The 55,630-nt window shown below is 72.4% G+C and carries 56 protein-coding genes and 2 tRNA genes (2 of these 58 running past the window's edge); 24 read left to right on the plus strand and 34 right to left on the minus strand.

The window, feature by feature from the left end; translation table 11 throughout:
• The 4 genes in view from AC3ET3_RS00535 to pdhA are tightly spaced (at most 55 nt apart) and all read right to left on the minus strand, a layout consistent with a single transcriptional unit that may run on beyond the window.
• On the minus strand, positions 1–829 hold the 5' portion of the coding sequence (locus AC3ET3_RS00535) for an NTP transferase domain-containing protein (protein WP_435611425.1). The gene continues 113 nt to the left of window position 1, outside the view; 829 of the gene's 942 nt are visible here — the first part of the coding sequence; the start codon lies at positions 827–829; its stop codon lies off the left edge, out of view.
• Between the two features lie 55 nt (positions 830–884).
• Positions 885–2,357, minus strand: a complete 1,473-nt coding sequence (locus AC3ET3_RS00540) for a dihydrolipoamide acetyltransferase family protein (RefSeq protein ID WP_435611426.1) — start codon at positions 2,355–2,357, stop codon at positions 885–887.
• Positions 2,357–3,361 (minus strand): alpha-ketoacid dehydrogenase subunit beta, encoded by a 1,005-nt coding sequence (locus AC3ET3_RS00545; RefSeq protein WP_432133585.1) that lies wholly within the window; start codon positions 3,359–3,361, stop codon positions 2,357–2,359. The genes AC3ET3_RS00540 and AC3ET3_RS00545 overlap by 1 nt, the downstream gene beginning before the upstream one ends.
• Positions 3,361–4,494 carry a pyruvate dehydrogenase (acetyl-transferring) E1 component subunit alpha gene (gene pdhA / locus AC3ET3_RS00550; RefSeq protein ID WP_432133584.1) on the minus strand — a complete coding sequence of 378 codons (1,134 nt, stop codon included), beginning with the start codon at positions 4,492–4,494 and terminating at the stop codon, positions 3,361–3,363. Before pdhA ends, AC3ET3_RS00545 begins: the two co-directional genes overlap by 1 nt.
• A 191-nt stretch (positions 4,495–4,685) precedes the next feature.
• On the opposite strand from pdhA, the gene AC3ET3_RS00555 reads away from it, so the two are divergent.
• Positions 4,686–5,171: an Lrp/AsnC family transcriptional regulator gene (locus tag AC3ET3_RS00555; protein WP_432133728.1), complete on the plus strand. Its 486-nt coding sequence runs from the start codon at positions 4,686–4,688 to the stop codon at positions 5,169–5,171.
• A gap of 147 nt (positions 5,172–5,318) precedes the next feature.
• Here AC3ET3_RS00555 and AC3ET3_RS00560 read toward each other — a convergent pair whose 3' ends face one another.
• Together AC3ET3_RS00560 and AC3ET3_RS00565 are read right to left on the minus strand one after the other, a co-directional pair.
• A complete protein-coding gene (locus AC3ET3_RS00560) occupies positions 5,319–5,909 on the minus strand; it encodes a TetR/AcrR family transcriptional regulator (protein WP_432133583.1) in 591 nt (196 codons plus the stop codon).
• Positions 5,906–7,429: a 3-hydroxyacyl-CoA dehydrogenase gene (locus AC3ET3_RS00565; RefSeq protein WP_435611427.1), complete on the minus strand. Its 1,524-nt coding sequence runs from the start codon at positions 7,427–7,429 to the stop codon at positions 5,906–5,908. The genes AC3ET3_RS00560 and AC3ET3_RS00565 overlap by 4 nt, the downstream gene beginning before the upstream one ends.
• A gap of 160 nt (positions 7,430–7,589) precedes the next feature.
• Here AC3ET3_RS00565 and paaN point away from each other — a divergent pair, with 160 nt between their 5' ends.
• Positions 7,590–9,281 (plus strand): phenylacetic acid degradation protein PaaN, encoded by a 1,692-nt coding sequence (paaN, locus tag AC3ET3_RS00570; protein ID WP_432133581.1) that lies wholly within the window; start codon positions 7,590–7,592, stop codon positions 9,279–9,281.
• On the opposite strand, the gene AC3ET3_RS00575 is transcribed toward paaN, so the two are convergent.
• From AC3ET3_RS00575 to AC3ET3_RS00585, 3 genes are read right to left on the minus strand one after another with little or no spacing between them, the layout of a single operon-like run.
• Positions 9,278–10,021, minus strand: coding sequence for a TrmH family RNA methyltransferase (locus AC3ET3_RS00575; RefSeq protein WP_432133580.1), 744 nt, complete (start codon positions 10,019–10,021; stop codon positions 9,278–9,280). The genes paaN and AC3ET3_RS00575 overlap by 4 nt on opposite strands.
• On the minus strand, positions 10,018–11,244 hold the full coding sequence (locus AC3ET3_RS00580; protein WP_435611428.1) for an HTTM domain-containing protein: 1,227 nt from the start codon (positions 11,242–11,244) through the stop codon (positions 10,018–10,020). Before AC3ET3_RS00580 ends, AC3ET3_RS00575 begins: the two co-directional genes overlap by 4 nt.
• Positions 11,241–11,762: a DUF5819 family protein gene (locus AC3ET3_RS00585; RefSeq protein ID WP_432133578.1), complete on the minus strand. Its 522-nt coding sequence runs from the start codon at positions 11,760–11,762 to the stop codon at positions 11,241–11,243. Before AC3ET3_RS00585 ends, AC3ET3_RS00580 begins: the two co-directional genes overlap by 4 nt.
• 39 nt (positions 11,763–11,801) lie before the next feature.
• Here AC3ET3_RS00585 and AC3ET3_RS00590 point away from each other — a divergent pair, with 39 nt between their 5' ends.
• The 7 genes from AC3ET3_RS00590 to AC3ET3_RS00620 all read left to right on the plus strand — a co-directional run bounded on the left by AC3ET3_RS00590 (position 11,802) and on the right by AC3ET3_RS00620 (position 17,800).
• On the plus strand, positions 11,802–12,089 hold the full coding sequence (locus AC3ET3_RS00590) for a hypothetical protein (RefSeq protein WP_435611429.1): 288 nt from the start codon (positions 11,802–11,804) through the stop codon (positions 12,087–12,089).
• A gap of 630 nt (positions 12,090–12,719) precedes the next feature.
• The gene (gene paaA, locus AC3ET3_RS00595; protein WP_432133576.1) at positions 12,720–13,697 is read left to right on the plus strand and encodes a 1,2-phenylacetyl-CoA epoxidase subunit PaaA; all 978 of its coding nucleotides are present in this window, start codon (positions 12,720–12,722) and stop codon (positions 13,695–13,697) included.
• Complete coding sequence (gene paaB, locus AC3ET3_RS00600) at positions 13,694–13,981, plus strand: 1,2-phenylacetyl-CoA epoxidase subunit PaaB (protein WP_366835263.1); 288 nt, start codon at positions 13,694–13,696, stop codon at positions 13,979–13,981. The genes paaA and paaB overlap by 4 nt, the downstream gene beginning before the upstream one ends.
• Positions 13,978–14,745, plus strand: coding sequence for a 1,2-phenylacetyl-CoA epoxidase subunit PaaC (gene paaC / locus AC3ET3_RS00605; protein WP_432133575.1), 768 nt, complete (start codon positions 13,978–13,980; stop codon positions 14,743–14,745). The genes paaB and paaC overlap by 4 nt, the downstream gene beginning before the upstream one ends.
• The gene (paaD, locus tag AC3ET3_RS00610) at positions 14,739–15,308 is read left to right on the plus strand and encodes a 1,2-phenylacetyl-CoA epoxidase subunit PaaD (RefSeq protein WP_432157206.1); all 570 of its coding nucleotides are present in this window, start codon (positions 14,739–14,741) and stop codon (positions 15,306–15,308) included. Before paaC ends, paaD begins: the two co-directional genes overlap by 7 nt.
• Positions 15,308–16,369 carry a 2Fe-2S iron-sulfur cluster-binding protein gene (locus tag AC3ET3_RS00615; protein WP_435611430.1) on the plus strand — a complete coding sequence of 354 codons (1,062 nt, stop codon included), beginning with the start codon at positions 15,308–15,310 and terminating at the stop codon, positions 16,367–16,369. Before paaD ends, AC3ET3_RS00615 begins: the two co-directional genes overlap by 1 nt.
• 288 nt (positions 16,370–16,657) lie before the next feature.
• Positions 16,658–17,800 carry an acyl-CoA dehydrogenase family protein gene (locus AC3ET3_RS00620; protein ID WP_432133572.1) on the plus strand — a complete coding sequence of 381 codons (1,143 nt, stop codon included), beginning with the start codon at positions 16,658–16,660 and terminating at the stop codon, positions 17,798–17,800.
• A 248-nt stretch (positions 17,801–18,048) separates the two neighbouring features.
• Here AC3ET3_RS00620 and AC3ET3_RS00625 read toward each other — a convergent pair whose 3' ends face one another.
• The 4 genes from AC3ET3_RS00625 to AC3ET3_RS00640 all read right to left on the minus strand — a co-directional run bounded on the left by AC3ET3_RS00625 (position 18,049) and on the right by AC3ET3_RS00640 (position 21,189).
• On the minus strand, positions 18,049–18,396 hold the full coding sequence (locus AC3ET3_RS00625; protein WP_432133571.1) for a rhodanese-like domain-containing protein: 348 nt from the start codon (positions 18,394–18,396) through the stop codon (positions 18,049–18,051).
• 3 nt (positions 18,397–18,399) lie between these two features.
• Positions 18,400–19,218 (minus strand): hypothetical protein, encoded by an 819-nt coding sequence (locus AC3ET3_RS00630; protein ID WP_432133570.1) that lies wholly within the window; start codon positions 19,216–19,218, stop codon positions 18,400–18,402.
• A 222-nt stretch (positions 19,219–19,440) separates the two neighbouring features.
• Complete coding sequence (locus AC3ET3_RS00635; RefSeq protein WP_432157208.1) at positions 19,441–20,853, minus strand: DUF2252 domain-containing protein; 1,413 nt, start codon at positions 20,851–20,853, stop codon at positions 19,441–19,443.
• A 252-nt stretch (positions 20,854–21,105) separates the two neighbouring features.
• Positions 21,106–21,189: transfer RNA gene (locus AC3ET3_RS00640), tRNA-Leu, on the minus strand.
• A gap of 681 nt (positions 21,190–21,870) precedes the next feature.
• Between AC3ET3_RS00640 and AC3ET3_RS00645 the strand changes: the two genes are divergently transcribed.
• From AC3ET3_RS00645 to pknB, 6 genes are all read left to right on the plus strand, one after another.
• Positions 21,871–22,737: an FHA domain-containing protein gene (locus tag AC3ET3_RS00645; RefSeq protein WP_432133568.1), complete on the plus strand. Its 867-nt coding sequence runs from the start codon at positions 21,871–21,873 to the stop codon at positions 22,735–22,737.
• A 10-nt stretch (positions 22,738–22,747) separates the two neighbouring features.
• Positions 22,748–23,260, plus strand: a complete 513-nt coding sequence (locus tag AC3ET3_RS00650) for an FHA domain-containing protein FhaB/FipA (RefSeq protein WP_432133567.1) — start codon at positions 22,748–22,750, stop codon at positions 23,258–23,260.
• 92 nt (positions 23,261–23,352) lie between these two features.
• Positions 23,353–24,897 (plus strand): Stp1/IreP family PP2C-type Ser/Thr phosphatase, encoded by a 1,545-nt coding sequence (locus AC3ET3_RS00655; RefSeq protein ID WP_432133566.1) that lies wholly within the window; start codon positions 23,353–23,355, stop codon positions 24,895–24,897.
• 26 nt (positions 24,898–24,923) lie between these two features.
• Positions 24,924–26,372, plus strand: coding sequence for an FtsW/RodA/SpoVE family cell cycle protein (locus AC3ET3_RS00660; RefSeq protein ID WP_432133565.1), 1,449 nt, complete (start codon positions 24,924–24,926; stop codon positions 26,370–26,372).
• Complete coding sequence (locus AC3ET3_RS00665) at positions 26,369–27,835, plus strand: peptidoglycan D,D-transpeptidase FtsI family protein (RefSeq protein ID WP_435611431.1); 1,467 nt, start codon at positions 26,369–26,371, stop codon at positions 27,833–27,835. The genes AC3ET3_RS00660 and AC3ET3_RS00665 overlap by 4 nt, the downstream gene beginning before the upstream one ends.
• A 169-nt stretch (positions 27,836–28,004) precedes the next feature.
• The gene (pknB, locus tag AC3ET3_RS00670) at positions 28,005–29,987 is read left to right on the plus strand and encodes a Stk1 family PASTA domain-containing Ser/Thr kinase (protein ID WP_435611432.1); all 1,983 of its coding nucleotides are present in this window, start codon (positions 28,005–28,007) and stop codon (positions 29,985–29,987) included.
• Between the two features lie 75 nt (positions 29,988–30,062).
• Here pknB and AC3ET3_RS00675 read toward each other — a convergent pair whose 3' ends face one another.
• The 6 genes from AC3ET3_RS00675 to AC3ET3_RS00700 are packed head-to-tail and all read right to left on the minus strand — an operon-like array spanning position 30,063 to position 34,303.
• Positions 30,063–30,806 carry a class E sortase gene (locus AC3ET3_RS00675; protein ID WP_432133562.1) on the minus strand — a complete coding sequence of 248 codons (744 nt, stop codon included), beginning with the start codon at positions 30,804–30,806 and terminating at the stop codon, positions 30,063–30,065.
• Between the two features lie 22 nt (positions 30,807–30,828).
• Positions 30,829–31,935 carry a class E sortase gene (locus AC3ET3_RS00680; RefSeq protein ID WP_435611433.1) on the minus strand — a complete coding sequence of 369 codons (1,107 nt, stop codon included), beginning with the start codon at positions 31,933–31,935 and terminating at the stop codon, positions 30,829–30,831.
• Positions 31,932–32,570, minus strand: a complete 639-nt coding sequence (locus AC3ET3_RS00685; RefSeq protein ID WP_432133560.1) for an aminodeoxychorismate/anthranilate synthase component II — start codon at positions 32,568–32,570, stop codon at positions 31,932–31,934. Before AC3ET3_RS00685 ends, AC3ET3_RS00680 begins: the two co-directional genes overlap by 4 nt.
• Entirely contained in the window at positions 32,567–32,728 is a 162-nt protein-coding gene (locus AC3ET3_RS00690) for a hypothetical protein (RefSeq protein WP_432133559.1), read from the minus strand. The genes AC3ET3_RS00685 and AC3ET3_RS00690 overlap by 4 nt, the downstream gene beginning before the upstream one ends.
• 52 nt (positions 32,729–32,780) lie before the next feature.
• Positions 32,781–33,464, minus strand: a complete 684-nt coding sequence (locus tag AC3ET3_RS00695; RefSeq protein WP_432133558.1) for a class E sortase — start codon at positions 33,462–33,464, stop codon at positions 32,781–32,783.
• Between the two features lie 47 nt (positions 33,465–33,511).
• On the minus strand, positions 33,512–34,303 hold the full coding sequence (locus AC3ET3_RS00700) for a DUF881 domain-containing protein (protein WP_432133557.1): 792 nt from the start codon (positions 34,301–34,303) through the stop codon (positions 33,512–33,514).
• 93 nt (positions 34,304–34,396) lie between these two features.
• On the opposite strand from AC3ET3_RS00700, the gene crgA reads away from it, so the two are divergent.
• Positions 34,397–34,651: a cell division protein CrgA gene (gene crgA / locus AC3ET3_RS00705; RefSeq protein ID WP_432133556.1), complete on the plus strand. Its 255-nt coding sequence runs from the start codon at positions 34,397–34,399 to the stop codon at positions 34,649–34,651.
• 257 nt (positions 34,652–34,908) lie between these two features.
• Here crgA and AC3ET3_RS00710 read toward each other — a convergent pair whose 3' ends face one another.
• Together AC3ET3_RS00710 and AC3ET3_RS00715 are read right to left on the minus strand one after the other, a co-directional pair.
• Positions 34,909–35,796 (minus strand): rhomboid family intramembrane serine protease, encoded by an 888-nt coding sequence (locus tag AC3ET3_RS00710; protein ID WP_432157212.1) that lies wholly within the window; start codon positions 35,794–35,796, stop codon positions 34,909–34,911.
• A 115-nt stretch (positions 35,797–35,911) separates the two neighbouring features.
• On the minus strand, positions 35,912–36,439 hold the full coding sequence (locus tag AC3ET3_RS00715) for a peptidylprolyl isomerase (protein WP_432133554.1): 528 nt from the start codon (positions 36,437–36,439) through the stop codon (positions 35,912–35,914).
• Positions 36,440–36,741: 302 nt separating this feature from the next.
• On the opposite strand from AC3ET3_RS00715, the gene AC3ET3_RS00720 reads away from it, so the two are divergent.
• Both AC3ET3_RS00720 and AC3ET3_RS00725 read left to right on the plus strand, forming a co-directional pair.
• Positions 36,742–37,467, plus strand: coding sequence for a DUF5324 family protein (locus tag AC3ET3_RS00720; protein WP_432133553.1), 726 nt, complete (start codon positions 36,742–36,744; stop codon positions 37,465–37,467).
• A 177-nt stretch (positions 37,468–37,644) separates the two neighbouring features.
• Positions 37,645–38,442: an SAM-dependent methyltransferase gene (locus AC3ET3_RS00725; protein ID WP_432157213.1), complete on the plus strand. Its 798-nt coding sequence runs from the start codon at positions 37,645–37,647 to the stop codon at positions 38,440–38,442.
• A 54-nt stretch (positions 38,443–38,496) separates the two neighbouring features.
• On the opposite strand, the gene AC3ET3_RS00730 is transcribed toward AC3ET3_RS00725, so the two are convergent.
• The 3 genes from AC3ET3_RS00730 to AC3ET3_RS00740 form a co-directional block, all read right to left on the minus strand.
• Positions 38,497–39,120, minus strand: coding sequence for a hypothetical protein (locus AC3ET3_RS00730; protein WP_435611434.1), 624 nt, complete (start codon positions 39,118–39,120; stop codon positions 38,497–38,499).
• Positions 39,121–39,374: 254 nt separating this feature from the next.
• A complete protein-coding gene (locus AC3ET3_RS00735; protein WP_432157215.1) occupies positions 39,375–39,830 on the minus strand; it encodes an iron chaperone in 456 nt (151 codons plus the stop codon).
• A 92-nt stretch (positions 39,831–39,922) separates the two neighbouring features.
• Positions 39,923–40,378 carry a carboxymuconolactone decarboxylase family protein gene (locus tag AC3ET3_RS00740; RefSeq protein ID WP_432133549.1) on the minus strand — a complete coding sequence of 152 codons (456 nt, stop codon included), beginning with the start codon at positions 40,376–40,378 and terminating at the stop codon, positions 39,923–39,925.
• 349 nt (positions 40,379–40,727) lie between these two features.
• Here AC3ET3_RS00740 and AC3ET3_RS00745 point away from each other — a divergent pair, with 349 nt between their 5' ends.
• Entirely contained in the window at positions 40,728–43,211 is a 2,484-nt protein-coding gene (locus tag AC3ET3_RS00745; RefSeq protein ID WP_432133548.1) for an ATP-binding protein, read from the plus strand.
• A gap of 161 nt (positions 43,212–43,372) precedes the next feature.
• Here the strand turns inward: AC3ET3_RS00745 and AC3ET3_RS00750 are convergent, their stop codons facing one another.
• From AC3ET3_RS00750 to AC3ET3_RS00775, 6 genes are all read right to left on the minus strand, one after another.
• Positions 43,373–44,095, minus strand: a complete 723-nt coding sequence (locus AC3ET3_RS00750) for a DUF4344 domain-containing metallopeptidase (RefSeq protein ID WP_435611435.1) — start codon at positions 44,093–44,095, stop codon at positions 43,373–43,375.
• A 296-nt stretch (positions 44,096–44,391) separates the two neighbouring features.
• The gene (locus AC3ET3_RS00755) at positions 44,392–44,658 is read right to left on the minus strand and encodes a hypothetical protein (protein ID WP_432157218.1); all 267 of its coding nucleotides are present in this window, start codon (positions 44,656–44,658) and stop codon (positions 44,392–44,394) included.
• A complete protein-coding gene (locus AC3ET3_RS00760) occupies positions 44,658–45,092 on the minus strand; it encodes a hypothetical protein (RefSeq protein WP_435611436.1) in 435 nt (144 codons plus the stop codon). The genes AC3ET3_RS00755 and AC3ET3_RS00760 overlap by 1 nt, the downstream gene beginning before the upstream one ends.
• A gap of 47 nt (positions 45,093–45,139) precedes the next feature.
• Entirely contained in the window at positions 45,140–46,723 is a 1,584-nt protein-coding gene (locus tag AC3ET3_RS00765; protein ID WP_435611437.1) for a sensor histidine kinase, read from the minus strand.
• A gap of 6 nt (positions 46,724–46,729) precedes the next feature.
• The gene (locus AC3ET3_RS00770) at positions 46,730–47,449 is read right to left on the minus strand and encodes a response regulator transcription factor (protein ID WP_435611438.1); all 720 of its coding nucleotides are present in this window, start codon (positions 47,447–47,449) and stop codon (positions 46,730–46,732) included.
• A 444-nt stretch (positions 47,450–47,893) separates the two neighbouring features.
• Positions 47,894–47,966 (minus strand) — tRNA-Ala (locus tag AC3ET3_RS00775).
• A gap of 176 nt (positions 47,967–48,142) precedes the next feature.
• Here AC3ET3_RS00775 and AC3ET3_RS00780 point away from each other — a divergent pair.
• Together AC3ET3_RS00780 and AC3ET3_RS00785 are read left to right on the plus strand one after the other, a co-directional pair.
• Entirely contained in the window at positions 48,143–48,691 is a 549-nt protein-coding gene (locus AC3ET3_RS00780) for a helix-turn-helix domain-containing protein (RefSeq protein WP_432133542.1), read from the plus strand.
• Positions 48,692–48,923: 232 nt separating this feature from the next.
• Positions 48,924–50,816, plus strand: coding sequence for a serine/threonine-protein kinase (locus AC3ET3_RS00785; RefSeq protein WP_435611439.1), 1,893 nt, complete (start codon positions 48,924–48,926; stop codon positions 50,814–50,816).
• Here the strand turns inward: AC3ET3_RS00785 and AC3ET3_RS00790 are convergent.
• Together AC3ET3_RS00790 and AC3ET3_RS00795 are read right to left on the minus strand one after the other, a co-directional pair.
• Positions 50,780–52,126 (minus strand): hypothetical protein, encoded by a 1,347-nt coding sequence (locus tag AC3ET3_RS00790; RefSeq protein ID WP_432133540.1) that lies wholly within the window; start codon positions 52,124–52,126, stop codon positions 50,780–50,782. The genes AC3ET3_RS00785 and AC3ET3_RS00790 overlap by 37 nt on opposite strands.
• Before the next feature lie 98 nt (positions 52,127–52,224).
• Positions 52,225–52,353 carry a DLW-39 family protein gene (locus AC3ET3_RS00795; protein ID WP_003999697.1) on the minus strand — a complete coding sequence of 43 codons (129 nt, stop codon included), beginning with the start codon at positions 52,351–52,353 and terminating at the stop codon, positions 52,225–52,227.
• Between the two features lie 305 nt (positions 52,354–52,658).
• On the opposite strand from AC3ET3_RS00795, the gene AC3ET3_RS00800 reads away from it, so the two are divergent.
• The 3 genes from AC3ET3_RS00800 (at position 52,659) to AC3ET3_RS00810 (ending at position 54,972) form a co-directional block, all read left to right on the plus strand.
• The gene (locus AC3ET3_RS00800) at positions 52,659–53,300 is read left to right on the plus strand and encodes a DUF6344 domain-containing protein (RefSeq protein ID WP_435611440.1); all 642 of its coding nucleotides are present in this window, start codon (positions 52,659–52,661) and stop codon (positions 53,298–53,300) included.
• 92 nt (positions 53,301–53,392) lie between these two features.
• Positions 53,393–54,181 carry a GntR family transcriptional regulator gene (locus tag AC3ET3_RS00805; protein ID WP_435611441.1) on the plus strand — a complete coding sequence of 263 codons (789 nt, stop codon included), beginning with the start codon at positions 53,393–53,395 and terminating at the stop codon, positions 54,179–54,181.
• Entirely contained in the window at positions 54,175–54,972 is a 798-nt protein-coding gene (locus AC3ET3_RS00810; protein ID WP_432133537.1) for a glycosyltransferase family 2 protein, read from the plus strand. Before AC3ET3_RS00805 ends, AC3ET3_RS00810 begins: the two co-directional genes overlap by 7 nt.
• Before the next feature lie 35 nt (positions 54,973–55,007).
• On the opposite strand, the gene AC3ET3_RS00815 is transcribed toward AC3ET3_RS00810, so the two are convergent.
• Together AC3ET3_RS00815 and AC3ET3_RS00820 are read right to left on the minus strand one after the other, a co-directional pair.
• Positions 55,008–55,217 (minus strand): ferredoxin, encoded by a 210-nt coding sequence (locus tag AC3ET3_RS00815; protein ID WP_432133536.1) that lies wholly within the window; start codon positions 55,215–55,217, stop codon positions 55,008–55,010.
• 139 nt (positions 55,218–55,356) lie between these two features.
• On the minus strand, positions 55,357–55,630 hold the 3' portion of the coding sequence (locus AC3ET3_RS00820) for a hypothetical protein (RefSeq protein WP_435611442.1). Its footprint extends 236 nt past the window's final position; only the last 274 of its 510 coding nucleotides appear in the window; its start codon lies off the right edge, out of view; it ends in the stop codon at positions 55,357–55,359.

Raw genomic sequence — 55,630 nt, forward strand, 5'->3', positions numbered from 1 at the left:
CCCTGGCGACGGCCTCGGACCCTCCGCCGGCCTGCGCGGCCGCGTAGCCGACGAGGAAGGTGGTCAGCGGGGCGGCGGGGCGCGCCACTCCGTGGGCGGCGTCACGAGCCAGGTCCAGCAGGACACCGGTGTCGACGTCCAGGTCGATGCCCAGCTCGTTCTTGACTGCGGAGATCCATTCATCCAACACGTGGCCATGCTCCCTGATGCGTGCCCTGGCGGTGACGAGGTCGTCCCAGGTGTCGCAGTCGAAGGACGCGACGGGGTCCGGGACGCGGGTGAGGTGGAGTTCGGCCGTGAGCAGCCGCAGCGGCAGGCCGGTGAGGCAGCGGCCGTGTCCGGCCGCGAGGGTGTGGAGGTGCGTGCGCAGCCGACGGGTGTCGTAGGCGGCGACCAGCGGCTGGTCGCGGCCGTCGGCGTCGGTGAGCAGCGCGCCGTCGGCACCTTCGGTGCGCAGGGCGCTCAGCAGCCGCCGTACGGTGCCGGGGCCCAGGAAGGGCAGGTCGGCGGAGAGGACGACGGCCCGGTCGGCGGTGGTGTGCCGCAGGCCGGCGTCGAGCGCGGCGAGCGGGCCTCCGCCCGGCGGGTCCTCGCGCGTCCAGGTCACGGGCCGGGCGGTGGGGCGGGGGTCGGCGACGACGACGGTGGTGCGGGCGTCGGCGCAGGCGGCGAGCACCCGGTCCAGCAGCGCGCGCCCGCCGACGCGCAGGCCGGGCTTGTCGGCGCCGCCGAGCCGCCGGGCGCCGCCGCCGGCCAGGACGACGGCGTCGTACCCGTCGGGGGCGGCAGCGGGGGGCCCGGCGGGGCCCGGGGGCGCGTTCGAGGTCACTCCCCGAGTATGCGGCCCCCGGCGCCCGGGGAAAGGGGCCGGAGGGCCCCGGGCGTCACAGGGTGCGCAGGAGCACCGCCGGTTGTTCCACGCAGTCCGCCACGTAGCGCAGGAAGCCGCCCGCCGTGCCGCCGTCGCACACCCGGTGGTCGAAGGTGAGCGAGAGCTGGACGACCTGGCGTACGGCCAGCTCACCCTCGTGAACCCAGGGCTTGGGCACGATGCGGCCGACGCCGAGCATCGCGGCCTCGGGGTGGTTGATGATCGGTGTGGAGCCGTCCACGCCGAACACGCCGTAGTTGTTCAGCGTGAAGGTGCCGCCGGTCAGCTGTCCCGGGGTGAGACTTCCCGCGTGGGCGGCCTCGGTGAGCCGGGCGAACTCCGCTGTCAGGCCCTCGGCGTCGCGGGCGTGCGCGTCCCGCACGACGGGGACGACGAGGCCCCGCTCGGTCTGGGCGGCGAAGCCCAGGTGGACCTGGTCGAGCCGGACGATCTCCCGGGCCGCCGTGTCGACCGTGGAGTTCAGCTCCGGGTAGCGGGCCAGGGCCGCGGTGCAGATCCGGGCGAGGAGGGCGAGGAGGGAGATCTTCGGTCCTCCGGCCGCGTTCATGACCGTCCGTGCGCGCATGAGTTCCGTGGCGTCGGCGTCCACCCAGCAGGTCGCGTCGGGGATCTCCCGCCGGCTCCGGGAGAGCTTGTCGGCGACGGCGCCCCGCACGCCCTTGAGGGGGACGCGGGTGCCCCCGGTGAGGGCGGGCGCGGACGTCACGGCCGCCGGCGGCGCGGTCACTGCCGGCACCTGGGCGGGAGGGGCGGCGGGCGCGGCGGGCTGCCGCGGTGCGGTGGTCGTGCGGCCCTGCGCGGCGGCGACCCGCAGCGCGTCCTCCACGTCAGCCCGCAGGATCAGCCCGTCGGGGCCCGAACCGTGCAGCTCCCGCAGGTCCAGCCCGTTCTCGCGGGCCAGCCGGCGCACGAGGGGGGAGATCACGGGGACCGGTCCCTCACCGGGGGCGCTCCCCTCGGCCTCGGGGGCGGCGGGCTCTGCGGGCGCGGCGACGGGGGCGTCGGGGGTCAGGGGTCCAGTCGGGGCGGACCCCACGCCGTTGACGGAGCCCGCCGACGGGGCCGTGGGGGTCAGCGGCCGTACCCGGCGGCGCCGGGCCGGGGGTGCGCCCGTGCCGTAGCCCACGAGGACGTTCCCCGAGCCCTCGGACTTGGTCTCGCGCTGCTGCTGCGCGCTGTCCCCGGCCGGGCCGGGCGCCGTCCCGGCATCGGCTGCCGAGGCGCCCACCGCGACGGTCAGCAGCGGTGCGCCGACCGGGAGTTCCGTGCCCTCCTCGCCGAAGCGGGCGGTGACGACACCGCCGTAGGGGCAGGGCACCTCGACCATCGCCTTGGCCGTCTCGACCTCGACGACCGGCTGGTCCACCGCGACGACGTCGCCGACCTCGACCAGCCAGCGCACGATCTCCGCCTCGGTGAGCCCTTCTCCGAGGTCGGGCAGCTTGAACTCCAGCACCTGTGCCATCAGTTCTCGGCCTCCCATTGCAGACGCGCCACGGCGTCCAGGATGCGGTCGACACCGGGCAGGTGGTGGCGCTCCAGCATCGGCGGCGGGTAGGGGATGTCGAAGCCGGCAACACGGAGCACCGGTGCCTCCAGGTGGTGGAAGCAGCGCTCCGTGACGCGGGCCGCGATCTCCCCGCCCGGGCCGCCGAAGGAGCCCGACTCGTGCACGACGACCGCACGGCCGGTCCGCCGTACGGAGGCGCAGACCGTCTCGTCGTCGAACGGCACCAGCGAGCGCAGGTCGACCACTTCGAGGTCCCAGCCCTCGGCCCGGGCCGCCTCGGCGGCTTCGAGGCAGACGGGCACCGACGGACCGTAGGTGATGAGGGTGGCGCTCCGGCCCGAGCGCCGCACCACCGCACGGCCTATCGGTTCAACGCTCTGCGGCTCGTCCGGGTTCCAGGAGTCCTTGGCCCAGTACAGGCGCTTGGGTTCGAGGAAGACGACCGGGTCGTCGGAGGCGATGGCGGCGCGCAGCAGACCGTAGGCGTCGGCGACGGTCGCGGGCGTGACGACGTGGAGACCCGGGGTCGCCGCGTAGTAGGCCTCGGAGGAGTCGCTGTGGTGCTCGACGCCGCCGATGCCGCCGCCGTAGGGCACCCGGATGGTGATCGGCAGGGGCATCCTGCCCCGGGTGCGGTTGCGCGTCCGGGCGACATGGCTGATGAGCTGTTCGAACGCCGGGTAGGCGAACGCGTCGAACTGCATCTCCACGACCGGGCGCAGCCCGTACATGGCCATGCCGACGGCGGTGCCGAGGATGCCCGCCTCGGCGAGCGGGGTGTCGGTGCAGCGGTCCTCGCCGAACTCCTTGGCGAGTCCGTCGGTGACGCGGAAGACCCCGCCCAGGGTCCCGACGTCCTCCCCCATGACGTGCACGGTGGGGTCGGCGGCCATGGCGTCGCGCATCGCGCGCGTGAGGGCCTGCGCCATGGTGGCCGGTTTCAGGGCGACGGTGGCCATCAGTGGGTTTCCTCCCGTTCGGCCTCCAGCTCGGCCAGCAACTGGGCGCGCTGCTCCCGCAGCTGCGGGGTGGGCTCGGCGTAGACGTGGTCGAACAGGTCCATCGGGTCGAGCCGGGGGTCCTGGTTCATGCGTTCGCGCAGGGCGGCGGCGAAGGTCTCGGCGTCCTGGCGGGCGGACTGGACGCCGGCCTCGTCGAGCAGGCCGCGGTCGGTCAGCTCGCGCTCCAGCAGCTGGATGGGGTCGTGGTCGCGCCAGGTGTCCACCTCGGCGTCGCCGCGGTAGCGGGTGGCGTCGTCGGCGTTGGTGTGGGCGTCGATGCGGTAGGTGATCGCCTCCACCAGGGTGGGGCCGCCGCCGGCGCGGGCGTGCCGTACGGCGTCCGAGAGCACCTGGTGGACGGCAACGGCGTCGTTGCCGTCGACCAGGCGGCCGGGCATGCCGTATCCGACGGCCTTGTGGGCCAGGGAGGGCGCGGCGGTCTGCTTGGCGAGCGGCACGGAGATGGCGAACCCGTTGTTCTGCACCAGGAAGACGACGGGGGCCTGCCAGACGGCGGCGAAGTTCAGCGCCTCGTGGAAGTCGCCCTCGCTGGTGCCGCCGTCGCCGACCATCGCCAGGGCGACCACGTCGTCGCCCTTGAGGCGGGCGGCGTGGGCGAGGCCCACGGCGTGCGGGAGCTGGGTGGCGAGGGGGGTGCACAGCGGGGCCACCCGGTGTTCGTACGGGTCGTAGCCGGTGTGCCAGTCGCCGCGCAGCAGCGTGAGCGCCTCGACGGGGTCGACGCCCCGGGCGACGGCGGCGAGGGTGTCGCGGTAGCTGGGGAAGAGCCAGTCGCGCTCCTCCAGGGCGAGCGCGGCGGCGACCTCGCAGGCCTCCTGGCCCGTGCTGGACGGGTAGACGGCGAGCCGGCCCTGCTTGGTGAGGGCGGTGGCCTGCGCGTTGTAGCGGCGACCGCGGACCAGTTGCGCGTGGAGCCGGCGCAGCAGCTCCGGGTCGGTCTCGGCCGCGGCCTCGGTGCCGAGGACGCGGTACGGCTCCGCGTCGGGCAGCAGGGGCGCGGGGTCCATGCGGGGCTGCCAGGCGGGCGGCGGCGTGGGCCGGTACGCGCCTCGCTGCTCCATGACCGTCATGACGGCACCTCCTCGTGGGAGCGGCTACGGGGAGGCGCGTCGGCTGTGATGCGCCTCACCTACCGATTGTTCGGTCGTCGGCACATTTTGGCTACGGGTGACCCCAGGCTGTGGACAAACGGTTCTCCACAGCCTGAGATGGACGCAGTACGTCCATGGTAGGGAGGCGGGGGGACATGGCATCTGAACAAATGGCCGAGGGCCCGGACTCGGGGCTCGTCCTTCCTCCCGCCCGTCCGCTCGACGCCATAGACCAGGACATCCTGCGGATGCTCCAGACGGACGGCCGCGCCTCGATCCGCTCGGTCGCCGAACGGGTGCACGTCTCGCGCGCCAACGCCTACGCGCGCATCAACCGGCTCGTCGAGGACGGGGTGATCCGCGGGTTCGGCGCCCGCGTGGACCACGAACGCGCCGGGCAGGGCACGTCCGCCTACATCACCCTGAAGATCGTCCAGAACTCCTGGCGTACGGTCCGCGAGCAGCTGCGCCGGCTCCCGGGCGCCTCCCACATCGCTCTGGTCGGCGGTGACTTCGACGTGCTCCTGCTGGTGCACACGCCGGACAACCGCGCCCTGCGCGAAGTGGTGCTCACCCGTCTGCAGGCCATCCCCGAGGTGCTGAGCACGCGCACGCTGCTGGTGTTCGAGGAGGAGGATCTGGAGCCGCAGGGCTGAGCACCGCGCCCGCGAGCGCCCGCCGCGGCCTTCAGCTCGGCGACCAGGCCGACGCTGGCAGCCCGGTCACCGTGTGGACCGCCCCGCCGGCATCCCGGACGCGCGCGGGCAGCGGGGAGCATGCCCGCCCTCTCCGCGCACCGGTGCTCAGTCGGCCTGGCGCAGCCCCCCGAAGACCAGCCGCACCACCGCGTCGCCCACCTCGCGTTCGGTCATGCCGCGGCCGTCCGGGCGGTACCACTCCACGATGGAATTGATCATTCCGAAGACCAGCCGGGTGGCCAGGCGGACCTCCACGTCGCCCCGCACGTCGCCGTCGTCCGCGGCCGCCTTGAGGAGCTCGGCGACCCGGTGGTCGAAGTCGCGGCGGCGGTCCAGGGCCCAGCGCTCGGTGCCGGTGTTGCCGCGGACCCGCAGCAGGAGGGTGACGTAGGGGAGTTCGGCGATGAGGACCTCCACCATGCGGCGCACGACGTACTCCAGCCGCTCGGCGGAGCGCCCCACGCGTGCGTGCTCCTCGTCGAGGATGCCGAACAAACCGTCCAGGGCGCGGCTGACGGCTCGCCGCAGCAGCTCCTCCTTACCGGCGACATGATGGTAGATCGACGACTTGGAGATGCCGGCCGCCTTGGAGAGGTGCTCCATGGAAGTGCCGTCGTAACCGCGCTCGTTGAAGACCTGGACGGCGACGGAGAGCAGCGTCTCCGGGGTGTAGGTGTCGCGCTTGGCGGTGGTCACGAGGTGCCTTCCCGCTTGTCCGTGGCGTGCCCGTGGCGATACAGCGCGAGAGAGGGGGCGTAACGGCCCGACGGCTCGCGCAGGTTCAGCTCCTCCAGCAGGTCGTGTGCCCAGGTCCGGCCCAGCCTGCGACTCCACTCGAAGGGCCCGAGGGGGTAGTTGACGCCCAGGCGCATGGCGGTGTCTACGTCCTCCTCGGTGGCCACGCCCTTGGCGACGGCGTCGTACGCGAGGTCGACGATCCGCGCGACCGTGCGGGCCACGATCATGCCGGGGACGTCACCGATGACGCTGACGTCCTTGCCGAGGGCCTGGAAGAGGCCGATCGCCTCTGCCAGGGTCTGCGGTGAGGTGTCCTGGCACGCGGACAGGGCGACGCGGGTGGACTTGCGGTAGTCGAGGGCGAGATCGAAGTAGACGACGTCGCGGAACTCCACGGAGGTCTGCCCGTCGGCGAGTGCCAGCCGGCCGCCGGACGGCAGCACCAGCCGCGAGCCGCTGTCCTCGTCCTCCTCACGCACCTCGATGCCCGCCTCGCGGATCAGCGCCGTCAGCTCGCCGGCGGGGCCCAGATCGCCCTCGACGACGACGTGGGCGGGCGCCCGGTGCTTCTCCGCGGTGTGCGGCTCGGGACGCTCGACGGCACCGGACTCACCGGAATACTCGTACCAGCCCCGGCCGCTCTTGCGGCCGAGCCGGCCCGACTCGACCAGCCGTCGCTGCGCGAGGGACGGCGTGAAGCGGGTGTCCTGGAAGAAGGACTGCCAGACGGAGTGGGTGACGGACTCGTTGACGTCCTGGCCGATCAGGTCGGTCAGCTCGAAGGCGCCCATCCGGAAGCCGCCGCTCTCGCGCAGCACCGCGTCGATGGTCGCGGGGTCGGCGCCCTGCGCCTCGTAGACCGCGAACGCCTCGGCGTAGAACGGCCGGGCGATGCGGTTGACGATGAAGCCGGGGGTGTCGGCGCAGGCGACCGGTGTCTTGCCCCAGGCGCGGGCCGTCTCGTACGCGCGCGTGGCCGACGTGACGTCGGTGGCGAACCCGGAGACGACCTCGACCAGCGGCAGCAGCGGGGCCGGGTTGAAGAAGTGCAGGCCCACGAAGCGGCCGGGGGCGCGCAGGCCGCCGCCGATGGCCGTGACCGACAGGGACGAGGTGTTGGTGGCGAGCAGACAGTCCTCGGAGACGATCGCCTCCAGCTCGCGCAGCAGCTCCTGCTTGACGTCGAGACGCTCCAGGACGGCCTCGACGACGAGGGCGCAGTCGGCGAACTCGGTGAGGTCCCGCGCCGGCCGCAGCCGGTCGCGGGCGGCGTCGCGGGCGGTGGCGGGTAGCCGGTCCTTCTCGACCAGCCGGTCGAGCCGGGCGACGATCGCTGCGGTCGCTTCCCGGGCCCGCCCGGGTGCGGCGTCGTAGAGCCGCACGGGGTGCCCGGCGACCAGCGCGACCTGGGCGATGCCCTGGCCCATGGTGCCGGTGCCGACGACGCCCACAGGACTGCTGAGGTCGAGTGCTGTCATGGGCGCGATCCTCCCGCACGGGGTTTTCCACAGATGCGGCAGGCCCCCTTGTCCCGACCGATCGTTCGGTTACTCTAACTCTCACTGGCTGTTCCTGCCCATGTTTCCGCCCAGGTCATGAACTCGACGGAGAGTTCTTGAGACGAGGAGTTGGTCCCGCATGGCCGCCCGACTGACCGCGCACGAACTGATCGCCACCCACCGGCCCACGCTCGATCAGGCGCTGGAAGCGATCCGCACGCGCGCGTACTGGTCCCCCCACCCCGAGCACCCCAAGGCGTACGGGGAGAACGGCAGCCTGGACCTCGCGGCGGGCAAGGCGGCCTTCGACGCGCTCCTCGGCACCCGCCTCGACCTCGGCCAGCCCGGCACCGACGGCTGGGTCGGCGGCGAGGTGTCGCCGTACGGCATCGAACTCGGCGTGGAGTACCCGCACGCCGACCTCGACGTGCTGCTGCCCGCCATGCAGGCCGGGCAGCGGGCCTGGCGGGACGCGGGCGCGGAGGCCCGCGCGATGGTATGCCTGGAGATCCTCAAGCGGATCAGCGACCGCACGCACGAGTTCGCGCACGCGGTCATGCACACCTCCGGCCAGGCGTTCATGATGGCGTTCCAGGCCGGCGGCCCGCACGCGCAGGACCGCGGCATGGAGGCGGTGGCGTACGCGTACGTGGAGCAGGTCCGCACGCCCGACACCGCCGAGTGGACCAAGCCGCAGGGCAAGCGCGACCCGCTCGCCCTCACCAAGCGCTTCACGCCCGTCCCGCGCGGCATCGGCCTGGTCATCGGCTGCAACACCTTCCCGACGTGGAACGGCTACCCGGGGCTCTTCGCCTCCCTGGCCACCGGCAACGCGGTCCTGGTCAAGCCGCACCCGCGCGCGGTGCTGCCGCTCGCGCTCACCGTGCGCGTCGCGCGCGAGGTCCTCGCCGAGGCGGGCTTCGACCCCAACCTGGTCGCGCTGGCCGCCGAACGGCCCGGCGAGGGCATCGCCAAGACGCTCGCCACCCGCCCCGAGATCCGGATCATCGACTACACCGGCTCGACCGCCTTCGGCGACTGGCTGGAGGCCAACGCCCGCCAGGCGCAGGTCTACACGGAGAAGGCCGGCGTCAACACGGTGATCGTGGAGTCGACGGACGACTACAAGGGCATGCTGTCCAACCTGGCGTTCTCACTGTCCCTGTACAGCGGTCAGATGTGCACCACTCCGCAGAACCTGCTCGTCCCGCGCGACGGCATCCGCACCGACGACGGCGTCAAGACGTTCGACGAGGTGGCCACCGACCTCGCGCGTGCGGTGGACGGTCTGCTCGGCGACGACGCGCGCGCCAACGGACTGCTGGGCGCCATCGTCAACCCGGACGTCAAGGCCCGCCTGGAGGCCGCCGCCGGTCTCGGCGAGGTCGCGCTCGCCTCGCGCGCGGTCACCAACCCCGAGTTCCCCGACGCGGTCGTGCGCACCCCGGTCATCGTCAAGCTGGACGGCACGAAGCCGGACGCCGAGGGCGCCTACATGAGCGAGTGCTTCGGGCCCGTCTCCTTCGTCGTCGCGGTCGACTCGGCGGCCGACGCCGTCGAACTGCTGCGGCGCACGGTGCGGGAGAAGGGCGCGATGACCGTCGGCGCGTACACGACCGACGCGGAGGTCGAGGAGGCCGTCCAGGAGGTCTGCCTGGAGGAGGCCGCCCAGCTCTCCCTCAACCTCACCGGCGGGGTCTACGTGAACCAGACGGCCGCGTTCTCCGACTTCCACGGCTCGGGCGGCAACCCGGCGGCCAACGCGGCCCTGTGCGACGGCGCGTTCGTGGCCAACCGCTTCCGGGTGGTGGAGGTGCGCCGGGAGGCCTAGCGGGCGCCGCGCAGGCTCCAGTGGTACAGCGTCATCGCCACGCTGGTGGCGAGGTTGTAGCTGGAGACCTGCGGCCGCATCGGCAGGGACAGCAGCCGGTCGGCACGCGCGCGCAGGGCGGCGGACAGGCCGCCGCGCTCGGAGCCGAAGGCGAGGACGGCGTCGTCCGGGAGCTCGGCCCCCCGGATGTCGTCGCCCTCGGGATCCAGGGCGAACAGCGGACCCGTCGGCAGTTCGTCCACACCGAGGCGCTCCACCACCGTGGCGAAGTGCAGCCCCGCCCCGCCGCGCACCACCGTGGGATGCCAGGGGTCGACGGTGCCGGTGGTCACGACCCCGGTCGCCCCGAACCCGGCGGCCAGCCGGATGACGGCGCCCGCGTTGCCGAGGTTGCGCGGGTCGTCGAGGACCACGACGGGCGCGGACCGCGGGGTGCGCGCCAGCGCCTGAAGACCGGCCTCGCGCGAGGGCCGTACCGCCAGCGCCGCCACGGCGGTGGGGTGCGGGCGCGGCACCAGGCTCACGTACGCCGCCCTCGGCACCTCGACCAGCAGCCCGGCCAGGCGCTCCCGTAGGTCCGGCGCCAGGTCGTCGGCGAGGGCCAGCGCGGCCGCCCGGTCCGCGGTGACCGCCACCGGAACCTCGGCGCCGAAGCGAAGCGCGTGCTTGAGGGCGTGGAAACCGTCGAGCAGGACACGGTCACCGGCGAGGTCGCGCCACGCCCCGAGGGGGTCGTTCATGCGGGGAAGCCTACGTGTCCGGGGTCGGGCCGTTCCGACGGCGGAACCTCCGTCCGGCCCCGGTCGGCGGACGCGCCACCGCCCGGTCGGAGGCGGGCACGCGCGCGTGCGACCGCGCCGCCGACCCGGCGCAGGAACGAGGTGGGCAGGAAGACCGAGTCGGCCGTGATCATCGCCAGGGAGAAGAACGGCAGGCCGAGGACCACGGCGATCACCGCGTGCTCGGTCATCATCGCGGCCAGCAGGACGTTCTTGACGCGCCGGTTGAACAGCGTGAACGGGAAGGCGACCTGGGCGACGACCGTGCCGTAGGTGACCAGCATGACGGCGAGGGCGCTGGACGCCAGCAGGTCGCCCAGAGCGGGCCAGGGCGAGAAGTAGTCCAGGTGCAGCGGGTAGTAGACGGCGGTGCCGTCCTGCCATCGGGTGCCCTGGATCTTGTACCAGCCTGCCGTCGCGTAGATCAGGCACGCCTCGGCCATGATCACGACGAGCGCGCCGTTGTGCAGGACGTTCGCGATCACGTCGAGCAGGACACGTGGCTCCGCGGACCGCGCCGCCCACCGGCCCGCGAGCCACCACAGGGCTAGCGCGGCCCAGGCGGCCCACAGCAGCGCCGGAACGGTCCACTCGGCGGGGGAGAGCCGACCCGAGGCGGTCACCGCGGCCAGCGCGCAGCCGCACAGGGCCCACAGCAGCGGTCCGACCCGGTCGGTGACCTGCTCTCCGCGCGCGCGTGCCGCGTCGGCGCGCCGGACCCGCCGCGCGTCCAGCGACCACACCCGGCCGCAGCGCGTGAAGACCAGGTAGACCGACATCAGGTGCAGGACGTTGTCCCCGCCGTCCCCCATGAAAACGCTGCGGTTCTGCAACGACAGCACGCCGGCCATGAACAGCACCGACATGGTGCGGGTGCGCCAGCCCACCAGCAGCAAGGCGGCGGACAGCACCGCGCAGGCGTACACGAGCTCGAACCACGGGCGCGCCTCGGACCAGCTCAGCGCGGTGAAGGCGCCGTTCATCTCCAGCAGCCGCCGGGCCAGCGGCCAGCTCCAGGGCGCGTCGGGGCCGTACAGCTCGGCGCGGTGCGGATACTCCCGCAGCAGGAAGAGCAGCCAGGTCAGGGCGAAGCCGATGCGGACCACGGCACTCTGGTAGGGCCCGAGGGGGGATCCGGTGACGCGGGTGATGCCGTTGGAGAGGCCCAGGGCGAACCGGTTCACCGCGCTCCTCCGTCGGTCTCGCCGGCGCTCACCGTCCACCAGGGCAGGACGCGGAAGACCGGTTCGAGCGAGATCGTCTCCTCGCTCCAGTCGGGCGGCGGCACGTTGACGGTGCGGGAGCGCACCTGGACCCGCTCCACCACGCCGTCCGCGCCCGCCACGCCGGACCGCTGCAGCCTGAGCACGACGATGCGGCGCAGGTAGGCCTCGGACAGCGCGCCGCGTTCCCCGACGGGTCGGTTGTCACCGCCGTGCGTGCTGGAGAAGAAGTCCCAGGCCCGGCGCAGTTCGTTCTGCTGGGTGTGGCTAGGCAGCGGGTTGCCGTCGATGGCGCGACCGTCCTGCGCCGACAGGTCGTACCAGCCGGTGGTGTGCGAGCTGCCGTCCGGTGTCCTCGTCTGGGCGCGGACCTGCACGGCGATGTTCTGCTGGAGGGGGTTCGGGGCGAACAGCTTCCAGTTCTGTTCGAACTCCGGGTAGACCCAGTCGTCGACGGCCTCGCCGTGCGTCTTCGTCATCGTGTTCGACGGCGCGACGTGCAGGAACACCATCCCGAGGTGGACACAGACGGCGACCGCGACCACGGCGACCGCGACGGCGGCGCAGAACTGGTAGCGGGGCGACAGGGCGGCCACACCGGTACGCGGTCCGTCGACGGACGGACCCGTCCCGGGCACGGCCTGCCGCCCGCCGGCACCGAGACCGACCGGGCCGACGACGGGCCCGGCAGCGGCGCCGGCATCGTCACCGGCATGAGGGTCGGCATGGGCGTGAGTATCAGCAAGGGCGTGAGCATCGGCATGGGTGTGAGCATCGGCCGGAGCAGCGGCAACGGCCTCGGCTGAGGGGGAGACCCTGGCATCGGCCGTGAAACCGGCGGAAACCGCATCGGCCGTGACACCGGCGGTGGTCTCGGCGGCTGCCTCCCTCGTCTTCCCGGGGGGCGGGGCGGGCGTCCTCTCGGGGGACGCGGGCGCGGCGCCGGTCCGGGTGGGGCCGGGTCCGCGGATGTGCTCGGCCGGGGCCGGCTTCTCCTCGGCCGGCGCCGGAGCCGGTGACTGGACAGGCACGCTCGGGACAGGCGTGGCCGGGGCGGGAGCGCCCGGGGGCGAGGACGATGGCCGAGCGCTGGCTGGGGTGTCGGCGCCCGCGTCGTGCGTGTTCATTCGCCCCGTTCCCGATGTCGGTGCTCGTCGGTCGGCTCACCGCGGAGCCCTCGGCCGGTCTCATGACCTGTTCACCCGGACGGCGCAACCGCGGCGGCTCCACGGAACGGTACTCACGCCCGCCGCCCGGCGCAGCTCTCCCCAGCAGTCGACTCGTACGGGTTTTCCACAGGCGGCCTCCGCAGGTTATCCACAGCGGTTGACACCTTTCGACCGCCGACTCACCATTGAAGCGCACGGACCGAACGATCGGTCGGGACATGTGGGACGGCGCGTACCGCAGACGCGCACCGAGGTCGAGGGGGACGTATGGCGACAGCAGCCGCGCAGGACACGGTCGGCACCGAGGACGCCCTGCAGCGCGTCTTCGACGCCGCGGTGTCCGCCGAGGAGCGCATCGAGCCGCGCGACTGGATGCCGGACGCCTACCGGGCGACGCTGGTCCGCCAGATCGCGCAGCACGCGCACTCCGAGATCATCGGCATGCAGCCCGAGGCCAACTGGATCACCCGCGCCCCTTCCCTGCGCCGCAAGGCGATCCTGATGGCGAAGGTCCAGGACGAGGCGGGCCACGGCCTGTACCTGTACAGCGCGGCCGAGACCCTGGGCGCCAGCCGTGACGACCTGCTCGACAAGCTCCACAGCGGCCGCCAGAAGTACTCATCGATCTTCAACTACCCCACCCTGACATGGGCGGACGTCGGCGCGATCGGCTGGCTGGTGGACGGCGCGGCGATCACCAACCAGGTCCCCCTGTGCCGCTGCTCCTACGGGCCGTACGCGCGCGCGATGGTGCGCGTCTGCAAGGAGGAGTCCTTCCACCAGCGCCAGGGGTACGAACTGCTGCTGGCCCTGAGCAAGGGCACCGCCGAGCAGCACGCGATGGCGCAGGACGCGGTGGACCGCTGGTGGTGGCCGTCGCTGATGATGTTCGGCCCGCCCGACGACGAGTCCGCGCACTCCGCTCAGTCCATGGCGTGGAGGATCAAGCGGTTCTCCAACGACGAGCTGCGCCAGCGGTTCGTGGACATCTGCGTCCCCCAGGCGGAGTCCCTCGGCCTGACCCTGCCCGACCCCGAACTGCGGTGGAACGAGGAGCGGGGGCACTACGACTTCGGTCCGATCGACTGGACGGAGTTCAAGGAAGTCCTCAAGGGCAACGGCCCGTGCAACGAGCAGCGGCTGACCCAGCGCCGGCGGGCGCACGAGGAGGGCACCTGGGTCCGCGAGGCCGCCGCGGCCTACGCGGCCAAGCACCACGACACGACAGGAGAGCGGCAGGCATGACCAACACCGACTGGCCCCTGTGGGAGGTCTTCGTGCGCTCGCGCCGGGGCCTGTCCCACACCCACGCCGGCAGCCTGCACGCACCGGACGCGGAGCTGGCCCTGCGCAACGCGCGGGATCTGTACACCCGACGCGGCGAGGGCGTCTCCATCTGGGTCGTCCCGTCGGCCGCGATCACGGCCTCCTCGCCCGACGAGAAGGACCCGTTCTTCGAGCCGGCCGCCGACAAGCCCTACCGGCACCCGACGTTCTACGAGATCCCCGAGGGGGTGCAGCACCTGTGACGACGCCTCCGACACCTACGACGTTCACGCCCCTCGCCGCCCCGGCCGCACCCTCAGCCGTCACGGCCGCCGCGCTGGCCCTCGGCGACGACGCCCTGGTGCTCTCCCACCGGCTCGGCGAGTGGATGGGACACGCGCCCGTGCTGGAGGAGGAGGTCGCCCTCGCCAACATCGCGCTCGACCTGCTGGGCCAGGCCCGGGTACTGCTGTCGATGGCCGGCGACGAGGACGAACTCGCCTACCTGCGCGAGGAGCGCGCCTTCCGCAACCTCCAGCTGGTCGAGCAGCCGAACGGCGACTTCGCCCACACCATCGTGCGCCAGCTGTACTTCTCCACGTACCAGCATCTGCTGTACGCCCGGCTGGCCACCGGCGACGGCCCGTTCGCACCGCTTGCCGCGAAGGCCGTCAAGGAGACCGCCTACCACCGTGACCACGCCGAGCAGTGGACCGTGCGCCTCGGCGACGGCACGCGGGAGAGCCACGAGCGGATGGCCCGGGCGGGCGACGCCCTGTGGCGGTTCACGGGCGAGATGTTCCAGCCGGTGGAGGGCCTGGACATCGACCCGCGCGAGCTGGAGAGCGTCTGGCTGGAGTCCGTCGAGAGCGTGCTGCGCCGGGCCACGCTGAGCGTGCCCGAGGGCCCGCGCTCGGGGGCGTGGACCGCCGGCGCCGGCCGGCAGGGCCTGCACACCGAACCGTTCGGCCGGATGCTCGCCGAGATGCAGCATCTGCACCGCAGCCACCCGGGGGCGTCATGGTGACGCTCACCCCGCTGGAGGCGGAGCTGCTGCGGGTCGCCGGTTCGGTGCCCGACCCGGAGCTGCCCGTGCTCACCCTGCGGGAGCTGGGCGTGGTGCGCGCGGTGCGGGTGAGTGGCGCGGACACCGAGGCCGGCACAACCGTGGAGGTCGAGCTGACCCCGACCTACACCGCCTGCCCGGCTCTGGAAGCGATGTCGCTGGACATAGAGCGGGCGCTGCACGCCCACGGGGTGCGCGAGGTCACCGTCCGTACGGTCCTGAGCCCCGCCTGGTCCACGGACGACATCTCCCCGGAAGGGCGCCGCAAGCTACGCGAGTTCGGGATCGCTCCTCCCCGCGAGCGACGTGAGGCCGGCCCTATCGGCGTACCGCTCGGGCCCACCCGCACCCACGCCGACGACGAAGGCTCCCCCGGCCCCGGGGCATCGCAGGACCCGGTGCGCTGCCCGCTCTGCGGCTCCGCCGACACCGAACTGCTCAGCCGCTTCTCGTCCACCGCCTGCAAGGCGCTGCGCCGCTGCCTGGCCTGCCGCGAACCCTTCGACCACTTCAAGGAGCTGTGATGGCCCGTTTCCACCCGCTCCCGGTGGCCGCGGTGGACCGGCTCACCGACGACTCCGTGGCCCTCACCTTCACGGTTCCGGTAGCGCTGCGCGCCGAGTACCGGCACGCGCCGGGCCAGCACCTGGCGCTGCGGCGCGTCGTCGACGGCACCGAGGTGCGGCGCACCTACTCGATCTGCTCGCCCGCCCCCGCGCCCGGTGACGAGGGGCCGAGCACCCTGCGGGTCGGGGTGCGGCTGGTCGAGGGCGGGGAGTTCTCGACCTACGCGCTGAAGGAGATCGCGGCCGGCGACGAGATCGAGGTGATGACCCCGGCAGGCCGCTTCACCCTCGACCCGGCCCCGGGTCTGTACGCGGCGATCGTCGGCGGCAGCGGCATCACCCCGGTGCTGTCGATCGTCTCGACCCTGCTCGCCCGGGAACCGGAAGCCCGTTTCTGCCTGATACGCGGCGACCGTACGACGGCGTCGACGATGTTCCTGGAGGAGGTCGCCGACCTCAAGGACCGCTACCCCGAGCGGCTGCAACTGGTCACGGTGCTCTCCCGGGAGGAACAGCAGGCCGGGCTGCCCTCCGGGCGGCTGGACCGGGAGCGACTGACCGGGCTGCTACCGGCCCTGGTGCCCGTGGCCGCGGTGCGCGGCTGGTTCCTGTGCGGGCCGTACGGGCTGGTGCAGGGCGCGGAGGGAGCGCTGCGCGGGCTCGGCGTGGAGCGGGCGCGGATCCACGAGGAGATCTTCCATGTGGACCTCGTCGCCCCCACCACCACGGCAGCCGCGCCCGCACACAGCACGGTGACCGCCCGGCTCGACGGGCGCGCCGGGAGCTGGCCCGTGCGGGACGGGGAGTCGCTGCTGGAGACGGTGCTGCGCAACCGCCCGGACGCGCCGTACGCCTGCAAGGGCGGGGTGTGCGGCACCTGTCGGGCCTTCCTGGTCACCGGCGAGGTCCGCATGGACCGCAACTTCGCGCTGGAACCGGAGGAGACGGACGCGGGATACGTGCTGGCGTGCCAGTCGCATCCGCTGACGGAGAAGGTGGAGGTGGACTTCGACCGCTGAAAGGGCGAACCGTCCTCTGTGACCACCCGGCGGCCGGAGACCGTCCGGCGGCCTGAGACCACCCGGCGGGCTGCAGACCGCTCCGGCGGCGTCTGAGACCACCCCGGCGTCCCTCGGTGTCACCGCTCGCCCCCTCGTCTTCTCGCCCCCTCGTCCCCTCGTCTTCTCGTCTTCTCGTCCCCCAGTTCCGGCCTTCCCGTCGCGTCCCCGTTCCGTTCTCCTGACACCTGCCCTATCTTGACGGACCGTCAGATGTGCCGGATGTGCTGACCCGTCGGGAGGACTGCCGTGGACTTCACCTTCAGCGAGGAGCAGTTGGCGGCGGCCGAGGCGGCCGAGGGAGTGTTCGCCGGGGTGGCGCCGGACGCGGTACCGAGTCCGGCGCTCACCCGGGGCGCCCCCGTCGCGGAGGGCTTCGACCGGGCGCTGTGGTCGAGGCTCGCGGAGGCCGATCTGCTGAGCCTGCTGCTCGACGAGGAGTTCGGCGGGGCGGGGCTGGACGCCGTCGCGCTGTGCCTGGTGCTGCGGGAGTCGGCGAAGGTGCTGGCCCGCGTGCCGCTGCTGGAGCACAGCGCGGCCATGGCGGCCGTACAACGGTACGGGAGCCGGGAGTCGGCGCGGGAGCTGCTGCCGGGGGCCGGGCGAGGCGAGACCGTCATGACCGTCGCCGCGCACGGAGGCACCGGGCACGACCCCGCGGAACGGGCCGTCGCCGCCCGGCGGGACGGCGCCGGCCGGTGGGTGCTGGACGGCACGCAGACGGCGGTGCCCTGGGCGTACGACGTGGACCTCGTCGCCGTACCGGCGCACACCGAGGCCGGCCGGACCGTACTCGCGCTGGTGTCCCCACACGCGGACGGGGCCGCGCTGGCCCGGCAGGTGTCCACCAACGGCGAGCGGCTCGGGGAGCTGCGGCTGGAGTCGGCGCGGATCGCCGACCGGTATGTCGTCGAGGCCGAGGACGCCTGGCCGTGGCTGCGGGACATGCTGGCGACCGGCACCTGCGCCCTGGCGCTCGGGCTGGGCGAGCGGGTCCTGCGGATGACGAGCGAGTACGCCGGGCAGCGGGAGCAGTTCGGGTATCCGATCGCGACCTTCCAGGCCGTCGCCGTCCAGGCGGCCGACCGGTACATCGACCTGCGGGCGATGGAGGCCACGCTGTGGCAGGCGGCGTGGCGGATCGCCTCGGGGGCGCCGGGTGCGCTGCCGGCGTCCGGGGACGTGGCCGTGGCGAAGATCTGGGCGGCGGAGGGAGTACGGCGGGTGGTGCAGACGGCCCAGCATCTGCATGGCGGCTTCGGCGCCGACGTCGAATACCCCCTGCACCGCTACCACGCCTGGGCCAAGCACCTGGAGCTCTCACTCGGCCCGGCGGCGGCCCACGAAGAGGCCCTGGGCGACCTTCTGGCGGCTCACCCGCTGCACGCCTGAACGCCGGCACAGCACACAGCTCAAGCCGTGGAGCACGCATCCGCCAACCGCGTGCGGGCCCACCCGAGGGCCCGCACGTGGACCCACCCGTGGACCCCACCCAACCCGCACGTGGCCCCAACCCACCCGCTTATCAACCTGCACGTGGACCCGCACCTGGACCCGCACGCCACCTGGCCCCTGCACGGGGGCCCGCACGCGGCTCTGCACGCGGACCCGAAGCAGGTGGCCAGGCAGCGCAGCGCTTCCTACAGCACGAAGCCCGGCTTGCCGTCGTCCGTGACGACCGGGCGGCCCGCGGCGGCCCAGGAGTGCATGCCGCCGTCGACGTTCACCGCGTCGATGCCCTGCTGGGCGAGGTACATCGTCACCTGCGCCGAGCGGCCGCCCGAGCGGCAGATGACGTTGATCCGGCCGTCCTGCGGAGCGGCCTCGGTCAGCTCGCCGTAGCGGGCGACGAACTCGCTGATGGGGATGTGCAGCGCGCCTTCTGCGTGGCCCGCCCGCCATTCGTCGTCCTCGCGGACGTCCAGCAGGAAGTCGCCGTCCTTGAGGTCGCGAACCTCGACCGTGGGAACACCAGCTCCGAAACTCATGCCTCAGACGCTACCCGACGACGCCTCACCGACCAGCTCGGCGAGTTCCGCCTCCCGGGCGGCGACGTCGGCGAGGAGCCGCTCGGCGATCTCGTCCAGGAGCCGGTCCGGGTCGTCGGGGGACAGCCGGAGCATCGAGGCGATGGGGCCGTCCTCCAGTTCCTTGGCGACCCGGGTCAGCATCTCCTTGCGCTGCGAGAGCCACTCCAGACGGGCGTACAGCTCCTCGGCGCGGCTGGGCCGCCGTTCGGCGGGGGCCGGGCCGGCCGCCCACTCGTCGGCCAGCTCGCGCAGCAGGGCCTCGTCGCCACGGGCGTAGGCGACGTTGACGCGGCTCAGGAACTCCTCGCGGCGCTTGCGGTCGGCTTCCTCGCGGGCCAGGTCGGGGTGGGCCTTGCGGGCCAGCTCGCGGTACAGCTTGCGGGCCTCGTCACTGGGACGCACGCGCTCCGGGGGCCGTACGGACTGGTCGGTGAGCATCGCGGCGGCCTCCGGGTACAGGCCCTCGCCGCCCATCCACCCGTGGAACAGTTCCTCGACCTCCGGCATCGGCATCACCCGGGCGCGGGCCTCCTCGGCGCGGCGGCGGTCCTCGGGGTCGCCGCTGCGGGCCGCCCGGGCCTCGGCGATCCGGGCGTCCAGTTCGTCGAGGCGGGCGTACATGGGGCCGAGTTTCTGATGGTGCAGCCGGGAGAAGTTCTCGATCTCCACGCGGAAGGTCTCCACGGCGATCTCGAACTCGATCAACGCCTGCTCGGCGGTCCGCACAGCCTGTTCGAGCCGCTCCTCGGGCCGCGACCGCTCAGCTTCGGGGGTCGTCACCCGACCAGCGTAGTCGCTGCGCCCGGCCGGGACGCAGCGCCCGGCCGACCGACCGGGCCCCGGGCCCCGGGCCCCGGGCCGTCAAGCAAGCCGGACCCTCCGTCCCCTGCCCGCTTTCCCCCGTTCCCAGCGGTTCAGGCGCCTCCCGTCCCGGACCCCCTCCCCCAGCCCTGCCGGCTCCCCAGCCCTGCCGGCTCCGGCCGCCGGCGACGGCGCACCCCGTCACACCCCCGTCTCCGCCGCCACCCTGCCCGACCGCACCGCCGCCAACAGGTCCGCGTGGTCGGCCTCGGTGCGGTCGGCATAGGCGACGGCGAAGGCGGCGAGTGCGGTGTCGAGTTCGTCGTTCTTGCCGCAGTAGCCGGCCAGGAGGCGCGGGTCGGCGCTGTGGGAGTGGGCCCGGGCGAGCAGGGCGCCGGTCATCCGGCCGTAGTCGTCGATCTGGTCGGCGGTCAGGGCGGCCGGGTCGACGCTGCCCTTGCGGTTGCGGAACTGACGGACCTGGAACGGCCGCCCGTCGACCGTCGTCCAGCCCAGCAGGATGTCGCTGACCACCTGCATCCGCTTCTGGCCGAGGACGACCCGGCGGCCTTCGTGCGGCACCGGCGCGACCGTGTGACCGGCGGTCGCCAGGTGCGGCAGCAGCGCCGAGGGGCGGGCCTCCTTCACCTGCAGGACCAGCGGCTCGTCCCGGTGGTCCAGCAGGAGCACCACGTACGAGCGGGTGCCGACGCTGCCGGTGCCCACGATCCGGAACGCCACGTCGTGCACCGCGTGCCGGGCGAGCAGCGGCAGACGGTCCTCGGGCAGGGTCTCCAGGTACGGCCCCAGCGACGCCGCGACGGCCGCCGCCTCCGCGTCCGGGACCCTGCGCAGCACCGGCGGCGCGTCCACGAAGCGGCGCCCGCCGTCCGCCGCCGCCTCGGTGGACTTGGCCGCGAAACGCCCGCTGGTGTTGGCCCGTGCCTTCTCCGACACCCGCTCCAGGGTGCCCAGCAGATCGTGGGCGTCGGTGTGGGAGACCAGTTCCTCGTCGGCGATGGCGTTCCACGCGTCGAGCGCGGGCAGTTTCGCCAGCAGCCGCATCGTGCGGCGGTAGGAGCCGACCGTGTCGTACGCCGCCCTGTGGCAGGTGTCCTCGTCGGCGCCGGTCTCGCGGCCCGCGAGGACCAGTGAGGTGGCGAGCCGCTTGAGGTCCCACTCCCAGGGACCGTCGACCGTCTCGTCGAAATCGTTCAGGTCGATGACCAGCCCACCGCGGGCGTCGCCGTAGAGGCCGAAGTTGCCGGCGTGGGCGTCACCGCAGATCTGGGCGCGCACCCCGGTCATCGGGGTCCGGGCCAGGTCGTACGCCATGAGGCCGGCCGAGCCCCGCAGAAACGCGAACGGGGTGGCGGCCATGCGGCCCACCCTGATCGGGGTCAGCTCGGCGATACGCCCCCGGTTGGACTCCTCGACCGCGGTCGCCGCGTCCGGGCGGCCGGCGTCCTGCGCGAGGTCGGCGTGCGCGGCCCGGGGTACCCGCTGCCGCAGCGCCTTGCCCTCCGCCTTGGGGGAGTCGCCGGCGGCTCGGCGGGCGAAGCCGGGTATGTGCGGCAGCCGCGGGCTCCCCGCACCCTCACCGGTCTCGATCACGGCAACCGCCTCCCCCACACACGCACGCACGAATGACGCGAACAGTGTCCTGGCGGCCCGGACTCCGGGCAACCTTCCCCCGCCCCGCCGTCATGGCCCCCGGCCTGTAAGCATCCTCACACCCCGGAGCCGCCCCTGCCGGACCCTGCCGGACGCTGCCCGGACCTCGTCGGCCACTGTCCGGACGTCGGCCAGAGGGTTTCCGGACAACGCGAAAGCCCCCAGGTCCGAGACCTGGGGGCTTTCGACTCGTGCGCGAGGGGGGAGTTGAACCCCCACGCCCTTGCGGGCACTGGAACCTGAATCCAGCGCGTCTGCCTATTCCGCCACCCGCGCATTGGGTGTGTCCTGGGGCTCCGATCCGTTCGGTGCGGCGCCTTGCGACATGCAGAACATTAGCACGCCGGACGGGGTGGCTTCACATCCCTTACCGGCCGCCGGACCGGCACGCACCGCACCACCACCGCGACCCCACCACACACCACACCACCACCGCGCCCCCACCACGCCCCCAGCCCGGCGGCACCCCGGCGCACCCCCGCCGACACCCGCCGACACCCGCCACCGACCCTGCACATTCCGCCACCGCCCCGGCACCGTCCGCCACGTCTCGGAGCCGACCGGTTCACGTATCAACCTCGTACCGGTAGCCCCTTCTTCCCCCGCACCCGGGCAAGCTCCACAGCCAGGTGCGGGACACTGGTCTACAGCCGCCTCTACGATCCTGGGCAGAACGACGGCAGACAGCAGGCAGACAGCACGGCGGACAGCACGGCAAAGGGCCCGGCAGAGGGTCACGACAACGAGCACGGCAGGACCCGTCGACCGGCTTCGAAAGGGGGAACCGGCCGATTCACCGCCGCGTGGATACGATCAGTAAGCAGTACGAGCAAGGCGAGCAGCACAGCGGTACCAGCAGAACCAAAACAAGCAGTACCAGCAGTACCAGCAGTACCAGCAGTACCAGCAGCACCAGGCAAGGCCCCGGCACAGCAGCTACGACGGAGGAGGTGCCCCATGGGAGTCCTGAAGAAGTTCGAGCAGCGCCTTGAGGGTCTGGTCAACGGCACCTTCGCCAAGGTCTTCAAGTCCGAGGTCCAGCCCGTGGAGATCGCCGGCGCGCTCCAGCGCGAGTGCGACAACAACGCGCAGATCTGGAACCGCGACCGCACCGTCGTTCCCAACGACTTCATCGTGGAGCTCAGCGCTCCCGACCACGAGCGGCTGAGCCCCTACTCGGGCCAGCTCGGCGACGAGCTCGCCGGCATGGTCCGCGACTACGCCAAGCAGCAGCGCTACACCTTCATGGGCCCGATCAAGGTGCACCTGGAGAAGGCGGACGACCTCGACACCGGCCTCTACCGGGTGCGCAGCCGTACGCTCGCCTCCTCCAGCAGCCAGCAGGCCCCGGCCGGCCTGCCCCCCGCCGGCGGCCAGCGCCCCGGCACCCCCGGCGGCTACGGCTACCCGCCCGCCGGCGCACCCGCCGCGCCCCCCATGCCGTCCGCTCCGCCGCCCGGCGCCCCCGGGGCCCGCCCCGGCGGGTACGGCTATCCGCCCGCGGCGGGCGGCGGCCTCGCGGGCGCCCCGCAGCCCGGCGCGCGCACACGCCACTGGATCGAGATCAACGGCACCCGCCACCAGATCTCCCGCCAGACGCTCGTACTCGGCCGCTCCACCGACGCCGACGTGCGGATCGACGACCCCGGCGTGTCCCGCCGGCACTGCGAGATCCGGACCGGTTCGCCCTCGACGATCCAGGACCTCGGGTCCACGAACGGCATCGTGGTGGACGGGCAGCACACCACCCGCGCTACGCTCCGCGACGGCTCGCGGATCGTCGTGGGCAGCACCACCGTTATCTATAGGCAAGCCGAAGGGTGAAGCGGGGGCAATGTCAGAGCTGACCCTCACGGTCATGCGGCTGGGGTTCCTGGCCGTACTGTGGCTGTTCGTGATCGTGGCCGTGCAGGTCATCCGCAGCGACCTGTTCGGTACGCGCGTCACCCAGCGCGGCGCGCGCCGGGAGGCGGGTCGCGCGCAGCAGGCGCAGCGGCAGGCGCCGCCCCAGCAGCGCCAGCAGCCGGCGGCCGGCGGACGCCAGCGCCGCAACGCCCCGTCCAAGCTCGTCGTGACCGAGGGCACCCTGACCGGCACCACCGTCGCGCTCCAGGGCCAGACCATCACCCTGGGCCGGGCGCACGACAGCACCATCGTGCTGGACGACGACTACGCCTCCAGCCGCCATGCCAGGATCTACCCGGACCGTGACGGCAACTGGATCGTCGAGGACCTGGGCTCCACCAACGGCACGTACCTCGACCGAACGCGGCTGACGACCCCCACACCGATTCCGCTGGGCGCGCCGATCCGCATCGGCAAGACCGTCATCGAGCTGCGGAAGTAGTGCTGCATCATGAATGAGCGCGAGCGGAGCGAGCACGCCGCGGCGGCCGGCACCCCGGGCCCCGGCGTGTTCCCGACCGGAGGGTGGGCAGTGTGGCTCGACACGACCGGCTGTACCCGGGGCCGACGGGCGAGGTGGGCATGAGTCTGTCACTGCGCTTCGCCGCCGGATCGCACAAGGGCATGATCCGGGAGGGCAACGAGGACTCCGGTTACGCCGGTCCGCGCCTGCTCGCCATCGCCGACGGCATGGGCGGCGCGGCCGCCGGTGAGGTGGCCTCCTCGGAGGCGATCTCCACGATCGTCGCGCTCGACGAGGACGTGCCCGGCTCCGACGTCCTCACCTCCCTCGGTACCGCCGTCCAGCGCGCCAACGACCAGCTGCGCCACATGGTCGAGGAGGACCCGCAGCTGGAGGGCATGGGAACCACCCTGACCGCGCTGCTGTGGACCGGCCAGCGCCTCGGCCTGGTCCATGTCGGCGACTCCCGCGCCTATCTGCTGCGTGACGGCGTCCTCACCCAGATCACCCAGGACCACACCTGGGTGCAGCGCCTGGTCGACGAGGGCCGCATCACCGAGGAAGAGGCCACCACCCACCCCCAACGGTCCCTGCTGATGCGGGCGTTGGGCAGCGGCGAGCATGTGGACCCCGATCTCTCGATCCGCGAGGTCCGGGCCGGCGACCGCTACCTCATCTGCTCCGACGGTCTGTCCGGCGTGGTGTCCCACCAGACCCTGGAGGACACCCTCGCCAGCTACCAGGGCCCCCAGGAGACCGTCCAGGAGCTCATCCAGCTGGCGCTGCGCGGCGGCGGACCCGACAACATCACCGTGATCGTCGCGGACGTCCTCGACCTGGACACCGGCGACACCCTGGCCGGTCAGCTGTCCGACACCCCCGTGGTGGTCGGCGCGGTCGCCGAGACCCAGCACCAGGCGCACGACAACGGCATCATGCAGACCCCGGCCGGCCGGGCGGCGTCGCTGGGGCGCCACCGGCAGGGCGGCGGCGAGTTCGGCCCGCCCGGCTCGGGCAGCGACATCACCGGCTTCATCCCGACCGACGGCCTCGCCGACTACACCGGGGACGACCTCACCAAGCCCCGCAAGGGCCGCAAGTGGCTGAAGGTCTCCCTGTACACCACCCTCGCGCTCGCCGTCGTCGCCGGCGGCCTCTACGGCGGGTGGCGCTGGACACAGACCCAGTACTACGTCGGCACCAACGGCGAGCACGTCGCGCTGTACCGCGGCATCAGCCAGGACCTGGCCTGGGTGTCGCTGTCGAACGTGGAGAAGGACTACCCAGCCATCGAACTCAAGTACCTGCCGTCCTACCAGCAGAAGCAGGTGCAGGCCACGATCACCGAGGACAGCCGGTCCAGCGCCCAGAAGAAGATCGACGAACTCTCCGTGCTGGCGTCCGCGTGCAAGAAGCAGGCCGACATCGCCTCGGGAACCACTCCCGCCGCACCTCCGTCCAATGCTTCACCGAGCCCGAATCCGTCGGGCTCGGCGTCCACGTCCGAGCCGACCCCCTCGTCGTCCCCGTCCCCGTCCGCGACCGCCACTCCCAGCCCCGGCCCCACCCTGTCGGAGGAAGAGAAAGAGGTCGTCTCGCAGTGCGGTAAGCAGTAGCGAGCCGTGAGAGGCCCCGTCACACGATGAGCAGTCCGAACACAACGCACACGCCGACGCACCACACCTCGACGATCGGCGCGATCGGAGCGCCGAGCCGGCGCAACACCGAGCTCGCGCTGCTGGTCTTCGCCGTCGTCATCCCGGTCTTCGCCTACGCCAACGTGGGGCTGGCCATCGACGAGGAGGTGCCGTCCGGCCTGCTGAGCTACGGCCTGGGCCTCGGCCTGCTGGCCGGCGTCGCCCACCTCGTGGTCCGCAAGTTCGCCCCGTACGCGGATCCGCTGCTGCTGCCGCTGGCCACGCTGCTCAACGGGCTCGGGCTGGTCGCCATCTGGCGGCTCGACCAGTCCAAGCTGCTGCAGAGCATCGAGCAGGCGGGTACGGCCGCGCCGCGGCAGCTGATGTACACGGCGCTGGGCATCGCCCTGTTCATCGTGGTGCTGATCTTCCTCAAGGACCACCGGGTCCTGCAGCGCTACACCTACATCTCCATGGTCGGCGCGCTGGTCCTGCTGCTGCTGCCACTCGTGCCCGGCCTCGGCCAGGACATCTTCGGCGCCAAGATCTGGATCTCGGTGGCCGGCTTCTCCATCCAGCCCGGTGAGTTCGCCAAGATCGTGCTCGCGATCTTCTTCGCCGGCTATCTGATGGTCAAGCGGGACGCGCTCGCCCTGGCCAGCCGCCGCTTCCTCGGGCTCTACCTGCCCCGAGGCCGCGACCTCGGACCGATCATCGTCGTCTGGGGCATCTCGATCCTGATCCTGGTCTTCGAGACCGACCTCGGAACCTCACTGCTCTTCTTCGGCATGTTCGTGATCATGCTGTACGTCGCCACCGAGCGGACCAGCTGGATCGTCTTCGGTCTGCTGATGTCCGCGGCCGGCGCGGTCGGCGTCGCGAGCTTCGAGTCGCACATCCAGACCCGTGTGGACGCCTGGCTCAACCCGATGCACGAGTACGAGCTCAGCCGGGCCGGCGCCCCCGGCGTCCACTCCGAGCAGGCCATGCAGGCCCTGTGGGCGTTCGGCTCCGGCGGCACCCTCGGCACCGGCTGGGGCCAGGGCCACTCCGAGCTGATCCGCTTCGCCGCCAACTCCGACTTCATCCTCGCCACCTTCGGCGAGGAGATCGGCCTGGCCGGGCTGATGGCGCTGCTGCTGCTCTACGGCCTGATCGTCGAGCGCGGCATCCGCACCGCCCTGGCCGCCCGCGACCCGTTCGGCAAGCTCCTCGCCGTCGGCCTGTCCGGCGCCTTCGCGCTGCAGGTCTTCGTGGTCGCCGGCGGTGTGATGGGGCTCATCCCGCTGACCGGTATGACGATGCCGTTCCTGGCGTACGGCGGTTCCTCCGTGATCGCCAACTGGGCGCTCATCGGCATCCTCATCCGGATCAGCGACACCGCGCGCCGCCCGGCCCCCGCCCCCGCCAGCAACCCCGACGCCGAGATGACCCAGGTGGTCCGCCCGTCATGAACAAACCCCTGCGCCGGATCGCGATCTTCTGCGGCCTCCTCGTCCTCGCCCTGCTCGTCCGCACCAACTACCTGCAGTACGTCAAGGCGGACGAGCTGGCGAGCCAGACCGAGAACCGCCGCGTCAACATCGCCCGCTACGCCACCCCGCGCGGCGACATCATCGTCGACGGCAAGGCCATCACCGGCTCCGTCGAGATGAGCAGCGGCGACTACAAGTACAAGCGCACCTGGAAGGACGGCCCCATGTGGGCGCCCGTCACCGGCTACTCCTCGCAGGCGTTCGGCGCCAACCAGCTGGAGAAGCTGGAGGACGGCATCCTCACCGGCAACGACGACCGGCTGTTCTTCCGCAACACCCTCGACATGCTCACCGGCAAGGCGCAGAAGGGCGGCAGCGTCGTCACCACCCTCAACGCCGCCGCGCAGAAGGCCGCGTACGAGGGTCTCGGCGACAAGAAGGGCGCGGTCGCCGCGATCGACCCGGCCACCGGCAAGATCCTGGCCCTGGTCTCGACGCCGTCGTACGACCCGTCGAAGTTCGCCGGCTACTCCGACGAGGACGCCAAGGCGTGGAACGCGGTCCAGAAGAAGAACAACCCCGACGACCCGATGCTCAACCGGGCGCTGCGCGAGACCTACCCGCCGGGCTCCACCTTCAAGATCGTCACGGCTGCCGCCGCGCTGGAGAACGGCATCGTCTCCGGCATCGACGACCCCACGGACACCCCGGACCCGTACCGGCTTCCGCAGTCCACCAAGGACCTCACCAACGAGCACGGCAAGTGTGAGAACGCCACGCTGCGGGAGGCACTGCGGGTCTCCTGCAACACCGTCTTCGGCAAGCTCGCCGACCAGGTCGGCAACGAGAAGATGATCGAGCAGGCGGAGAAGTTCGGCTTCGGCAACAAGGAGCTGGACACCCCCGTGCGCGCCGCCGAGAGCGTCTACCCCGAGGACAACCGGCCGCAGAACGCCCTCGACGGCATCGGCCAGGGCTCCAACCGGGCCACCCCGCTGCAGATGGCCATGGTCGCCGCGGCCGTCGCCAACGACGGCAAGCTGATGCGCCCGTACATGGTCGACCAGCTGCGCGCCTCCAACCTGGACGTGATCACGACCACCGATCCCGAGGAGCTCTCGCAGCCCATGTCCTCGGAGACCGCGCAGAAGCTTCAGGCCATGATGGAGACGGTCGTGGAGACCGGTACCGGAACCAACGCGGCCATCGACGGCGTCAAGGTCGGCGGCAAGACCGGTACCGCCCAGCACGGCCTCAACAACAGCGAGAAGCCGTACGCCTGGTTCGTCTCGTACGCCAAGCTGTCCGACGGCAGCTCCCCGGTGGCCGTCGCGGTGATCGTCGAGGACGGCGCCGCCAACCGCGGCGACATCTCCGGCGGCGGTCTGGCCGCCCCGATCGCGAAGGCCGTCATGAAGGCGGTCATCGGCAACAACAAGTGACCCTGCCCACAGCGCCCGCACATCCGTGCACGTTGGGATACCGGTCCCGTATCGGGTGACGGGCTCGGCCAGGTCACACAGAGCGAGCCGGGTACGGTATGCCCGGACGGCACACCGACGTATCCACAAGGGTGGGCTCGGGACCGACGGAGAGGGCTGGTAGGTAGCTATGGAAGAGCCGCGTCGCCTCGGCGGCCGGTACGAGCTGGGCCAGGTGCTCGGCCGTGGTGGCATGGCGGAGGTCTACCTCGCGCATGACACCCGCCTGGGCCGCACCGTGGCGGTGAAGACGCTGCGCGCGGACCTCGCGCGTGACCCTTCCTTCCAGGCCCGGTTCCGCCGGGAGGCCCAGTCGGCCGCCTCGCTCAACCACCCCGCGATCGTCGCGGTCTACGACACGGGCGAGGACTACATCGACGGGGTCTCGATCCCGTACATCGTCATGGAGTACGTCGACGGCTCCACCCTGCGTGAGCTTCTCCACAGCGGCCGCAAGCTGCTGCCGGAGCGCGCGATGGAGATGACCATCGGCATCCTGCAGGGCCTGGAGTACGCCCACCGCAACGGCATCGTGCACCGCGACATCAAGCCGGCGAACGTGATGCTCACGCGCAACGGCCAGGTCAAGGTGATGGACTTCGGCATCGCCCGGGCCATGGGCGACGCCGGCATGACCATGACCCAGACCGCGGCCGTCATCGGCACCGCCCAGTACCTCTCCCCGGAGCAGGCCAAGGGCGAGCAGGTCGACGCCCGGTCGGACCTCTACTCCACCGGCTGTCTGCTGTACGAGCTGCTGACCGTCCGCCCGCCGTTCGTCGGCGACTCCCCGGTCGCGGTCGCCTACCAGCACGTACGGGAGGAGCCGCAGGCGCCGAGCGTGTTCGACCCGGAGATCACTCCGGAGATGGACGCGATCGTGCTCCGCGCCCTGGTCAAGGACCCGAACTACCGCTACCAGTCCGCCGACGAGATGCGCGCCGACATCGAGGCCTGCCTCGACGGCCAGCCGGTCGCGGCCACGGCGGCGATGGGCTCGGTCGGCTACGGCGGCTACCCCGACGACCAGCCCACGACGGCCCTGCGCGCGGACGCCAACGCCGCGGCGACCACCATGCTGCCCCCGATGAACCCGGACGACGGCGGCTACGGCTACGACGACCGGCCGGACCGGCGGCGCCAGCCCCAGCGCAAGAACCACACCTCGACCATCCTGCTCGTCGTCGCCGCGGTGATAGTCCTGGTCGGCGCCATCCTGATCGGCAAGTACACGTTCAGCGGCGGCGCGGGCAGCGAGAAGGTCACCGTGCCCAACTTCGTCGACCAGACGAAGACCCAGGCGCAGCAGATGGCCACCAACGCCGACCTGCAACTGAAGATAGAAGAGAAGGAGTGCGAGAACACCGAGACCGGCAAGGTGTGCTCGCAGAACCCGACGGCCGGCACCAGCGTGAACAAGAACGAGACGATCAGCCTGGTCGTGTCGACGGGCGCGCCCAAGGTGCCGGTGCCGGACGTGGAGGGCCTGAGCTTCGAGAAGGCCAAGTCTCAGCTGGAGGAGAAGGGCTTCACCGTCGAGAAGAAGACGAAGGAGTCCGACCAGAACCCGGGTGTCGTCCTCAGCCAGGACCCGAAGCGTGACACCGAGCGGGAGAAGGGCTCGACGGTCACCCTGACGGTGTCGAAGGAGCCGGCCAAGTCCACGGTCCCGGACGTCCTCAACCGCTCCTGCGAGGACGCCAAGAACCAGATGCGGGCCAGCGACCTGGAGGGCGTCTGCGTCGACGTCGAGGTGACCGACCCGAACCAGGACGGCAAGGTCATCGAGACCTCCCCGGGCAGCGGCCAGGAGGTCAAGAAGGGCTCCCAGGTCCAGATGAAGGTGGGCAAGCTCAAGCAGCAGGAGCAGGTCCAGGTCCCGCAGCTGCAGAACCAGCGCCTCAAGGACGCCAGGAAGGCGCTGCAGGACCTCGGGCTCAACGTCGCGATCCAGGGCGTGGACGACGACAACGCCACCGTCTTCAGCTCGAACCCGCCCCCGGGCAGCACGCTGAACAAGGGCGACACCGTCACCCTGTTCACGTTCGGCGGCGGCGGAGGCGGCGGCGGAGGCGGCGGCAACAACGACGGCGGAGGCGGCCTCTTCGGCTAGCCACCACCCCGGCACCGGCAAAGAGCCCCGGCACCCTGGAACGGGTGCCGGGGCTCTTACCGTGCGGGCGCCGGGTCACCGCAGCTCCTTGGGCGGAGTCCGCTCGCTGTCGACCTTCTCCGTGCGGACCAGTTCGCCCCACACCACGTACCGGTAGCGGCTGGTGTAGACGGGGGTGCAGGTGGTCAGCGTGATGTAGTGGCCGGGCTTGGTACGCCCGGACTCCTCGGGGACCGGCGCGAGGACCTTGACGTTGTACTTCGAGGTCTCCGGGAGGATCGCGTACACCTTGTACACGTACCAGGTGTCCTTCGTCTCGAAGACGATCGGGTCGCCCTTCTCCAGCTTGTGGATGTCGTGGAACTTCGCGCCGTGCCCGTCGCGGTGCGCGGCGAGGCTGAAGTTGCCGTTCTTGCCGGAGGTGGGGAGCGTGGCCCGCACGGGGTCGGTGTAGTAGCCGGCGACACCGTCGTTGAGCACCTTCGAGGAGGTGCCCTTCTCGACGAGCACCTCGTCGCCGCCCATCGCGGGCACGTGCAGGAAGCCGATGCCGTTCTTGGTGTCCAGCGCGCCGGGACCGCCTCCGCCCTCCTCGCCCCGCTCCCAGCTGTCGCGCACCTTGTGCGCCTGCGCGTCGGCGTGCCGGTCGGCGATCACGTTGGTCCACCACAGCGAGTAGACGACGAACAGGCCGAGCACCAGCCCGGCCGTGATCAACAACTCGCCCAGGAAACTGACGGCCAGTGCGATCCGGCCGGGACGGCGGCGTCCCGCGGATGTGGAAGGTGAGGTTTCGGTGCCCTCTGCGGTCGCTGCCACTGTTCCTCTTAGCCCTGTAGCCCTAACTGACGAGTGCGTCCGGCTTGCCCTTGCTGCGCGGCCGTTCCTCGACCATCTTGCCCCAGACGATCAAGCGGTACTTGCTGGTGAACTCCGGCGTGCACGTCGTCAGGGTGATGTACCGGCCGGGCGCGGTGAAGCCGGAGCCCTCGGGCACGGCGTCGAGGACGCTGACGTTGCTCGGCGGGGTGCTCGGCAGCATCGAGGCCACCTTGTAGACGTAGTAGTCGTCCTGGGTCTCGACGACGATGTCGTCGCCCGCCGACAGGCGGTTGATGTAGCGGAAGGGCTCTCCGTGGGTGTTGCGGTGGCCCGCGAGTCCGAAGTTGCCCGTCTTCGCGTCGGGCATGGCGGTCTTGAGGGGGTCCTCGCCGTAGTGGCCGACCATGCCCTTGTCGAGCACCTTCTTGTTGCTGATGCCCTCCGCGATGGGCACGACCACGTCCAGCTTCGGGATGTGCAGGATGGCGAAACCCTGGCCGGGCTCGAAGGACCCGGGGTTGCGCTTGCCGCTGGCCCAGTCGTCCTGGAGGTCGCCGGCCGCCTTGTCGGCCTGGGCGTGGGCCCGGACGTTGGTCCACCACAGCTGGTAGGTGACGAACAGCAGCATCAGCACGCCGGTGGTGATGAACACCTCGCCGATCGCCCGGCTGGCGAGCACCGCCGGGCTGGGCTTGCGGGCCCGTGCCTGCCGACGGGCCTCCACCCGGGTGAGGGGCCTGCCCGCGTCGGCCGGCGCGTCCGACGCGGCCGATGACGGGGTTCGCGGCTCGGCGGCTGTCCCCTGACGCCCGTGACGCCGCTTGGCGGCCTTTCTACGGGCCGCACGCCCTCCGGTCGGGGTTCCGGGGACGGACGGGGCTGCCGGGCCCGCAGAGGCGGATATGGGCTCGCCGTCGTAGGACGGCTTCGGCAGGTCCGCGATCCGCAGCGCCATCGTCTCCTCGTCGGAGGGGACGCCCGCGGCACCGCCGAACGGGCCGGGGCCCGGGGCGGAGTCCGGACCGGCGCCGGGCGGCCCGGCGGTGGTTCCGTACGCCGGATCGCCGAAGGACTCGTACGCCTGGGTGCCGTACGAGTCCTCGCGCTCCGGGCGCAGCGCGGTCACGCCGATGTCCTGCCCACCACCGGGGCGAGCCCGGCCGACCTCGCCACCGCGTCCTGGTCCCCGCACTCCACGAGCCAGTTGGCCAGCATCCGGTGCCCGTGCTCGGTGAGCACCGACTCGGGGTGGAACTGCACGCCCTCGACGGGCAGTTCCCGGTGGCGCAGGCCCATGACGATGCCGTCCTGGGTACGCGCGGTGACCTCCAGCTCGGCCGGCACGGTGGCGGGCTCGGCGGCCAGCGAGTGGTAGCGGGTCGCGGTGAACGGCGAGGGAAGACCGGCGAAGACGCCCCTGCCCGCGTGCTCCACCAGCGAGGTCTTGCCGTGCAGCAGCTCCGGCGCGCGGTCCACCACACCGCCGTAGGCCACCTGCATCGACTGCATGCCGAGGCAGACGCCGAAGACGGGGACACCGGTGGCGGCGCAGTGCCGGACCATGTCCACGCAGACGCCTGCCTCCTGAGGGGTGCCGGGGCCGGGGGACAGCAGGACGCCGTCGAAGCCGTCCTGGGCGTGGGCCGTGGCGACCTCGTCGTTGCGCAGGACCTCGCACTCGGCGCCCAGCTGGTACAGGTACTGGACCAGGTTGAAGACGAAGCTGTCGTAGTTGTCGACGACGAGAATGCGCGCGCTCACTGGTTGTCCACCGTCACATCGTTGAAGGGAAGCAGCGGTTCGGCCCACGGGAAGACGTACTGGAAGAGGACGTAGACCACGGCCAGGACCAGCACGATCGAGATCAGCGCCCTGAGCCACGCGTTTCCCGGCAGATGCCGCCAGATCCAGCCGTACATGCCGTCCCTTCCGTCGCACCACGGCACCAGACTCTCGCCGTACCGCACCAGACTAACGGCGCAGGGCCGCCGGTCTGCCTGCCTCCACCGGCCGGGTGGCGTCCAGGTGCGCCCAGACGATCAGCCGGTGGCTGTGGCCCCACTCCGGGTCGCAGGTGGTGAGGGTCAGGTACCGGCCCGCCCGTGTGTACCCCGACTTACGGGGGACAGGGTCGATCACCTCAATGTCGGTGGGAAGCGTTTTGTAGGGCCCTTTGTCGATCCGATACGTGAACCAGGTGGTTCCGTCGGTCAGCACCACCGCGTCGCCGGGCCGCAGCTTCGGGAAGTCCTTGAAGGGGTCGCCGTACGTCCGCCGGTGGCCCGCGACCGAGAAGTTGCCCGGCCCGCCGAGGCGTGCGGTGCCCGTGTAGTGGCCGAGGCCTTTCTTCAGGGTGCCGGTGTCCGTTCCCTCCAGGACGGGTTTGTTCCACGTGAAACCGAGGCGCGGGATGTACATGACCGCGAAGGGTTCGCCGGTCCGGTACGGCTGCACGGCCGGCGCGGGCCGGGCCGCGGCGCCGCCCGGCGCTCCGGCCGCCTCGCGCGCCCACCGCTCCTGCAACCGGTCGACCTGCTCGTCCATGACGCGGTCGGCCCGCACGCCGGTCCAGAACAGCACGTGGACCACGAAGAGGACGATGACGGTGCCGACGGTGATGCAGAGTTCGCTGAGGGTCCTGACGATCACGCGCACCGGCGGCTCCTGCGGCTCCTTCCGGCTCCCGTGGGAAACCGGCCGACCTACTGCTCCACGGGCTCGGCGTACTGCAGGTCCACTGTGCCCGAGTAGCCCGGCAGAGTCACCGTGCCGTCCTCGGTGACTTTCCAGCCGAGGCCGTAGACATTGACGTAGACCATGTAGTTCTGGATCGCGCGCGAGTCGGCGAGGGCCTTGCGCAGCCTGTCGGTGTCCCCGACCGCCTGGATCTTGTACGGCGGCGAGTAGACCCGGCCCTGGAGGATCAGGGTGTTGCCCACGCAGCGCACCGCGCTGGTGGAGATCAGCCGCTGGTCCATGACCTTGATCCCCTCGGCGCCGCCCTGCCAGAGGGCGTTCACCACGGCCTGCAGGTCCTGCTGGTGGATGACCAGGTAGTCGGGTTGCGGCTCGGGATAGCCGGGGAGCTTGGCGGTGGCGTTCGGCGGGGCGTCGTCGAGCGTGACGGTGATCGCCTCGCCCTTGACCGGGCGGGTGCCGGCCTGGTTCTCCAGCGCGGCCTGCCGGTCGATGTCGGCCTGGCTGCGGCCGGTGTCGGCATCGGCCAGCGCCTCGACGTCGCCCCGCAGGGCCGCGTTGGACTCCTCCAGCTCACCGTTCTCGCGGCTGCGCTCGTGGATCAGGTCGGACAGCCTCAGCAGGGAGGCGTCGGTGCGGATGTCGGTGCCCTTGGCCGTGTTGAAGCTGGTGAAGAAAATGAGCCCGGCGAGAGCGAAGACCGCGACCGTGAGGATGCGGACCGGACGGACACGAGGCCTGCGGCCGGGAGCGGAACCCGTTGAACCCGTCCCGGGGGAGTCGGCAGAATTGCTCAACGTACCCTTATCTCCTTCGGCGCCGTAGAAGCACTACGCTAACGGACGCCCGGGGGAGCCCTCAGCGTCCCCTTGTCAGCAGGAGAGACCCTCGTGCCTAAGTCACGTATCCGCAAGAAGGCCGACTACACGCCGCCGCCGGCGAAGCAGGCGGCCGCCATCAAGCTCACCAACCGCGCCTGGGTGGCGCCGGTGATGCTGGCCATGTTCCTGATCGGCCTGGCCTGGATCGTGGTCTTCTACGTGACCGACGGATCCCTGCCGATCGACAAGCTGGACAACTGGAACATCGTGGTGGGATTCGGCTTCATCGCCGCCGGATTCGCCGTCTCCACACAGTGGAAGTAGCAGGCCCGGGCCCAGTTCTGCCCAGGGCTCTGCCCTGAGTTATCCACAGCGGTTTTCCACATGGGGAAAAGAAAGACGATCTGTGGATAACTCCTCGGAGGTTGACGCCGGTGTGACCGAACTACTGGTGAACGGAAACCTTCGAAAGCACGTTCGCCCCCTGCCTGACCTGCGGAAACGTAGGTCGGTGACAGGGGGCGCTGCTGTTCACGCACCTTGTGCACAAGATCCGCCACGCGCTGTGGACAACGACCTGCTCAGGTGAGCTGTGCAGTCCTCAGGATGGTGATCACCACGACCGCGGCCAGCACCAGGGCACACGTTCCGAACTGGACCAGCGCTCTGCGCTCCCGGGGGGCGTGGACCATCGCGTAGCCGATGACCACACCGGCCACCAGCCCGCCGATGTGGGCCTGCCAGGCGATGCCGCTCCAGCTGAAGGTGAACACCAGGTTGATCACGAGCAGGGCGATGACCGGCCGCATGTCGTACCGCAGCCGGCGCATCAGCACGGCGGTTGCCCCGAACAGTCCGAAGATGGCGCCGGACGCCCCGAGCGTGCCGGTGTTCGGGTCCTCCAGTAGATAGGTGAGCGCACTGCCCGCCAGGCCGGAGGTCAGATAGAGCGCCAGATAGCGGGCGCGGCCCAGGGCCGCCTCCAGGGGACCGCCCAGCCACCACAGGCTCAGCATGTTGAAGCCGATGTGCCAGATCGCCTCGTGCGCGAACATCGAGGTGAAGAGCAGGTACCACTGCCCCTCGGCGATGCCCTCGGTCGGGGTGAAGGGCGCGGGCGGCCACTGGCCGACCTGGACGAGCCGGTCGAGGAACGAGGTGTCGGCCCGCCCCGCGAAGAACACCGCGAGGTTGATCCCGATGAGGATCTTGGTGACCAGACGCGGGTCGGCCGCGACCGTGCCGCCCGCGAGGGTGCGCGGCTGGTTGGCCGCCGGCGCGTGCCCCGTGCCCGATCCGCCACGCACGCACTCGGGGCACTGGAACCCCACCGACGCGCTGACCATGCACTCGGGACAGATCGGCCGCTCGCAGCGGGTGCAGCGCACGCCGGTCTCGCGGTCGGGATGGCGGTAGCAGCCCGGCAGACCGCTCTGCTCGTCCGGCCGGCTGCCTGGCGCCTGTTCCATGAACTCCCCTAGATCCTGTGGGCGGGGCGACGGTACCCGCGGGCAGTACTTTGCCCCGCTCATCTCTACGGACGAGCGGGGCAATAGGTTCCCGGCGCCTGACCGGGACGGCGGTTCAGCGCTTCTCGACGACGACCGTCTCGATCCGGACGTCCTGCACCGGACGGTCGGTGCGCGGGTTGGTCTGCGTGGCGGCGATCGAGTCGACGACCTTCTGGCTCGCCGCGTCGGTGACCTCACCGAAGATGGTGTGCTTGCGGGTCAGCCAGGCCGTCGGGGAGACCGTGATGAAGAACTGCGAGCCGTTGGTGCCCGGACCGGCGTTGGCCATGGCCAGCAGGTAGGGCTTGTCGAACCGCAGGTCGGGGTGGAACTCGTCCTTGAACTGGTAGCCGGGGCCGCCGGTGCCGTTGCCCAGCGGGTCACCGCCCTGGATCATGAACCCGCTGATCACCCGGTGGAAGACCGTGCCGTCGTAGAGCTTGGCCGTGGACTTCTCGCCGGTGGCGGGGTTGGTCCACTCACGCGCGCCCGTGGCGAGCTCGACGAAGTTCCGCACCGTCTCGGGGGCGTGGTCCGGGAAGAGCCGGACCTCGATGTCGCCGTGGTTGGTCTTCAGGGTGGCGTACAGCTGCTCAGCCACGATGTGCCTTCCGTTGTCTTCCTGTGACTCCCCGATCCTCGCACGCCCCGGCCCGTACGTCGCCCGGCGGCCCGAACCGGCCGCCGAACCGGCGGTATCCCTCGCGAAAAAGCGCCGGAGTGGTCGACGACAGGGGCAGATAGCACCGATCCGTGGCATGGTCGGACAAGGTCCTGTTGTCCCGTAATCATCCGTCGGGCACCCGTATGCCCGACCCCGCATGCCGTTCGGTGCCCGGACAGGCATGATCCGCAAAAGGGTGGAAAGTCGAATTACCGTACGCCACCGAGGAGGAGGATCCCGTGACCCGCATCGACAGCGTGCGCGCCGCCACCGGATCGGCGAAGGACAGCGTGCTGCACGCCGCGGAAGTGGTGGCGCCCTACGCCGACACGGCCAAGGAGAGGGCCGCGCTCTACGCGCAAGAGGCCCGGGTACGGCTCGCGCCCAAGGTGACGCAGGCCGCCGGACAGGCCCGCGTCCAGTACGACGCCCATGTCGCGCCGCGCCTCGAACAGGCGCGAGCGCATGTGCCGCCGAAGGTGGACGCCGCCGCGCACGAGGCGGCGCTGCGCACGAGGCTGGCCGCTCGGCAGGCCGCCGAATACTCCCGTCAGGCAGCCGACTACTCCCGGCCGAGGATCGAGCAGGCGATGGCCGTGGCCGGGCCGATGAAGGACGAGGCCGCCGCACGCAGCGCGGCCGCGCTGGCGGCGCTGCGCGGCCAGGTGACGGCCAAGGAGATCGCGAAGCTGGCACGCAGGCAGCGGCGGCGGGCGAAGGCGGGCCGGGCCGTGAAGACGCTGACCGTGCTGGGTGTCGTGGCCGGGGGCGCGTTCGCCGTATGGAAGTGGTGGGACAAGCAGGCCAACCCGGACTGGCTGGTCGAGCCGCCGGCCGCCACCGAGGTACCGCCGTCGGGCGGGCTGACCTCGGTGGACGGCAGCGCGGACCCGGCCTCGCTGGACCCGGAGGTGCAGGCGAAGCAGGCCGAGGAGGACGCCTCGAACCGCGACGACTACACCTGAGCCGACCGGCTGTCTGTCCCCCGTCGGGCGGTCCTGTCTCACGGTTTCACGTGAAACAGGACCGCCCGACGTCTGTGTGCGCGCCCCCACGACGTGGCACCGAACTTGGTTGGTCCGCAGGGAAGTTGCGGGCACCGGTGTGCGAAGCTGTTGCCCAGTCGCCAGAAGGAGCGCAGCGTGACACAGGACGGCTTCCGCGCCGAGGAGATAGACACCAGCAGGCCGCACCCCGCGCGGATCTACGACTATCTGCTGGGCGGCAAGGACAACTACGAGGTGGACCAGCGGGCCGGAGACGCGCTCGCCGCCACCGCGCCCGAGGTGTTCATCTCGGTCCGGGCCAACCGCGACTTCATGCGGCGCGCGGTCCAGCACGTGGTGCGCAGCGGTGTCCGCCAGATCCTCGACATCGGCACCGGCCTGCCCACCTCGCCGAACGTGCACGAGGTCGCCGCGCAGACGGCGCCGGGCGTGAGCGTCGCCTACGTGGACAACGACCCGATCGTGAAGACCCACGCCGACGCGCTGCTCAGCCGGACCGGCACGACCAGCATCGTGCTCGCCGACCTCCGGGACCCGCGCTCCGTTCTGGAGCACCCCGACATCCGCCGGATCATCGACTTCGACCAGCCGGTGGCGGTGCTGCTGGTGGCCATCCTGCACTTCGTCACCGACGCGGAGAAGCCCGGTGAGATCGTCGCCACCCTGCGCGACGCCCTCCCGCCCGGCAGCTTCCTCGTCCTCTCCCACGCCACCGGCGACTTCGCCGACCGCCGCGACGCCCAGGCGATCTACAACAACGCCACCGCCACGATGAACCTCCGCACCCACACGGAGATCACCGACTTCTTCACCGGCTTCGACCTCCTCCCCCCGGGCCTCACCCAGGTCCCCTTCTGGAACCCGGACAGCCCACCGCCTCCGGAGGCCAGGACGATCGGGTTCTACGGCGGAGTGGGACGCAAGAACGGCTGACGGGGCCGACCGGCCGGCGGGAGGCGCAGCCTACGGTTCACGACGGCCGCAGAGTCACCGGCTCCAGCGGGGACAGTAAGGCAGCGAGGTGGCCGACTTCAGCTGCCCGCACCCCTCGCAGGCGCCGACCGCGTCGCAGGGGGACCCGGACACGGCCGCACGTGGCTCCGGGGGAGCCGGGGCAGGGAGCTGCCGAACCGGGGCCGGCGCCACCGCGCGGTGGGCGCAGGCGACCAGAACAGCCGCGTAGGCCGAGAAGAAGGTGAACCCGGTGACGAAGAGGCGCATCTCGTCCTTGACCGCTTCCCCGTAGACCTCACGCGTCACCTGACGGGAGTCACCCTGGTTGTCCAGGTAGTAGACGCCGACTTCCTTCGTCGGCTGGCCGCCGGACGGAAGACCCCCCACGGCCAGGCACGCGACGGCGCCGCCGAAGAGGACCCCGGCCGCGGCGACGAGGCGGCGAGGAGCCAGGCGGAGCAGCTCGACCGGACCGCTGTCCCGCGCGGCTGGCAGGGCACGCAGCACGGCTGCGCCGAACAGCGCGAAGGTCAGGCCGATGACCACGAAGGTCGTGGCCCGCGGCAGGAGCGGGCCGCCGGGCAGGAGCGTCAGCCCGACGATGAGCGTGCTCAGCGCGGCGAGCAGCAGCGCCAGTGCGATATGCACCTTGTACATGGCGTCCACGCGCTCCTCCTGATCCCGGACGCTGATCCCGGACTCGGTGCGAGTATCGCCTCAGACCTCGCGCGGGCTCCATGTCCGATCACGGAAAGGAACACGCGCGCAAGGGGTGGTGATTCGGCACCGACTGCGGTGTTCCGGCGCCTGACGCCGGGTTCCGGCATCCACTGCGGGGCTCCGGCTCCTGCCGCCGGGGTCCGGCACCTGGGAGCGCGCTCTCGCTGGCGGTGGGATCCGGGCCGGTGGTGCTAGCCGGCCGCCCTTCGCACCAGCTCCGCGATGCGCGCCTCGGCGGCCGGGGTCAGTTCCGTCAGGGCGAAGGCGGTCGGCCACATGGTGCCCTCGTCCAGACGGGCCGCGTCGTTGAAGCCCAGGGTCGCGTACCGGGCGTTGAACTTCTGGGCGCTCTGGAAGAAGCAGACGACCTTGCCGTCCCTGGCGTAGGCGGGCATGCCGTACCAGAGCTTCGGCGCGAGTTCCGGGGCGTTCTCCTTGATCAGGGCGTGGATCCGTTCGGCCATGGCCCGGTCCGCCTCCCGCATCTCGGCGATCTTGGCCACCACGGCGGCCTCGTCCGCCGCCGCCTTCTCCTCCCGCGTGCCGCGCCGCTTGGCGGACGCCTTCAGCTCCTGTGCGTGCTCCTTCATCGCCGCGCGCTCCTCGGCGCTGAAGCCCTGCGACGACGCGCTCGTCCTGCCGGTCATGGGGTCGGGTCCCTCCGTCCGGTGTCTGCGGTGGTCTTCTCATCCTGGGGGCGCCTGCCGTGCGTCGCCCGTCAGGGCGGGGGGTGCGGGGCTCAGCCCCAGGCGCCGGCGATCTGGCGGGTGGTGGCGTTGAGGCGGTTGAAGAGGTTGGTGACGCCGATCATCAGGACCAGGGCGGCGAGCTGCTTCTCGTCGAAGTAGGTGGCGGCCGCGTCCCACGTCTCGTCGTCGACCGCGTCGGGGCGGTCGGCGAGACGCGTGGCGGCCTCGGCGAGCGCGAGGGCCGCGCGCTCCTCCTCGCTGAAGTACGGAGCCTCGCGCCAGGCGGCGACCGTGGCCAGCCGCTCGTCGGACACCCCGGCCTTGCGGGCGGTCTTGGCACCGCCGTCGACACAGGCGCTGCAGCCGTTGATCTGGCTGATCCGCAGGTGCACCAGCTCCAGCGTCCGGCCGTCCACGCCGGCGGAATGCGCGGCCTTGATGAGCTGCTGGATGGGCTGCATGGCGTCGGACAGGACGACGGCGGGGTTCTGCATACGGGACTGCATGGTGTCCGCTCCTCTTCGGTGGGTTCCGCCCCGTTCTCCCCGGGGCGTGCCCCCATCACAGCCGGGCCGGCCCGCCGCGACCACGGCCGTGGGACACCGTGGGACAGCCGGAACGGCCTTGACCAGCGCCGAGTCGGACGGAAAGACTTCCGTCGACGCGGGACGCGGCACAACACGGGACGCGGCACGACGCGCGAGACGGCACGACGCGCGAGACGGCATGACGTACGAGACGGCACCACGCGTCGGCCCGGCGCGGGCACCGGTGACGGACAGCTGCGCCGGACGGCGGACAGCTGCGGCGGACAGGCAACTACGCCGGACAGACATCTGCGGGGAACGGGGATCCATGGACGGCGCGACAGACGTACGGGCAAGCCTCGGCGACACCACGCCCGCCCGACCCGACCCGCAGCAGGAACTCGCCGCCCGGCTGCGCCTGCTGCAGGAGCTGTCCGGACTCGGCGTACGGGCGCTGGCGCGCGACACCGGGCTCAGTTCCTCGTCGCTGTCGCGCTACCTGAACGGCCGGACCGTACCGCCCTGGCCGGCGGTCGTCGCCCTGTGCCGTCTGGTCAGGCGTGACCCCCGCCCGCTGCGCCCGCTGTGGGAGCGGTCCTCGAACCCGTTGCCCGCGCCGCCGAGGAGCAGCCGCCTGGCCCGGCCCGTGCCGCGCAACGACCTGCCCCGGGACGCGCCCGACTTCACCGGACGGGAGGCCGAACTGGCCGCCGTGTTGGCGGCGGTCGGCTCCCACCGGGCGGTCTCCGTCGACGGCATGGCGGGCGTCGGCAAGACCTGTCTGGCCGTGCGCGCCGCCCACCGCCTCGCCGCCGACTTCCCCGACGGCCGGCTCTACGTCGATCTGCACGGCTTCACCGAGGGCCGCCCGCCCCTCGACCCCGACTCGGCGCTGCGCATGCTGCTCGGCGCGCTCGACGTGCCCTCGGAGCGGGTTCCGCAGGAGGGACTGGAGCAACTGGCCGCCTGCTGGCGGTCGGAGCTGGCCCACCGCCGGGTCGTCGTGGTCCTCGACAACGCCGCCGACGCCGATCAGGTCCGCCCCCTGCTGCCCGGCGCCGGTCCCTCCGTCGCGCTGATCACCAGCCGCAACCGGCTCCTCGGCCTGGAGGAGGTGCCCCCGGTCTCGCTCGACGTGCTCGGCCCGCGGGACAGCGCCGAGCTGCTGGCCCGCGCCAGCGGCGACCCCGGCGGCCCCGGCGGACGGCTGGCCCGCGACCCGGAGGCCGCGGCCGAGGTGCTGCGGCTGTGCGGGCGGCTGCCGCTGGCCCTGCGGCTGGCCGGGGCGCGGCTGCGGCACCGGCCGGGCTGGACGGTGGGCGTCCTGGCGGAGCGGATGGCCGAGGGCGCCGGCGAGTTCGGCGCCGAGTTCAGTGCGGCGCTCGCCATGTCGGTCCGGCAGCTCAAGCGGCCCCAGGCCCGGCTGTTCCGGCTGCTGGGTCTGCTGCCCGGGGCCTCGTTCGACGAGTACGTCGTGGCGGCGCTGGCCGACGTACCGCTGCGCGAGGCCCGTTCGACGCTGGAGGACCTGCTCGACGCGCACCTCGTCCAGCAGCCCGCGGCGGGCCACTACCGGCTGCACGACCTGGTGCACCGGCACGCCCGCCGGTCGGCGGCCGAGCAGGATCCGGCGGCCGACCGGGAGCGGGCCCTTCGCCGGGTGCTCGACTACTACGTGCACGCGGCGGCCGCCGCCGACGCCGCGATGCCGTTCACGGCGCCCGCCCGGCCGGCCGCGGGCATCCGGCCGCCGGCCGAGCTGCCGCCGTTCCCGGACCGGGACACGGCGTTCGGGTGGCTCGTCGCGGAGTACGGCAACCTGATGGCCGTCTTCGAGACGGCGGCCGCCCTCGGGGCCGACGCCCACGTGTGCGAACTGCCGCGCTTCCTGCGCGCCTACTTCGCGCGCCGCTGCGGCACCACCCACCTCAACGTCCTCTTCGAGCGGTCGCTGGCCGCCGCCGAGCGGCTGGCCGATCCACTGCGGCTGGCGGAGGCGCACAGCGACCTGGGGTTCGCCCGGTACAACGCGGGCCGGGCGGCGGAGGCCGCCGCCGCGTACGAGGCGGCAGGTGCCCGGGTGACCCAGGCGCGGGACCCCCGGGCGGAGGCGGAACTGGCCATTCGCCGCGGCTATCTGAGCTGGGACGCGGGGTACGTCGAGGAGCCGCTGGCCCTCTTCCGGCAGGCCGGCGAACTGTACGAGCGGTCGGGCTGCCCGACGGGAGCGGCGCACGCCGCGGCGGCGGAGGCGTGGGCGATGCTGCAACTGGGCCATCGCGAGGAGGCGGCGCGGCGCGCCCGTGAGGTGCTGGAGGTCCCGCACGCCGACCCGGCGTGGCCGCCCACGCTGACGGCCCGGCTCACCCTCGGCGTGGCCCTCGCCCCCGACCAGCCCGACGAGGCCGACGAACACCTGCGGGAGGCGCTGGCGCTGGCCCGCGCCGACGGCCACCTCAACAACCAGGCGTGGTGCCTGAACTGCCGCGGGGTGGCGCTGCGGCGGATGGGGCGGTACGAAGAGGCGCTGGCGAGCCATCGGGAGGCGTTCGCGCTGCTCGACGAGCTGTTCGAGGAGCACTGGAAGATCCACTTCCTCGACGACCACGCCGAGACATGTCGTCTGGCGGGCCTGCCCGACCAGGCGCTGCTACTGCACGAGCAGGCCCTGGAACTGGCGCGCGAACTGGGGAACCGGACCAGGCAGGCGCTGGCCCACGAGGGGCTCGCCGCGCTGCTGGACGCGACGGAGCCGGTGGCGGCGGCGGAACACCGTGAGGCGGCACGGGCGCTGCGCGCCACCCCGGCGTGAGCGGGCCGCCCACCGCACCCGTCCACCCCACCCACCCCCGCAGTGCCTGCCCGTCCACCGACCCCGTCCACCCCACCCGCCCACCGCATCTGCCGCCGTGCCTGCCCGTCCTGCCCCACCCGCCCCCGCACCTCCCGCCGTTCCTGCCCGCCGCCCCGCCCTCAGGCGTCCGGGTCGCGACCCGCGGGTCCGAGCGCGGTCAGCCAGTCGGCGCGTACGTCCGTCCACTCCTCGGCGCACCCCGGGGCACGCTCGGCGGGGAGGGTGTCGGGGCCGACTAGATCGCCATGGCGGCCGGGGGCGGAGCCGTAGACGTAGCAGTACTCGTTGACGGCCCGCTCGTGGTCGGGTGCGTGCTCGTCGGGAGCCTGCTTCCCGTCCGTCTCCCCGGCGTCCTCCGTCAGCCGCGCCGAGAGGCGCCACGCCTCGGCGGCCGCGCGCAGCCGCCGTTCGCCGACCGCGCTCCCGTCCAGCAGCACCAGGGCGGCGAACTGGTCGGCGAAGTCCTCCTCCCGGCCGGTCACCCGCAGCGCGAGGACGTCGACGAGGGCGTGCGCGGTCTCGTGCAGGACCGTCTCCAGCAGCACCGCCGCGACCTCCTCGTCGGCCCGCCCGCGCCCGGTCCCCCGGAAGAGGTCCCGCGTCTCGGAGACCTCCTCGTAGCAGATCTCGACCCGCTGCTCCTCAGGATCGTAGGAGGAGCCCTCTCCGCCGCACGACCGGACGACGACCGGCACCGGCCGCGCGAGCCCGACCCACTCGCCCACCGCTTCGGCGGCCTCCTCCAGCAGTCCCCGCACCCGCAGGAACCGGGCATCGCCCCGGTCGGCCCCGGCGGGCTCCTCGAAGCGGTACGCGAGGACGGCCGGCTCCCGCGCCCGCACCCCGCAGGGTTCGCCCGGACCCCTCCGGCATGCGGAGGGCGCGCCCCCACCGCTCTGACACCCGGCGAGCAACATCCCCGCCGCGAGGAGCGTCAGGAGCCTCCGGCTCCGCCTCCACCGCAATGTGACGCCCCCTCACCCCGACCCCGTCAACGGTACGCCGGGGCGCCCGACTTCCCCTCGGCCGCGGCCGACGCACCGCCCGGCTGACGTCGGCCGAAGCCGGCCTCGTCCGACGGCCCGGGGCCCGGGACCCAACTGCGCTCAGGAGCGGCGCGTTGGTGCCGGGACGGAGTTCAGCCGTTCCGGGCGGCGTCGGTCTCGGCCGAGGAGACCGCCGATTCGGCAGCGTCGAGGAGCTTCCGCAGACGGTCCACGTCGTCCGACGAAGTGGAGGCCTCTGAGCCCCGGGAGCTGACGGAGCCTGCGCCGGAACTCCCCGTGTCGTCGTCGGCAGACCGGCCGCAGCCGGTGACCAGCAGCGCGACGGCCAGCGCGACGGCCGGCGCGACGGCCGTCGCCAAGGCGGCCGCCGCGGCCGGCGCCTCCCGGGAGCGCCGCATCAGCTGCCGCTCCCGTTGTCGCGGGCGGCACACCACTTCTCGACGCCGCGCACGTCCTTCTGACGCTGTTCGAGGGTAGGGACGAGGGACTTGCGGAAGGTGAGCTTGCCGTCGAGGAACTTCTTGATCTCGTCGTGGCCCGCGGCCCCGGCGTTGTCCACGCGCTTCTGAAGCCGGGCGATGGATCCGGGTACGGTCGCGTCCCCGTGCAGCCGCGTCAACGCGCGCGTGATGCGCTGGTCGATCCTCGGGGCGCGCTGACACAGTACGCGGGCACCGTCGCCGGTCGGCGCGGCGTGCGGTGCGTGCGGTGCGTGCGACGCGGCGGCGCTCTGCGGGGAGCCCGAGCCGCTGTCGGCGACCGCGAGGCCCGCGGTGGCGAGGAGCCCGCCCGCGGCGGCGAGCGAGACGGCGGCTGTCCTGAGCATCGGCATGACGGATTCCTCCAGGATTCCGGGGCGGTTGCCTGTCCCCGGGAAAGCTAGGAGCCGTCTTTGTGGAAATCGTGTGGAACGGACGCCCCCGGGCCCGGGACCCCTGGGCCCGGGACCTCCGCGCCGGAGACCCGTGACCGCTCGGCGGTCGCGATGAGCCAGTCCCGGTGCGGCGGCAGGGTCACTTCCGTCGCCGCGTCCGGCACGCCGTCCACCTGCGCCGGAACGCGGACCTCGAAGCGGGCGCCGGGTCCGTCCGGCCGGTCGAGCACCCGTATCCGGCCACCGTGCAGCGCGACCTGCTGGGCGACAAGGGTGAGACCGAGCCCGGAGCCGGGGCTGTCGGGCCGCCGGTGGAAACGCTCGAAGATCTTGTCCCGCAGCCGGTCCGGCACTCCGGGCCCCCGGTCGTCGACCGTGAGGACCGCGACGGCTCCTCCGGACTCACCTACGCGCTCCACCCGCAGCGCCACCTCGACCGACCCGCCCGACTCGCCCTCCCGCCCACCGCCGTGCACCAGGGCGTTGGTGAGGAGGTTGTCCAGGACGATCCGCAGACCGGGCTCCCATCCGCGTACGTACAGACCCGGTACGCCGGTGACCTCGATCCGCGCCCGGGGGTGCCGGCGCCGCAGGTCCGCGGCGGACGCCTCCAGGACGTCCACCAGGTCCACCGGCCCGAACGCCTCCGCCTCGATCAGGTCGCCGCGCCCCAGTTCGCGGAGCATGACGATCAGGCCGAGCAGGCGCGCGTGTTCGTGCCGCAGGTCGTGCAGGACTTGCCCGCGGTCGTCGGCGGCGAGTTCCGGGTGGGCGGTGAGGATCTCCAGGTTCGTCTGCATGCTCATCAGGGGCGTGCGGAGTTCGTGAGACGCGGCGGCCGAGAAGGAGCGGGCGGTGGCCAGGGCTTCAGCGGTACGGGCGGCCTGCTCGTCGTAGCGGGAGAGCACGGTACGCAGGGTGCGCGCCAGGTCGTCGACTTCGGCGATCCCGGTCGGGGTGTGGTCGAGGCGGGTCGCGCTGCACCGGGGGTCGAGGCCGCTGGTGCGTCGCTGCAGGAGCCGCAGCGGGCGGCTGACGCGAGTGGCGACGGCCCACGCCAGCAGCCCCGAGACCGGGGCGGCGAGCAGCGCCACACGCCGTACGCGCGAGCGGACCAGGGCGATCTGGGCCCGGCTCGCCGCGTCGGGCGAGAACACCCACAGCGTGCCGTCGGCGCCCGCTCGGCCCCCCTTGATCGGGGTCGACAGGACCCGCCAGTTCTCGCCCCCGGCGCGCACCGTCCGTGGGACCGGCGCGGCCTGGACCGGCAGCGGTGCGTCGGCGCCGGGCTGCGGGCCCGCCGACGACACGGTCCCGTCCGGGCTGACGAGGCGCAGGCCCACGTCCAGCCCGGACGTGAGCATCTGCCGTTCGCGGGCCTGCTCGACGGCCGCGGGCCGGTCGGCGGCCGTGGCCCTGAGCAGCCGACGGGCGTCCGGCGCCGCGACCGCCGCGCGCTCCCGCAGGCGGGCGTCCTCTCGTGTCTGCAGATCGTCCGCGACGAGTCGTACGAGCAGCCAGCCTGCGGCGAGGACGAGCAGCGGGGTGGTGAGGCCGACGGCGATGGCGATACGGGTGGAGAGCCTCACGGCCGGTCACTCCCCCTTCCGTCCTGCGTCCCGCCCGTCGTCCCGGAGGACGAACCCGACGCCCCGCACCGTGTGGATGACACGTGCCCGCCCGTCGGCTTCGAGTTTGCGCCGCAGATAGCTGACGAACGTGTCGACGGCATCGGTGCGCACGTCGAAGTCGTATCCCCACACGCGGTCGAGCAGTTGATCGCGGGTGAGGACGATCCCCGCGTTGCGCGCGAGCACGTCCAGCAGCTCGACCTCGCGCCGGGTCAGGGAGAGCGGACGGCCGTCCAGCCGTGCCTCGCGTGCCGCGGGATCCAGGACGAGGCCGCCGACCCGTACCTCGTCGGTGGTACGGGGCGGCCGCCGTCGCAGCAGCGACCGGAGCCGCAGCACGAGTTCCTGCAGGGCGAACGGCTTGACCAGGTAGTCGTCGCCGCCCGCCTGCAGTCCGGCGATCCGGTCGGCGGTCTCGTCCAGGGCCGAGAGCATGAGAACGGGCAGGTCTCTGCCCTCCTCCCGCAGCCGACGGCACACCTCGATGCCGCTCAGATCAGGCATGGACACGTCGAGCACGACGACATCGGGCGACCGGGTCCGCAGCCCGGCGAGCGCGGCGTGGCCGCCTTCGGCGAGGTCGACGGCGAAGCCGCTCAACCGCAGCCCGCGCTCCAGCGACCTGCGGATCGCCGGGTCGTCGTCGACCACCAGTACCCGTCCCTGACTCCGGGCCTCCGCCACGCTTCCCACCCCGCCTCACCGCCGCCTCCGTGACCGGTCGGTACCGGCCACGGTCGTCCGTGCCATGGTGCACGACACCCTGACGCCCGTCCCGGAGTTCGCCGACCCCCCACAAGGAACCCCCGCGCGCGGAGGCACCCCGTCGCGGCGGTCTCGTCTGCGGTGCGGGCCCTGGCTCCCTGGCCCCTTGGTCCCCTGGCCCCTTGGTCCCCTGGCCCCTTGGCCCCCTGGCGGTGGGCGGTTGTGTCTCTGCCGCTGTTCCGGGGTCGTCCGGGCCCGGACGGCAGCGGCGCACGCTCCCTGAAGGACGGGCTGACGAGCGACGGCGCTGCGTCGGCCGGTCCTTCGGCGCCAACCTGCGCGCCCGTGCGCACGTGGCGCACCGGGCACCTGCCAAAAATGCCCCCTGATCCGCGTTTCCGCTGTTCAGGGGGCATTCATGTGTGGAGCCTAGGGGAGTCGAACCCCTGACATCTGCCATGCAAAGACAGCGCTCTACCAACTGAGCTAAGGCCCCGGGAAGCGTCGCCGGAGATACCGCGTCCGGCGGGCGTCGCTGACCAGAGTACCGGGTCACCCCCGGGATCTCGCAAAAAGATTGGGGTCCCCGCGCACGACCACTCTCCGTAAGATGCTCGGCGTGGTTCGCTACAGCGAACCGCGGTTGTTTAGGGGAAGCGATGGGGAGACGCAATGGACGCCGCACAGCAGGAAGCGACCGCGAGAGCGCGGGAACTGCAGCGGAACTGGTACGGGGAGCCGTTGGGGGCGCTCTTCCGTAAGCTCATCGACGATCTTGGCCTGAACCAGGCTCGTCTCGCGGGGGTGCTGGGACTGTCCGCGCCGATGCTGTCCCAGCTGATGAGCGGTCAGCGGGCGAAGATCGGCAACCCGGCGGTGGTCCAACGGGTGCAGCTGCTGCAGGACCTCGCCGGCCAGGTCGCCGACGGCAGTGTGAGCGCGGCCGAGGCCACCGAGCGCATGGAGGAGATCAAGCGGTCCCAGGGAGGATCGGTACTGAACAACACCACGCAGACGACGAGCAGTTCGGGCGCGCCCACGGTCAAGCGGGTGGTCCGCGAGATCCAGTCGCTGCTGCGTTCGGTGGCCGCCGCCGGTGACATCATCGACGCAGCGGACAGCCTCGCCCCGACCCACCCCGAACTCGCCGAGTTCCTCCGGGTCTACGGCGCCGGCCGCACCTCGGACGCCGTCGCGCACTACCAGTCCCACCAGAACTGACCGCCCCGCCGCGCACCGCCGGCCGAATGGACCAGGGGTACGGACGACACGGGTGACCGTACGGGGTACGGCACGGGGGCGTCGTCGTCACGGGGGACCCCGACCGGGGCGGTGAAGACGGGACGCGGCGGAGGGGTCTACCGTCCGTCCCGGGGGAAGCAAGAGGGAAGGCAGGAGCCGGCAGTACGCGGGAGCAAGGGGCGACCCGTAGGGGGAGGAGCGACGCACGGTCATGGGTGAGGTCTTCGCCGGGCGGTACGAACTCGTCGACCCGATCGGACGCGGAGGCGTCGGCGCCGTCTGGCGCGCCTGGGACCACCGCCGCCGCCGCTACGTCGCCGCCAAGGTGCTCCAGCAGAGCGACGCCCACTCCCTGCTGCGCTTCGTGCGCGAACAGGCCCTGCGCATCGACCATCCGCACGTCCTCGCACCCGCGAGCTGGGCCGCCGACGACGACAAGGTCCTGTTCACCATGGACCTGGTGGCCGGCGGATCGCTCGTCCGCCTCGTCGGCGACTACGGACCGCTGCCCCCGCTGTACGTCTGCACCCTGCTCGACCAGCTCCTGTCCGGACTGGCCGCCGTGCACGCCGAGGGCGTCGTCCACCGCGACATCAAACCGGCGAACATCCTCCTCGAAGCCACCGGCACGGGCAGGCCCCGGCTGCGCCTGTCCGACTTCGGTATCTCCATGCGCCTCGGCGAGCCCCGGCTGACCGAGACCAACCTGGTCGTCGGCACCCCCGGTTACCTCGCCCCCGAGCAGATGATGGGTTCAGAACCCGACTTCCCCGCCGACCTGTTCGCGGTGGGCCTGGTCGGGCTGTACCTCCTGGAGGGTGCCAAGCCGGACGTCAAGGCGCTCGTCCAGTACTTCGCGGAACACGGCACGCCCGGCGCCCCCAAGGGCATACCCGAGCCGCTCTGGCAGGTGCTGGCCTCGCTCGTGCAGCCGGACCCGCAGGCCCGCTTCCGCACCGCCACCGGCGCGCGCAAGGCGCTGGCGGCCGCCGTGGAGCTCCTTCCCGAGCCCGGCCCCGACGACGAGCTGATCGAGATCTTCGACCAACTCGGGCCCCTGCCGAAGGGCTTCGGCCCTCAGGGACCGCTGTCCCGACCGCCGGGGCTCTCCACGCCGGAACTCCCCGCCGCCTCAGGCGACTCCGGGCAGGGGGTCCCCGGGCCGAGGGTCTCCGGGCGAGGGGGCTCTGGGCCGGAGGTCTCCGGGCACGGGGGCCTTGGACCGGGGGGCTCTGGGCCGGGTGCTCACGGGCAAGGGAGCCCTGGACCGGGGGACTCTGGGCCGGGTGCTTACGGGCAAGGCGCCCCTGGACCGGGAGGCTCTGGACCGAGGGTCTCCGGGCCAGGTGTCTCCGCATCGGGGGGCTTCGAGGGCGTGGGGGAGTCGGGTCGGGGGGACCTGCCGGGCCAGGTCCCCGAGCGCTCCGCACGCTCGCGTCCGGGTGCGGAGGCAGGCCCCGGGCCGGGTGTCTCCGAGCAGCACACCGCCTCGCAGGCCACCTGGCCCGGCGTCAGTTCGGCACCGGCCGGGGAGAGCACCGCCTCGGTACCGGCCGGCTGGGGCCCGGGCGCACTCGGCCCCAGGTCGCCGATACCACCGGCGCCGGCCTCGCCTCCCATTCCGTTGCCCGCACCCGCACCTACGGCCACACCCACGCCAACCCCGACCCCGACACCAACCCCGACACCAACCCCGACACCCTCCATGTCCGACACCGGCAGCTTCCACCTGCCGCCGCCGCGGCAACAGCAACAGCCCACGCCTCCGCCTGGGAACAGCCGCCCGGACGCCCCCGCCGGGCCCAGGGCCACCTACGCCCTCCCGGTCCGTCCGTCAGCCCCGGACACGTCCACCGCGTCCACGTCCACCGCGTCGTACACCGCTCAGAACCCCCAGCCCTCCGCCCAGGTCCTCGGCCCGCCCCCCGCATCCGCCCCCGCCCCGGCGCCCAGGGTCGCCCCCGGCACCGCCACCCGGCACGGCCGCCGGGGCGCCCGGCGTGGCAGGCCTCGGCCGGGCCCGCCCGCCCGGGTCGCCGTGCCCGTGCTGCTGCTCGCGCTGGTCTGCTACGCCGTGGGGTTCTGGGCGCTGACCCGCGTCTGAGCGGCGGCGGCCCGGCGGCGGGCGGTCACCGTCCACACGCCGAGGACCAGCAGCAACGCGGTCCCGGTACCGATACCGCCCACGGCAAGCGCCCGCATGGTGTCACCGTCGCCGCCGGACGCCCCCGCCGCCGTACCGGCAGTCGGACCGCCCGCCCCGCCGGAGCCGGAACCCTCGGCGCCACCGGAGTCAGCCGTCGCGGCGGCCACGTCGAACACGCCTCGCGGCACCGGCTCCCCCGCGTACCCGGGCCCTTCCGCCGCCGTCCCGTCGAGCCCCACCCTCAGGGTCATCCCGTACGGTCCGTCGCCGAACCGGTCCGCCACCTGGGCGGCGAGGTGGACGACGACGTAGTACCAGCCGGCGAACCGCATGGCACTCACCCGCTCGGACAGGGCGTACCGGTTGGCGTAGGCCACCGGCGGCACGGGGGCGAGCGTGGCCGCCTTCTGGGTACCGCCGTAGCCGGTCCGGGCGGTGTCGGCCTCGGCGCGCACCGGGTTGTAGAGGGTGACGTCGAGGGCGGCGGCCAGATAGCCGGTGTCCTCGTCGGAGCTGCCGAGTTCCACAGTGGCGTGGGGGCTGCGGCCCCAGTCGACCGGAAGCTTGTAGTAGAGGGTCTGGCCGGGGGAGATGTCGTCGCGCCAGGCTCCCTCCCCGACGGCGGTGGCCGTGGCGAAGCCCGCGCCGCCCCGGCGGGACGCGGCCTCGCCGGCCGGGGGCGCGGGTGTGGCGGAGTCCCACGTCTCGGGCGCCCGGGTGGGCTGGGCACTGCTCGGCTGCGGCTCGGACACCGTGGTGAGTTCGAGGTCCCAGGGCTGGCCGGTGGGCTGCTTGGGATTGGCCCGCTGGACGACGACGTAGTACGTCCCGGCCTTCTGGCACAGCCGCTTGCCCGGCTCGATCTCGCGCCCGCCCCACGCGGTGACGGGCCGTGGGCTGCGGGCGGCGCCGACGGTCGCCGTGTCGTGGGAGCAGCCCTGCCCGTCGGCGTTCTGCACGTCGACCCGGATGCCGTCGGAGACCGAGGGTTCCGGGTCGGCAGCGCGGGGAACCGCCGTGACGGAGACGTAGGCGCTGCTCTCGGCGTCGAGTTCCAGGGCGTAGTACGTCTTCTCACCGTCCGTGAGAGCGCTGCGGTAGGTCGTTCCGGCTTCCAGGCGTACGGCGTCGGAGGTGCCGGTGGCTCCGGGGACGCTACGGGCGTCGGCGGCGAAGGCGTACCCGGCGGAGTCGGTGCCCCAGGGGACGGGCGCGGCCTGGGCGGTGCCCGGCGCCGCCCAGGTCAGCGTCGCGGCGATCAGCGTCACCGCCGCCAGCGACGCCGCTTTCGCCGGCGACGCAGCGCAAAACCCCGACCACGAGGCGCGGCCGGGGTCTGTACGTGTGTTGTTTCCGCTGGGGGAGCTCACGAACCCGTGGGCACGGAGTCAGTCGCCTCCGTCCACAGGTCCTGCTCGGCGCGATCCGCCTGGATCTGGCGGTACACGAGGAGCCCGCCGATGGCGGCCAGTGCGACCAGGAGAAGCTTCTTCACCGCGCGACCTCGTCTTTCGTTGACGTAGGGGACCTCTGGCGCCCGACTATACACACCGATCGATATCGATCGGTGACCTATGTCGGCCGCTCAACTTCCGCATCCGACCGCGCAGTAGCAGGGGATCGGATGGCCCGGTCCGCGGCCTGACCAGGGCCCCGATCCGCTCCTCGGCTCCCCTGCGCCCATCCGGGTGGTGTTCATCTGAACATCGCCACGCGACGTGCGTCGGTCCACCGCTTCCTCCACCCCATACACATCATGAGGAAAGTACGCAAATCGCCCAACCCGAAAGTGAGGGGATCATGGCCAAGACCCAGGTCATGAAGGTCTGGACGGCCTTCGTCACCGCCTTCCTCGCGCTGTGTACGGCGCTCGGCCTCATCACCACGACCGCCGCGACGGCGGTAGCCCAGAGCGAGCCGGCGCGCAACAGCGGAAACCGCGCCGCCGCCCCCGCGGCCTCGCCGGCCCTGGCGGCGGGCCCCTGGTCCTGGACGCGTGCCCGGGCCCTGCCACCCACGATGAAGCAGCGCATCCGGGCGGAGGCGCACGGCAAGTCCCCCAGCTGCCGCCACCGCTCCCCCGACGAGCCGCAGCAGCCTGCGGCGCAGGTGGACGCGGACGCGGACCATGCGAACGCATCCCACGCGAGCGGGGTACGGCCGGACGCATCCGACGCCGACGCGGTACAGCCGGACGCATCCCACACGAGCGCGGTACAGGCGGCTCCGTCCCACACGGACGCGGCGCACGCGGCCCCGTCCCACGCGAACGCGGCGCACACGGACGCGGCGCACGCCGGCGCCAAGCACGCGGACGTGGCCAAGGCGAACGCAGTCCAGGCGAACGCAGCCCAGGCGGACCCCTCTCACAGGGGCCAGTCCCGCACGGCCCCGTCCTCCTGCGCCTCGACCGTCGCGACGCAAGCGGGGGTCACGCCCTGAGCGAGCGCACCGCACCGCCCGAGCCGGCGGAGCAACCACCCGAAGGACGCCCTCGATCCGCGTCAACTATGCGGAGTCGTAGTCTGGTCCCCGTGACCACGGCGTGCGAGATGATCGCGGACGATCTCCGCCGATCGATCCGCGAGGGCGAGTACGAACCCGGTGACCGACCTCCGTCGGAGAGGGAACTCGCCGGACACCACGAACACAGCGTGCCCGTCGCCCGCACGGCGCTCCAGGCGCTCGCCGGCGAAAGGCTGATCGACGAACACGACGGACACGGCGACGCCGTACGAGACCCCCGTACCCTCGTGGTCCGGGACAGCCGGCGTCACCAGTGGAAGAAGAACCGGGCCCGCGCGCCGCGGGCCGAGCGGACCTCGGCGGGAGCGACGGACCACGACACCGGACCGGACGTCCGGGATCCGGCCTTCCGGGCGACGCACCGAGAGATCGAGGCACCCCGGGACCTCTCCCGCGCATGCGGCGTCCCCGAAGGCACGCCACTCCACGCACGCACCTACCTGACCCGCAGAGCGACCGAGCCGGCCCCGCCCGGTCTCGTCACCTCCTTCCTCGTCCGCGAGACGATCGCCGCCGGCACCGACCTGCTGGACGCACACCGGAAGCCCTGGCCCGGCGGCCCCCAGAGCCAACCGCACACGGTGGGTACCGAGCTGGACCGGATCCAGGAGTCCGTGACCGCCCGGCCCCCGACCCCGCACGAGGCGCGGGCACCGGACCTGCCGCCCCGCGCCTCGGTGACACCGCTGCGCACGACGTCGTGCGGCATCGACGGCCGCGTGGTGGAGATCGCCGACGTCACGCTGCCCGGCGACCGCAGGCGGCTGCTGTCCACCACCCCGCTGGAGCGGTGGTGACCGCTGTCGTGCCCCGCCCCGGAGAGCGGCGACGCATCACCGTCGTCACCGCGGTCCACGCCCCGTCCGCCCGCCATCTGCCGGACGCCTATGCGTCCCTGCGCGATCAGCGGCTGCCCGACGGCTGGGAGTGGCACTGGGTCATCCAGGAGGACGGCCGTACGGACGCCGTCGCCCCCCACGTGCCGGACGACCCCCGCGTGACCCTCCGCCAGGGCCGGCCCGGCGGACCCGGCGGCCCCGGAGTCGCCCGTACCCTCGCGCTGGCCCACGCCGAGGGCCCGTACGTGAAGGTCCTGGACGCCGACGACCGGCTCACCCCCGGTGCGCTCGCCCGCGACCTGGCCGCCCTCGAAGCCGACCCCGACCTCGGCTGGGCCACCTCCCGCGCCCTCGACCTGCTGCCGGACGGCACCACGGTGGGCTTCCCCGGCGACCCGGACGAAGGTCCCGTCGAGCGTGGCGCGGTGCTCGACCACTGGGCCGCCCACGACTGTCTGGCCCAGGTCCACCCGGCCACCCTCTTCGTACGGCGCGACCTGCTGCTGGCTCTCGGCGGCTGGATGGCACTGCCCGCATCAGAGGACACCGGCCTGTTGCTCGCCCTGAACGCGGTCAGCCGCGGCTGGTTCACCCGGGAGACCGGGCTCCTCTACCGCAAGTGGGACGGCCAGGTGACGGCGGCACCCGCCCATGTCGACACCGCCGAGCGCACGGCGCGGATGGCGATCGCCCACGCTCGTGCCCGGTCCCTGGCCTCGCTGGGCTGGCGCCACCCGGTCACGGGCTGAGCAGCCGAGCGGCCGCGCCGAGCCCGGCCCGCTGGTCAGCCGCTCCGGCCGCGCCCCGACTCGCCCAGGGATATCGCCTGGGAGGGACACCACATCGCCGCCTCCCGCACCTCCGGCTCCTCCCCGGCCCCCTCGCGTCCGGGCAGGACGGCCACGTACCCGTCGACCAGGGTGAAGACGGACGGCGCTCTGTGCACGCAGTCGTGGGAGCCGTAGCACCGGCCGGGATCCACGGAGATCTTCATGTGCCCTCCCCTCACGAGGCGGTCACGAGCCCGCCCCCACAGATCTGCCTGCCCTCCCGACAAGCCCTTGAACCGGTCCGCGCACCCGGACAACGCCCCCACCCTTTGCCCTTAGGGGCCCAGAAAGGCCCTAGAAGCCCTAGAAGCAGTCCTCGGCCTGCTCCTGGATCCCCACACCGGTCCGTACGCGTCCCGCCGTGGCCAGCCAGTGCGCCACCCTGCGTACCGTCGTCTCGTCGAGCCGCTCGACGACGGCCTGTACGGCGGTAACGTCGTCCGGGGTGAGGTCATAGAGGCCGGCCTGGCCCAGCCCGGCCATGAGCGCCTGATGCCGACGGTCGAGCATCCGTTCGACGTGGCTGGCGCTGCCCCGCGCCTGCCCAGCCGCACTCGCACCCGGCCCGTCCGCACTT

The organism is Streptomyces sp. bgisy159 (genome assembly GCF_057707805.1).

Excerpts from the sequence above, each read along its gene's own strand:
- paaN (WP_432133581.1), top strand. The coding sequence starts at position 7,590 with ATGGCCGCCCGACTGACCGCGCACGAACTGATCGCCACCCACCGGCCC.
- AC3ET3_RS00780 (WP_432133542.1), top strand. The coding sequence starts at position 48,143 with ATGGACGCCGCACAGCAGGAAGCGACCGCGAGAGCGCGGGAACTGCAG.
- AC3ET3_RS00760 (WP_435611436.1), bottom strand. The coding sequence starts at position 45,092 with ATGCCGATGCTCAGGACAGCCGCCGTCTCGCTCGCCGCCGCGGGCGGG.
- AC3ET3_RS00615 (WP_435611430.1), top strand. The coding sequence starts at position 15,308 with ATGGCCCGTTTCCACCCGCTCCCGGTGGCCGCGGTGGACCGGCTCACC.
- AC3ET3_RS00540 (WP_435611426.1), bottom strand. The coding sequence starts at position 2,357 with ATGGCACAGGTGCTGGAGTTCAAGCTGCCCGACCTCGGAGAAGGGCTC.
- AC3ET3_RS00815 (WP_432133536.1), bottom strand. The coding sequence starts at position 55,217 with ATGAAGATCTCCGTGGATCCCGGCCGGTGCTACGGCTCCCACGACTGC.
- pdhA (WP_432133584.1), bottom strand. The coding sequence starts at position 4,494 with ATGACGGTCATGGAGCAGCGAGGCGCGTACCGGCCCACGCCGCCGCCC.
- AC3ET3_RS00785 (WP_435611439.1), top strand. The coding sequence starts at position 48,924 with ATGGGTGAGGTCTTCGCCGGGCGGTACGAACTCGTCGACCCGATCGGA.
- paaD (WP_432157206.1), top strand. The coding sequence starts at position 14,739 with ATGGTGACGCTCACCCCGCTGGAGGCGGAGCTGCTGCGGGTCGCCGGT.
- AC3ET3_RS00745 (WP_432133548.1), top strand. The coding sequence starts at position 40,728 with ATGGACGGCGCGACAGACGTACGGGCAAGCCTCGGCGACACCACGCCC.
- AC3ET3_RS00740 (WP_432133549.1), bottom strand. The coding sequence starts at position 40,378 with ATGCAGTCCCGTATGCAGAACCCCGCCGTCGTCCTGTCCGACGCCATG.
- AC3ET3_RS00735 (WP_432157215.1), bottom strand. The coding sequence starts at position 39,830 with ATGACCGGCAGGACGAGCGCGTCGTCGCAGGGCTTCAGCGCCGAGGAG.
- paaB (WP_366835263.1), top strand. The coding sequence starts at position 13,694 with ATGACCAACACCGACTGGCCCCTGTGGGAGGTCTTCGTGCGCTCGCGC.
- AC3ET3_RS00625 (WP_432133571.1), bottom strand. The coding sequence starts at position 18,396 with ATGAGTTTCGGAGCTGGTGTTCCCACGGTCGAGGTTCGCGACCTCAAG.
- AC3ET3_RS00730 (WP_435611434.1), bottom strand. The coding sequence starts at position 39,120 with ATGTACAAGGTGCATATCGCACTGGCGCTGCTGCTCGCCGCGCTGAGC.
- AC3ET3_RS00660 (WP_432133565.1), top strand. The coding sequence starts at position 24,924 with ATGAGCAGTCCGAACACAACGCACACGCCGACGCACCACACCTCGACG.
- AC3ET3_RS00555 (WP_432133728.1), top strand. The coding sequence starts at position 4,686 with ATGGCCGAGGGCCCGGACTCGGGGCTCGTCCTTCCTCCCGCCCGTCCG.
- AC3ET3_RS00710 (WP_432157212.1), bottom strand. The coding sequence starts at position 35,796 with ATGGAACAGGCGCCAGGCAGCCGGCCGGACGAGCAGAGCGGTCTGCCG.
- AC3ET3_RS00585 (WP_432133578.1), bottom strand. The coding sequence starts at position 11,762 with ATGACGAAGACGCACGGCGAGGCCGTCGACGACTGGGTCTACCCGGAG.
- AC3ET3_RS00755 (WP_432157218.1), bottom strand. The coding sequence starts at position 44,658 with ATGCGGCGCTCCCGGGAGGCGCCGGCCGCGGCGGCCGCCTTGGCGACG.
- pknB (WP_435611432.1), top strand. The coding sequence starts at position 28,005 with ATGGAAGAGCCGCGTCGCCTCGGCGGCCGGTACGAGCTGGGCCAGGTG.
- AC3ET3_RS00645 (WP_432133568.1), top strand. The coding sequence starts at position 21,871 with ATGGGAGTCCTGAAGAAGTTCGAGCAGCGCCTTGAGGGTCTGGTCAAC.
- AC3ET3_RS00690 (WP_432133559.1), bottom strand. The coding sequence starts at position 32,728 with ATGTACGGCTGGATCTGGCGGCATCTGCCGGGAAACGCGTGGCTCAGG.
- AC3ET3_RS00650 (WP_432133567.1), top strand. The coding sequence starts at position 22,748 with ATGTCAGAGCTGACCCTCACGGTCATGCGGCTGGGGTTCCTGGCCGTA.
- AC3ET3_RS00545 (WP_432133585.1), bottom strand. The coding sequence starts at position 3,361 with ATGGCCACCGTCGCCCTGAAACCGGCCACCATGGCGCAGGCCCTCACG.
- AC3ET3_RS00800 (WP_435611440.1), top strand. The coding sequence starts at position 52,659 with ATGGCCAAGACCCAGGTCATGAAGGTCTGGACGGCCTTCGTCACCGCC.
- AC3ET3_RS00565 (WP_435611427.1), bottom strand. The coding sequence starts at position 7,429 with ATGACAGCACTCGACCTCAGCAGTCCTGTGGGCGTCGTCGGCACCGGC.
- AC3ET3_RS00575 (WP_432133580.1), bottom strand. The coding sequence starts at position 10,021 with ATGAACGACCCCCTCGGGGCGTGGCGCGACCTCGCCGGTGACCGTGTC.
- paaA (WP_432133576.1), top strand. The coding sequence starts at position 12,720 with ATGGCGACAGCAGCCGCGCAGGACACGGTCGGCACCGAGGACGCCCTG.
- AC3ET3_RS00665 (WP_435611431.1), top strand. The coding sequence starts at position 26,369 with ATGAACAAACCCCTGCGCCGGATCGCGATCTTCTGCGGCCTCCTCGTC.